This window comes from Sulfitobacter sabulilitoris, from assembly GCF_005887615.1.
Taxonomy (GTDB): Bacteria; Pseudomonadota; Alphaproteobacteria; order Rhodobacterales; family Rhodobacteraceae; genus Sulfitobacter_E; species Sulfitobacter_E sabulilitoris.
In genome coordinates this window covers 57672-113913 of sequence record NZ_VANS01000004.1, presented here as the reverse complement: position 1 = coordinate 113913, position 56242 = coordinate 57672, and the positions used below count along the sequence as shown (strand labels likewise).

At 65.7% G+C, this 56242-nt stretch carries 53 protein-coding genes (2 of these 53 only partly in view); 28 read left to right on the top strand and 25 right to left on the bottom strand.

Going from position 1 to position 56242, the window contains the following annotated elements; translation table 11 throughout:
- Nucleotides 1–685, bottom strand: partial view of an RNA polymerase factor sigma-32 gene (locus FDT80_RS14680; RefSeq protein ID WP_138663068.1) — the 5' portion only. It extends 194 nt beyond the left edge of the window; only the first 685 of its 879 coding nucleotides appear in the window; the start codon lies at nt 683–685; its stop codon lies beyond the left edge, outside the window.
- Nucleotides 686–1197: 512 nt separating this feature from the next.
- On the opposite strand from FDT80_RS14680, the gene FDT80_RS14675 reads away from it, so the two are divergent.
- The 3 genes from FDT80_RS14675 (at nt 1198) to FDT80_RS14665 (ending at nt 4177) form a co-directional block, all read left to right on the top strand.
- Nucleotides 1198–1779 carry a histidine phosphatase family protein gene (locus tag FDT80_RS14675; protein ID WP_138663067.1) on the top strand — a complete coding sequence of 194 codons (582 nt, stop codon included), beginning with the start codon at nt 1198–1200 and terminating at the stop codon, nt 1777–1779.
- Between the two features lie 59 nt (nt 1780–1838).
- Nucleotides 1839–2519 (top strand): glutathione S-transferase, encoded by a 681-nt coding sequence (locus FDT80_RS14670; protein ID WP_138663066.1) that lies wholly within the window; start codon nt 1839–1841, stop codon nt 2517–2519.
- A gap of 143 nt (nt 2520–2662) precedes the next feature.
- On the top strand, nt 2663–4177 hold the full coding sequence (locus FDT80_RS14665) for a YifB family Mg chelatase-like AAA ATPase (RefSeq protein WP_138663065.1): 1515 nt from the start codon (nt 2663–2665) through the stop codon (nt 4175–4177).
- Here the strand turns inward: FDT80_RS14665 and FDT80_RS14660 are convergent.
- From FDT80_RS14660 to rsmI, 4 genes are all read right to left on the bottom strand, one after another.
- Entirely contained in the window at nt 4143–5069 is a 927-nt protein-coding gene (locus FDT80_RS14660; protein ID WP_138663064.1) for an alpha/beta hydrolase, read from the bottom strand. The genes FDT80_RS14665 and FDT80_RS14660 overlap by 35 nt on opposite strands.
- Nucleotides 5066–6001, bottom strand: a complete 936-nt coding sequence (gene gshB, locus FDT80_RS14655; RefSeq protein WP_138663063.1) for a glutathione synthase — start codon at nt 5999–6001, stop codon at nt 5066–5068. Before gshB ends, FDT80_RS14660 begins: the two co-directional genes overlap by 4 nt.
- 72 nt (nt 6002–6073) lie before the next feature.
- Nucleotides 6074–6466: a YraN family protein gene (locus tag FDT80_RS14650; RefSeq protein ID WP_138663062.1), complete on the bottom strand. Its 393-nt coding sequence runs from the start codon at nt 6464–6466 to the stop codon at nt 6074–6076.
- The gene (rsmI, locus tag FDT80_RS14645) at nt 6463–7326 is read right to left on the bottom strand and encodes a 16S rRNA (cytidine(1402)-2'-O)-methyltransferase (RefSeq protein ID WP_138663061.1); all 864 of its coding nucleotides are present in this window, start codon (nt 7324–7326) and stop codon (nt 6463–6465) included. Before rsmI ends, FDT80_RS14650 begins: the two co-directional genes overlap by 4 nt.
- Nucleotides 7327–7413: 87 nt before the next feature.
- Between rsmI and FDT80_RS14640 the strand changes: the two genes are divergently transcribed.
- The 3 genes from FDT80_RS14640 (at nt 7414) to murJ (ending at nt 13113) form a co-directional block, all read left to right on the top strand.
- Nucleotides 7414–8601: a penicillin-binding protein activator gene (locus FDT80_RS14640; protein ID WP_138663060.1), complete on the top strand. Its 1188-nt coding sequence runs from the start codon at nt 7414–7416 to the stop codon at nt 8599–8601.
- Nucleotides 8602–8611: 10 nt separating this feature from the next.
- Nucleotides 8612–11386 carry a [protein-PII] uridylyltransferase gene (locus tag FDT80_RS14635; protein WP_138663059.1) on the top strand — a complete coding sequence of 925 codons (2775 nt, stop codon included), beginning with the start codon at nt 8612–8614 and terminating at the stop codon, nt 11384–11386.
- Between the two features lie 182 nt (nt 11387–11568).
- Entirely contained in the window at nt 11569–13113 is a 1545-nt protein-coding gene (gene murJ, locus FDT80_RS14630) for a murein biosynthesis integral membrane protein MurJ (RefSeq protein WP_138663058.1), read from the top strand.
- Between the two features lie 18 nt (nt 13114–13131).
- Here murJ and FDT80_RS14625 read toward each other — a convergent pair whose 3' ends face one another.
- Nucleotides 13132–13845, bottom strand: coding sequence for a rhomboid family intramembrane serine protease (locus FDT80_RS14625; protein ID WP_246039971.1), 714 nt, complete (start codon nt 13843–13845; stop codon nt 13132–13134).
- Nucleotides 13846–13925: 80 nt separating this feature from the next.
- On the opposite strand from FDT80_RS14625, the gene trpS reads away from it, so the two are divergent.
- A complete protein-coding gene (gene trpS, locus FDT80_RS14620; protein WP_138663056.1) occupies nt 13926–14945 on the top strand; it encodes a tryptophan--tRNA ligase in 1020 nt (339 codons plus the stop codon).
- Nucleotides 14946–14971: 26 nt separating this feature from the next.
- On the opposite strand, the gene FDT80_RS14615 is transcribed toward trpS, so the two are convergent.
- Nucleotides 14972–15934 (bottom strand): DMT family transporter, encoded by a 963-nt coding sequence (locus FDT80_RS14615; protein WP_138663055.1) that lies wholly within the window; start codon nt 15932–15934, stop codon nt 14972–14974.
- 154 nt (nt 15935–16088) lie between these two features.
- Between FDT80_RS14615 and FDT80_RS14610 the strand changes: the two genes are divergently transcribed.
- From FDT80_RS14610 to FDT80_RS14595, 4 genes are all read left to right on the top strand, one after another.
- Nucleotides 16089–16577 carry a VOC family protein gene (locus tag FDT80_RS14610; RefSeq protein ID WP_138663054.1) on the top strand — a complete coding sequence of 163 codons (489 nt, stop codon included), beginning with the start codon at nt 16089–16091 and terminating at the stop codon, nt 16575–16577.
- 78 nt (nt 16578–16655) lie between these two features.
- Nucleotides 16656–17771 (top strand): class II histone deacetylase, encoded by a 1116-nt coding sequence (locus FDT80_RS14605; RefSeq protein WP_138663053.1) that lies wholly within the window; start codon nt 16656–16658, stop codon nt 17769–17771.
- Between the two features lie 9 nt (nt 17772–17780).
- A complete protein-coding gene (locus FDT80_RS14600; protein WP_138663052.1) occupies nt 17781–18359 on the top strand; it encodes a nitroreductase family protein in 579 nt (192 codons plus the stop codon).
- Nucleotides 18344–19057, top strand: coding sequence for an EI24 domain-containing protein (locus tag FDT80_RS14595; protein WP_246039970.1), 714 nt, complete (start codon nt 18344–18346; stop codon nt 19055–19057). The genes FDT80_RS14600 and FDT80_RS14595 overlap by 16 nt, the downstream gene beginning before the upstream one ends.
- Here the strand turns inward: FDT80_RS14595 and FDT80_RS14590 are convergent.
- Together FDT80_RS14590 and mce are read right to left on the bottom strand one after the other, a co-directional pair.
- Nucleotides 19011–19307 (bottom strand): DUF1467 family protein, encoded by a 297-nt coding sequence (locus FDT80_RS14590; RefSeq protein WP_138663051.1) that lies wholly within the window; start codon nt 19305–19307, stop codon nt 19011–19013. The two genes, FDT80_RS14595 and FDT80_RS14590, sit on opposite strands and share 47 nt — an antisense overlap.
- Before the next feature lie 22 nt (nt 19308–19329).
- Entirely contained in the window at nt 19330–19734 is a 405-nt protein-coding gene (gene mce / locus FDT80_RS14585; RefSeq protein WP_138663050.1) for a methylmalonyl-CoA epimerase, read from the bottom strand.
- A 197-nt stretch (nt 19735–19931) separates the two neighbouring features.
- On the opposite strand from mce, the gene FDT80_RS14580 reads away from it, so the two are divergent.
- Complete coding sequence (locus FDT80_RS14580; RefSeq protein WP_138663049.1) at nt 19932–20651, top strand: response regulator; 720 nt, start codon at nt 19932–19934, stop codon at nt 20649–20651.
- A 30-nt stretch (nt 20652–20681) separates the two neighbouring features.
- On the opposite strand, the gene FDT80_RS14575 is transcribed toward FDT80_RS14580, so the two are convergent.
- A complete protein-coding gene (locus tag FDT80_RS14575) occupies nt 20682–21401 on the bottom strand; it encodes a GNAT family N-acetyltransferase (RefSeq protein WP_138663048.1) in 720 nt (239 codons plus the stop codon).
- A gap of 156 nt (nt 21402–21557) precedes the next feature.
- On the opposite strand from FDT80_RS14575, the gene FDT80_RS18915 reads away from it, so the two are divergent.
- Together FDT80_RS18915 and FDT80_RS14570 are read left to right on the top strand one after the other, a co-directional pair.
- Nucleotides 21558–21734, top strand: coding sequence for a Flp family type IVb pilin (locus FDT80_RS18915; protein ID WP_170311884.1), 177 nt, complete (start codon nt 21558–21560; stop codon nt 21732–21734).
- Between the two features lie 200 nt (nt 21735–21934).
- Nucleotides 21935–22411: a hemerythrin domain-containing protein gene (locus FDT80_RS14570; protein WP_138663047.1), complete on the top strand. Its 477-nt coding sequence runs from the start codon at nt 21935–21937 to the stop codon at nt 22409–22411.
- A 42-nt stretch (nt 22412–22453) separates the two neighbouring features.
- Here the strand turns inward: FDT80_RS14570 and aspS are convergent, their stop codons facing one another.
- The 9 genes from aspS to FDT80_RS14530 all read right to left on the bottom strand — a co-directional run bounded on the left by aspS (nt 22454) and on the right by FDT80_RS14530 (nt 31505).
- Nucleotides 22454–24232 carry an aspartate--tRNA ligase gene (aspS, locus tag FDT80_RS14565; protein ID WP_138663046.1) on the bottom strand — a complete coding sequence of 593 codons (1779 nt, stop codon included), beginning with the start codon at nt 24230–24232 and terminating at the stop codon, nt 22454–22456.
- A 147-nt stretch (nt 24233–24379) separates the two neighbouring features.
- Nucleotides 24380–24514, bottom strand: a complete 135-nt coding sequence (locus tag FDT80_RS19190; RefSeq protein ID WP_281278398.1) for a hypothetical protein — start codon at nt 24512–24514, stop codon at nt 24380–24382.
- Between the two features lie 4 nt (nt 24515–24518).
- On the bottom strand, nt 24519–25703 hold the full coding sequence (locus FDT80_RS14560) for a formate dehydrogenase subunit gamma (RefSeq protein ID WP_138663045.1): 1185 nt from the start codon (nt 25701–25703) through the stop codon (nt 24519–24521).
- A 77-nt stretch (nt 25704–25780) separates the two neighbouring features.
- Nucleotides 25781–26374 (bottom strand): formate dehydrogenase FDH3 subunit beta, encoded by a 594-nt coding sequence (fdh3B, locus tag FDT80_RS14555; protein WP_138663044.1) that lies wholly within the window; start codon nt 26372–26374, stop codon nt 25781–25783.
- 13 nt (nt 26375–26387) lie between these two features.
- Entirely contained in the window at nt 26388–29354 is a 2967-nt protein-coding gene (locus FDT80_RS14550) for a formate dehydrogenase subunit alpha (protein WP_138663043.1), read from the bottom strand.
- Between the two features lie 102 nt (nt 29355–29456).
- A complete protein-coding gene (locus tag FDT80_RS14545) occupies nt 29457–29651 on the bottom strand; it encodes a twin-arginine translocation signal domain-containing protein (protein WP_138663042.1) in 195 nt (64 codons plus the stop codon).
- A gap of 53 nt (nt 29652–29704) precedes the next feature.
- On the bottom strand, nt 29705–30313 hold the full coding sequence (locus tag FDT80_RS14540; RefSeq protein ID WP_138663041.1) for a TorD/DmsD family molecular chaperone: 609 nt from the start codon (nt 30311–30313) through the stop codon (nt 29705–29707).
- Nucleotides 30310–30930: a DUF3306 domain-containing protein gene (locus FDT80_RS14535; protein ID WP_138663040.1), complete on the bottom strand. Its 621-nt coding sequence runs from the start codon at nt 30928–30930 to the stop codon at nt 30310–30312. Before FDT80_RS14535 ends, FDT80_RS14540 begins: the two co-directional genes overlap by 4 nt.
- Nucleotides 30927–31505 (bottom strand): DUF3305 domain-containing protein, encoded by a 579-nt coding sequence (locus FDT80_RS14530; RefSeq protein ID WP_246039969.1) that lies wholly within the window; start codon nt 31503–31505, stop codon nt 30927–30929. Before FDT80_RS14530 ends, FDT80_RS14535 begins: the two co-directional genes overlap by 4 nt.
- A gap of 333 nt (nt 31506–31838) precedes the next feature.
- Here FDT80_RS14530 and FDT80_RS14525 point away from each other — a divergent pair, with 333 nt between their 5' ends.
- Entirely contained in the window at nt 31839–33794 is a 1956-nt protein-coding gene (locus FDT80_RS14525) for a 4Fe-4S binding protein (protein WP_138663039.1), read from the top strand.
- Here the strand turns inward: FDT80_RS14525 and FDT80_RS14520 are convergent.
- Nucleotides 33788–34504: a c-type cytochrome gene (locus tag FDT80_RS14520; protein WP_246039968.1), complete on the bottom strand. Its 717-nt coding sequence runs from the start codon at nt 34502–34504 to the stop codon at nt 33788–33790. The two genes, FDT80_RS14525 and FDT80_RS14520, sit on opposite strands and share 7 nt — an antisense overlap.
- A 117-nt stretch (nt 34505–34621) precedes the next feature.
- Between FDT80_RS14520 and FDT80_RS14515 the strand changes: the two genes are divergently transcribed.
- Genes FDT80_RS14515 through FDT80_RS14500 form a run of 4 tightly spaced genes read left to right on the top strand, consistent with a single transcriptional unit; the run spans nt 34622 to nt 37080 of the window.
- Nucleotides 34622–34816 (top strand): DUF6494 family protein, encoded by a 195-nt coding sequence (locus tag FDT80_RS14515; RefSeq protein ID WP_138663037.1) that lies wholly within the window; start codon nt 34622–34624, stop codon nt 34814–34816.
- Between the two features lies 1 nt (nt 34817).
- Nucleotides 34818–35885, top strand: a complete 1068-nt coding sequence (locus tag FDT80_RS14510; protein WP_138663036.1) for an Mrp/NBP35 family ATP-binding protein — start codon at nt 34818–34820, stop codon at nt 35883–35885.
- Nucleotides 35885–36589: a biotin/lipoate--protein ligase family protein gene (locus FDT80_RS14505; protein ID WP_170311883.1), complete on the top strand. Its 705-nt coding sequence runs from the start codon at nt 35885–35887 to the stop codon at nt 36587–36589. Before FDT80_RS14510 ends, FDT80_RS14505 begins: the two co-directional genes overlap by 1 nt.
- Nucleotides 36586–37080, top strand: a complete 495-nt coding sequence (locus tag FDT80_RS14500; RefSeq protein WP_138663035.1) for a DUF6505 family protein — start codon at nt 36586–36588, stop codon at nt 37078–37080. The genes FDT80_RS14505 and FDT80_RS14500 overlap by 4 nt, the downstream gene beginning before the upstream one ends.
- A gap of 3 nt (nt 37081–37083) precedes the next feature.
- Here the strand turns inward: FDT80_RS14500 and FDT80_RS14495 are convergent, their stop codons facing one another.
- The 5 genes from FDT80_RS14495 to FDT80_RS14475 form a co-directional block, all read right to left on the bottom strand.
- Nucleotides 37084–37890: an ABC transporter substrate-binding protein gene (locus tag FDT80_RS14495; protein ID WP_138663034.1), complete on the bottom strand. Its 807-nt coding sequence runs from the start codon at nt 37888–37890 to the stop codon at nt 37084–37086.
- A complete protein-coding gene (locus FDT80_RS14490) occupies nt 37887–38591 on the bottom strand; it encodes an ATP-binding cassette domain-containing protein (RefSeq protein WP_138663286.1) in 705 nt (234 codons plus the stop codon). The genes FDT80_RS14495 and FDT80_RS14490 overlap by 4 nt, the downstream gene beginning before the upstream one ends.
- 5 nt (nt 38592–38596) lie before the next feature.
- On the bottom strand, nt 38597–39301 hold the full coding sequence (locus FDT80_RS14485) for an ABC transporter permease (protein ID WP_138663033.1): 705 nt from the start codon (nt 39299–39301) through the stop codon (nt 38597–38599).
- Between the two features lie 123 nt (nt 39302–39424).
- Complete coding sequence (locus tag FDT80_RS14480) at nt 39425–47914, bottom strand: GH36-type glycosyl hydrolase domain-containing protein (protein ID WP_246039967.1); 8490 nt, start codon at nt 47912–47914, stop codon at nt 39425–39427.
- On the bottom strand, nt 47911–48966 hold the full coding sequence (locus tag FDT80_RS14475) for a universal stress protein (RefSeq protein WP_138663032.1): 1056 nt from the start codon (nt 48964–48966) through the stop codon (nt 47911–47913). Before FDT80_RS14475 ends, FDT80_RS14480 begins: the two co-directional genes overlap by 4 nt.
- Before the next feature lie 384 nt (nt 48967–49350).
- On the opposite strand from FDT80_RS14475, the gene FDT80_RS14470 reads away from it, so the two are divergent.
- The 9 genes from FDT80_RS14470 to FDT80_RS14430 form a co-directional block, all read left to right on the top strand.
- A complete protein-coding gene (locus tag FDT80_RS14470; RefSeq protein ID WP_138663031.1) occupies nt 49351–49842 on the top strand; it encodes a c-type cytochrome in 492 nt (163 codons plus the stop codon).
- A gap of 102 nt (nt 49843–49944) precedes the next feature.
- The gene (locus FDT80_RS14465; protein ID WP_138663030.1) at nt 49945–50472 is read left to right on the top strand and encodes a universal stress protein; all 528 of its coding nucleotides are present in this window, start codon (nt 49945–49947) and stop codon (nt 50470–50472) included.
- Between the two features lie 22 nt (nt 50473–50494).
- The gene (locus FDT80_RS14460) at nt 50495–52510 is read left to right on the top strand and encodes an erythromycin esterase family protein (RefSeq protein ID WP_138663029.1); all 2016 of its coding nucleotides are present in this window, start codon (nt 50495–50497) and stop codon (nt 52508–52510) included.
- A 161-nt stretch (nt 52511–52671) separates the two neighbouring features.
- A complete protein-coding gene (locus tag FDT80_RS14455; protein ID WP_138663028.1) occupies nt 52672–52890 on the top strand; it encodes a dodecin family protein in 219 nt (72 codons plus the stop codon).
- 15 nt (nt 52891–52905) lie between these two features.
- Nucleotides 52906–53562: a dienelactone hydrolase family protein gene (locus FDT80_RS14450; RefSeq protein ID WP_138663027.1), complete on the top strand. Its 657-nt coding sequence runs from the start codon at nt 52906–52908 to the stop codon at nt 53560–53562.
- Nucleotides 53559–54236: a phosphoribosyltransferase gene (locus FDT80_RS14445; protein ID WP_138663026.1), complete on the top strand. Its 678-nt coding sequence runs from the start codon at nt 53559–53561 to the stop codon at nt 54234–54236. The genes FDT80_RS14450 and FDT80_RS14445 overlap by 4 nt, the downstream gene beginning before the upstream one ends.
- Before the next feature lie 231 nt (nt 54237–54467).
- On the top strand, nt 54468–55394 hold the full coding sequence (locus tag FDT80_RS14440; protein ID WP_138663025.1) for an isoaspartyl peptidase/L-asparaginase family protein: 927 nt from the start codon (nt 54468–54470) through the stop codon (nt 55392–55394).
- A 184-nt stretch (nt 55395–55578) separates the two neighbouring features.
- A complete protein-coding gene (locus FDT80_RS14435; protein WP_138663024.1) occupies nt 55579–56040 on the top strand; it encodes a (2Fe-2S)-binding protein in 462 nt (153 codons plus the stop codon).
- Nucleotides 56040–56242: the 5' portion of a xanthine dehydrogenase family protein molybdopterin-binding subunit gene (locus FDT80_RS14430; protein WP_138663023.1), read on the top strand. Its footprint extends 2074 nt past the window's final position; the window shows 203 of its 2277 coding nt (coding positions 1–203); it begins with the start codon at nt 56040–56042; its stop codon lies beyond the right edge, outside the window. Before FDT80_RS14435 ends, FDT80_RS14430 begins: the two co-directional genes overlap by 1 nt.

Sequence of the window (56242 nt, the reverse complement as noted above, 5' to 3'; positions counted from 1 at the left end):
TGAGCGCATCGAGCAGCCAGGCGCGCAATTGTTCGGTGTCGTGCGAATGCTCTACGGTTTCCGCGGCCTGGGCGCTGTCGTCCTGCAGGGCGTCGATCCATTCACGGCCCTCGTCCTCGGTCGATTGCGTCGCGTTCAGCGAATAATCGGACCCCGAGAGCCGCCCCTCCATCATCTCGACATCATGCAGCGGAACACCGATCTCGGTCGAGATCATTTGCCGAAGCTGGTGACGGTCGAGCGCCTCTCCGGCGGCCGCGCTTTCGCGCTCCAACCGGGCCTGAACGCGCCGCATGTTGAAAAACAGCGACTTTTGCGACGACGTGGACCCGGTGCGCACCATCGACCAGTTGCGCATCACGTAATCCTGGATGGACGCCTTGATCCACCAGACGGCATAGGTCGAAAACCGGACGCCGCGATCGGGGTCGAACTTGTCCGCCGCTTTCATCAGGCCAAGGCCGGCTTCCTGGATCAGGTCATTCATCGGGGCGCCGTAGCGTTTGAATTTCGATGCCATCGAAATCGCCAGCCGCATGTAGGCGGTGATCAGCCGGTGAAGCGATTCCTCGCACCGCTCGTCTCGCCAGGCATAGGCCAGCCTGAGTTCGGTTTCCGCATCCAGAAGTTCCGCTTTCATCGCGATCCGCGACAGGGACATATCTCTGTTGGTAGCAAGTGCCATGGCGTCATTCCCCCTGAATGATGCACACACGTTGTGGTGCGCGTTTGGTAAGAGTACGCATGAAGCCCCCATCCGGTTCACTCGGAAGCCAACAAAAAGTTGCCGGGTTCCGCTATCGCTCTATGCCCCACCGCACCCGAAACATTTTCCGAAGCAGGAATATTGCTGTCGGCCAATAGGTTATCCGCTGCACAAGGTGTTGTGGCTCCGGTTTGCCTTGGGCGAAATTAAATTTCGCGCCGACGACCGGAATGTTCCCAAAGTTGCGCGGGTGAGGCGTGACGCCCGGCCACGAAGGCTGCGGGCGCGCGGTCTTGGCGGTCTGGGCGGCTTGACCATCGGTCGCGCTTGCGGGCCACTGATCGGCACATCTTGATATTGGCGATACCAAGGCCAGTTTGACTACGAGCGGGATGACTCCGGTCGGAACCACGTTTCATACGGTTTCTGCCCGGCAAGCCTGATGATATTCGCGGCGCAGGACCGGCGCAGGGTTTGAAAGGACATTCGCCATGACCACCTGGCATTGGGTTCGCCACGGGCCCACACATGAAAAAACCTTTGTCGGCTGGCGTGATGTGCCCGCCGACCTGAGCGACCAGGCAAAGATCGACCGTCTGCGCGCGCACTTGCCCGAACGCGCTGTGGTCATCGCGTCGGATCTGCAACGTGCCAGCGCCACGGCCGATGCGATCACGGGCGCACATCATGTCCGCCTGCCCGATCATCCCGACCTGCGCGAACTGGATTTCGGCGTCTGGGACGGAATGCATGTCAAGGATGTCGCGGCCCGCGATCCCGATCTGTCGCGCGCCTATTGGGACACCCCCGGCGACATCCGCGCGCCGCAGGGCGAAAGTTGGAACATGACCGCCGCACGGGTGAATGCAGTGGTCGATCACATCAATCGCGCGCACCGCGATGCGCATGTCATTGCCGTCGCGCATTTCGGTGTCATCCTGACCCAGATTCAACGCGCGCTCGGCATCCCCGCGACAGAGGCATTCACCCACAAGATCGACAACCTGTCCGTGACACGCATCACCTGGCAGGGCGGCACGGGGGCCGCGCCGCTGATCAATCATAGCCCGTGATGGCGTCGCCCACATTTTCGCATTTGCCCAAGCCGCGGCACCCGGCGTAGCGTGCCGCCATGACATATGACCTATTCATCGGTGATCGCACGTTCTCAAGCTGGTCCCTGCGCGGTTGGCTGATGCTTGAGAATTTCGACCTTCCTGTCTCGGTTCACGAGGTCGGGCTATATTCCGGCACGCTGGCGCAGGATCTGGCGCCGCTTGCTCCGGCGCGCCTGGTTCCGGTTCTGCGCACCCCCGAGGGAGACATCATCGGAGAGACGCTGGCAATGGCCGAAACGCTGGCCGAACGGCATCCGGACGCCGGGCTTTGGCCGGCGGACCCTGCCTGCCGTGCCCGGGCACGATGGCTCTGCGCCGAAATGGTCAGCGGCTTTTCCGCCTTGCGCTCGTCCTGCCCGATGCAATTGCAGCATGTGAACATCGGCTTTCGGGTCGTGCCCGAGGTTCGCGCAGATCTGGACCGGATCGAGACCCTGTGGTCGGGCGCGCGCGCGATGGCGCAGACCGATGGCCCATGGCTTTTTGGCCGGTATAGCCTTGCCGATGTGTTCTTTGCGCCCGTCGCGGCGCGGATCGTCGGTTATGATTTGCCCGTCTCTGACAGCGCCCGCGCCTATTGCGATGCAACTCTTGCCGATCCGGCGTTCAGGCGCTGGCGCGCGGATGGGCTGAAGATCCGGTACGACCCCTTTCCCTATGACATGGGCCTGACGGTCCGTGCGTGGCCGCAATAAATCCGTCCGGCGGCCGCGGTCCGTTCGGGCCTGCGATCCATGTTGCCGGACTGCCCGAGTGCGGTCGGGAAACAGCACGCGTTAACCTTTCCTAAACACCCCTTGCCTACCTCTTAACCAAATTCTTCGAATTGCGAGGATCTATGGTTTCACGCGCCTACACCGTGGCGTTTCAGGGGGTCGAGGCGCGCATGGTGGAGGTGCAATGCGCGGTTTCGCCCGGGCTGCCCGCCTTTTCCATCGTCGGCCTGCCGGACAAGGCCGTGTCCGAGGCGCGCGACCGCGTGCGCGCGGCCCTCAGCGCGATGGCCATCGCGCTGCCCTCGAAACGGATCACCATCAACCTCAGCCCGGCGGACCTGCCCAAGGAAGGCAGCCATTTCGATCTGCCGATCGCGGTCGCCCTGCTCGCGGCGCTCGACATCATTCCGCAGGATGTGGCGCAGTCCGTCGTCGCCTTGGGCGAATTGTCGTTGGATGGCACGCTGGTGCCCGTGATCGGCGCGCTGCCCGCTGCGATGGCCGCCGCGGCTGCCAACCGCAGCCTGCTGTGCCCTGCGGCCTCGGGCGCCGAAGCGGCCTGGGTCGGCAGCGCGCAGGTGATCGCGGCGGCCTCGCTGCACGAGGTCGTGCGTCATTACACCGGTCAGGTGCCGCTGTCGCCGGCCGAACCGGGCGAAGTGTCGGACGGCCCCGCGTGCCGCGACCTGTCGGAGGTCAAGGGCCAGGAACGCGCCAAACGCGCGCTGGAGATTGCCGCCGCCGGGCGTCATCACCTGATGTTCGTGGGCACGCCGGGATCGGGCAAATCCATGTTGGCGGCCCGCCTGCCCGGCCTGCTGCCGCCGCTGACCGCGACCGAAGCGCTTGAGACCTCGATGATCCACTCGCTTTCGGGTCTATTGGACGATGGCGGCATATCGCGGACGCGCCCTTTTCGGGAACCGCATCACACCGCGTCGATGGCCGCGATTATCGGCGGCGGACGCAGCGCCAAGCCCGGCGAGGTGTCGCTCGCACACAACGGCGTGCTGTTCATGGATGAGTTCCCCGAGTTTCCGCGCACCGTGCTTGAAACCCTGCGCCAACCCATCGAGACCGGCGAGGTGATGATCGCGCGCGCCAATGCGCACGTGAAATACCCCTGCAAGTTCATGCTGATCGCCGCCGCCAACCCCTGCAAATGCGGCTACCTCACCGACCCCGCGCGCGCCTGCGCCCGCGTGCCCCACTGCGGAGAGGATTACCTCGGCCGCATCTCGGGTCCGTTGATGGACCGTTTCGATCTGCGCGTCGATGTGCCGCCCGTGGCCTATACCGATCTCGATCTGCCGGCGACGGGTGAACGGTCCGCCACCGTGGCCGCGCGGGTGGCGGCGGCGCGGGCGGTGCAACACGACCGCTATGTCGATGTGCCCGGCATTGCGCTGAACGTCGATGCCGCAGGCGAGGCACTGGAACAGGTCACGGCGCTGGACGCGGACGCGCGCGCGTTGCTGTCGCGGGTGGCCGAACGGTTCGCGCTTTCGGCACGGGGGTATCACCGGGTGTTGCGGGTCGCCCGGACCATAGCCGATCTGGATGGCTCGGATGCCGTCGGGCGCGCCCATCTCGCCGAAGCGGTCAGCTTTCGCCTTGCCAGCCCGGCAGAGCCTTGATCCAGGTCGCCAGGTCGCTCAGCGTCCGGCGTGCCTCGGGCAGGACATTGTGAAAGATCGGCCAGACATGCGGCAGGTCGTGCTCGATGACTTCCGATACCTCGACATCCTGCGATCGCAAGCGTTCGGCCATGGCGCGCGTATCGTCCAGCAGGATCTCGCGGTCCCCCACGGTCAACCAGATCGGCGGCGCTCCGGTGAAATCCGCAAACAGCGGGCTGACGCAGGGATCCTCCGGCGGGTGCCCGGCCAGGTACATCCGCCCCATATCCGTCGCCCGGTCTGACGGCAGCAGGGCTTCGACCCGGCGATTGCTCATGAAACTGCGCCCCTGGTGGGTCATATCCGTCAGGGGCGACAAGGCGAACACGCCGGCGGGCCGCGCCGCACGCTCCGCACAAAGCTCCGCCAGGAGCCCCAAGGCCAGCGACCCGCCCGCGGAATCGCCGCCGACGACGATCTGCGATGCCTCGTAGCCCTGCGCCAAAAGCGCGTCATAGGCGGCGCGGGCATCCTGCGATGCCGCCGGAAAAGGGTACTCGGGCGCCCGCCTGTAGCGCGGCAGCACCGCGCGCACGCCGACCTCCTGGGCCAGCCGCGCGACCATCGCGGCGTGGGTTTCGGGGCTGCCGAACACGAACCCGCCACCGTGCAGATACAGGATCACCCGGTCCTGCGCGGCACCTTGCGGAGTGACGCTCAAGCCCTCCAGCGTGGTCCCGGCGGCCTTCAACCGGCAGGGGCGTGCGGCTGTCCCCCGCGGCGCATGAAACAAAATGCGCGCCTTGCGTTCGAACCCGTGGCGCAGTTTCTCGGGCGTGGGCACGCGGGCCAGGTGCGGCTTTTCGACATGCCGCAGCCACAGGTTCAGCAGCCGCGCCTGCCAGCTCACCCCAGCCGCGCCTCTATCGCGTCCCAGATCCGGCCGGCGATATTGGTGCCGTCAAAACGCTCAAGCTCCTGTATGCCGGTGGGCGACGTCACGTTGATTTCGGTCAGGTAGTCGCCGATCACGTCGATGCCCACGAACACCTGCCCCTTTTCGCGCAGCAGCGGCCCGATCCGGGCACAGATTTCGCGGTCGCGGTCTGTCAGGCCGATCTTCTCGGGGCGGCCGCCGACATGCATGTTGGAGCGTGTTTCGCCCTCGGCCGGGACACGGTTGATGGCGCCCGCGGCTTCGCCGTCGACCAGGATGACGCGCTTGTCGCCCTTGGCAACGGCCGGGAGGAATTTCTGCACGATCAGCGGTTCGCGCGAAAATCCGGTAAACAATTCATGCAGCGATCCCAGGTTGCGGTCCTCAGGGTCCAGCCGGAACACGCCCGCGCCGCCATTGCCGTAGAGCGGCTTGAGGATGATGTCGCCATGTTTGGCCTTGAAGGCCTTGATCGTCGCCAGGTCGCGCGCGATCGTGGTGGGCGGCGTGAGGTCTGGGAAATCCAGCACCAGCAGTTTTTCGGGATAGTTGCGCACCCAAAACGGGTTGTTGACCACAAGCGTCGATTGCGCCAGCCGGTCAAGCAGGTGGGTGGCTGTGATGTAATGCATGTCGAACGGCGGGTCCTGCCGCAGCCAGACGACGTCGTAGTCCGCCAGATCGACTTCGCGTTCGGGACCAAGATGCGCATGATCGCCCTGAACCCGTTGCACCCGCAGGTCATGCCCGCGCGCGGTGATCCGCCCTTCCTGATAGGCGAGGTGGTCGGGCGTGTAGTAAAACAGGGTATGCCCGCGCGCCTGCGCCTCCTCGGCCAGCCGAAAGGAGCTGTCGGCGTTGATGTTCACGTCCCCGATCGGGTCCATCTGAAAGGCAATTTTCATCGGTCGTCCCCATATGTGCTGCCTTTAAATGGCGCAGCCCATGAGGCGGTGCAATGGTTTATCAAAGATTGTTCAGCCGTGGCCGAATGCATTTTCGATGATCCGCACGGTGCCGTGACCGTCGACAAGGGCAACGTCGAACCGCATATCCGTCAGCGTGCCATGCGGCTGCGTGCCCGCGAATTCCTCGGCAGTGGCACGAATGCGCGCCTGCTGCCGCGCGCCGATCCGCGCGATGGCGCGGTCAAAGTTGCGGCTGGCTTTCACCTCGACAAAGATCAGCGCGTCGCCATCGCGCGCGATCAGATCAATCTCGCCCGCGGCCCCGCGCCAGCGGCGGCAGGCAATGGTGAACCCGCGGCGCTCGTAGTCGCGTGCGATCTGCATCTCGGCCGCGACGCCCGCGTGATACCCGGTCCGGCCGATCGCGGCCTTCGTCGCCTTGATGCGGTCGTTTCCCGTCATGTCGTGCCTTTCGTCAGCTTCAGCGCCAATTGGTACACCTGACGGCGCGGCAGATTGTGCGCCTTGGCCACCATATCGACCGCGTCGCGCATCGACAGATCCGCCATCGTCCGCCGCAGATCCTGTTCTAGGTCGAGTTCGTTAACAGATTCTGAACGGCTCCGGTCCACCAGCACCACGATTTCGCCTTTCGGCGACGCCCCGGAATACGCCTCGGCCAGTTCGGACAGGGGGGCGCGGCGGATCTCCTCGAATTTCTTGGTCAACTCGCGGCACACGGCCGCCGCGCGGTCTGCGCCCAGCACGTCGGCTGCATCCTGCAGCATCGCGCCCAGCCGCTTGGGCGATTCGTAGAAGACGAGGGTGCCCGGCACATCGCGCAACGCCTCGAGCGCGGTGCGACGGGCCGCCTTGGCGTTCGGCAGGAAGCCCGCAAAGAAAAACGCGTCCGTCGGCAACCCGCCCAGCGCCAGCGCCGTCAGCACCGCCGATGGCCCCGGCGCGCAGGTCATCATGTGCCCCGCCTCGCCCGCGGCACGGCTCAGCTCAAAGCCAGGATCGGCGATCAGCGGCATGCCCGCCTCCGAGGCATAGGCCACCGATTTGCCCGCCGACACCGCATCCAGCAGGCGCGCCATGGCGCCGGCGCCGCTATGATCGTGCAGCGCCACCAGCGGCCTGCCGTCCAGCGGGACGCCGTGGATATCCATCAGTCGCCGCAGACTGCGGGTGTCTTCGGCCGCCAGCACATCCGCCGACGCCAGCACATCCAGCGCGCGCAGGGTGATGTCCCGTGCGGTGCCGATTGGCACGCCGACAAAATACAACCCGGAGGCAAGGGCGACCTTTTGGAAATTCAACGCTGGACCCGCCTTTCGTGACGTTTATTATCGCGGCGAAACCCGGCGCCGATGCGGCTGCCGTTCCGTACTTGGGAGTGAAGCCATATGATCGCCGTTTTCCGTTCCGCCCGCAAGGCATTGCGCCGACTGGTCCTGCCGATCGCGGCACTGGCGCTGGCCGCCTGCGAACCGGTTTCCATCGCCGGGCTGGCCGGTGGCGGCGGCCCCAAGATCGATACCCAGGCCCCCGTGCCGGTGGCGCTTCTGGTGCCGCGCGGATCGGGGTCGGCGGGGGATGACATTCTGGCGCAAAGCCTTGAGAACGCGGCACGTTTGGCCATGCGTGACCTCGAGGGCGTCGAAATCGACCTGCGGGTCTATGCCACTGCGGGCAATGCGTCAACGGCGGCGGCGCAGGCGGTTCAGGCGGTCAATGACGGGGCCAAGATCATTCTTGGTCCGGTCTATGCCGAAGCGGCCAATGCGGCGGGTGCAGCGGTCGCCAACCGCGGCGTCAACGTCCTGTCGTTTTCCAACAACACCAGCATCGCGGGCGGCAACGTGTTCGTCCTTGGGCCGACGTTCCAGAACACCGCCAACCGGCTGGTCGGATACGCCGCCGCTCAGGGCCGTGATCGCATCGTGATCGTTCATGCGCAGGATGTCGCCGGCGAACAGGGCCGTGCCGCGATTTCGCAGGCCGCCGCCGCAAATGGCGCGTCGATCGTGGGCAGCGTGCCCTATGTCGCCTCGCAACAGGGTGTCGTCTCGGCCGTGTCGCAGGTCAAGTCGACCGTGGACGGCTCGGGCGCGAATGCGCTTTTCCTGACCACCTCCTCGGCCAGTGCGCTGCCGCTGCTGTCGCAACTTCTGCCCGAAGCGGGCGTGCGCCCCGACGCCGTCCAGTACATCGGCCTGACCCGGTGGGATATCCCGCCGCAGACGCTGAGCCTGCCGGGTGTTCAGGGCGGGTGGTTCGCGCTGCCCGATCCGGGCGCCTCGGGCGCGTTCAGCGCGCGGTATTCCGCCGCTTACGGTCAGGCGCCGCACCCCATCGGCGGGCTTGGGTTCGACGGGATCGCCGCCGTCGGCGCGCTTGTCAGCGCGGGCAAGTCCGACGCGCTGACCGCATCGGCGCTGACGCAGGGTGCCGGATTCCGCGGTGCGACGGGCGTGTTCAGGCTGAACCGCAATGGCACGAACCAGAGGGGCCTCGCGGTGGCAACGATCCGCGACCAGCAGGTCAGCGTGCTTGACCCCGCGCCGCGCAGCTTTGGCGGTGCCGGTTTCTAGGGCGGATCGGATGACCGACCTCAAACCGTTGGGCGTGGAGCCCAACGGCGACCTGATCTGCGCGGCCGACAAGATCTTTGACCAGCGGGCGTTCGATGCCGTGCTGGAGGATCTGTCGAGGCAGGGCCACGATGACGCGGCCTTGCGCGCGGCTGTCGTCGACCATCTGCGCAAGGCACAGTCAGACGGCCGCGCCGCCCTTGCCGAAGCCTTTGCGGCGGCGCCTTTCGCCTCTCGCCCCATGACGCGCGGCTACACCTATCTGACCGATTGCCTGGTGACATCGGCGCTCAAGGTCGCCACGGGCCACTTGCACGTCAAATCCTCGCCCACGTCCGGCGAGCGGCTATCGGTGATTGCCGTCGGGGGCTACGGACGCGGAGAGATGGCGCCGTTTTCGGATGTCGATCTGTTGTTTCTCACGCCCTACAAGATCACAGCCTGGGCCGAGAGCGTGATTGAATCGATGCTCTACATGCTGTGGGATCTCAAGCTCAAGGTCGGGCATTCAAGCCGCACCATCCGCGATTGCATCCGCCTTGGCACCGAGGATTTCACAATTCGCACGGCGCTGCTGGAACACCGCCACGTGGCGGGCGACCGCGCGCTGGCGCAGGACCTCAAGAAACGCCTGCAAGACGAGCTGTTCGCCAACACGGGCCGCGAATTCATCGAGGCCAAGCTAGAGGAGCGCGATCAGCGTCACATGAAGCAGGGCCAGCGCTATATGGTCGAGCCGAACGTGAAAGAGGGCAAGGGCGGCTTGCGCGACTTGCAGTCGCTTTACTGGATCGCGAAATACATCCACGGGGTCCAGAAGGCCGCCGATCTGGTGCCGTTGGGCGTGTTCACCGCCGACGAATACCGCGAATTCGTGGCGGCGGAGGATTTTCTCTGGGCGGTGCGCGGGCATTTGCATCTGCTCACCAACCGGGCGACCGAACAGCTGACCTTTGACATGCAGGTGCAGGTGGCCCAGGCGATGGGCTACACGGACACCAGGGGCCGGCGCGCGGTCGAGGTCTTCATGCAGGATTTCTTTCTGCACGCGACCGCCGTCGGCGATCTCACCCGGATCTTCCTGACCAAGATGGAAGCCGCACACGTCAAGGCCGAGCCGCTGCTCGAGCGGATGTTCCGCCGCCGCCCGCGTGTCCGCGCCGGGTTCGAGGTGGTCAACAACCGGATCGGAATTCTCGACAACCAGGCGTTCCTGTCCGACAAGCTGAACCTGCTGCGCATATTCGAAGAGGCACTTCGCACCGGCATGCTGATCCACCCCGACGCGATGCGCCTGATCAAGTCGAACCTGCACCGCATCGACGACGACATGCGCAACACGCCCGAAGCGCGGCGCATCTTCCTCGATCTGCTGCTCAAGCATGGCAATCCCGAACGCGCGCTTCGCCGGATGAACGAACTTGGCGTGCTGGCCGCCTTCATCCCCGAATTCGAACCCATCGTCGCGATGATGCAGTTCAACATGTATCACAGCTATACGGTGGACGAGCATATCATCCAGTGCATCACGCATCTGGCCGAGATCGAGAAGGGCGAGCAGGAAGAGGAGCTTCCCATCGCGTCGTCGATCCTCAAGCGTGGAGTGGACCGCAAGGTGCTCTACGTCGCGCTGCTGCTGCATGATATCGGCAAGGGCCGGCCCGAAGATCATTCGATCCTGGGCGCACAGATCGCGCGCAAGGTCGCGCCCAGGCTGGGTCTGTCGAAGGCCGATACCGACACGGTGGAATGGCTGGTGCGCTATCACCTGCTGATGTCGGACATGGCGCAGAAACGCGATATCGCCGACCCGCGCACGGTGCGTGATTTCGCCAAGGCGGTGCAGACGGTCAAGCGGCTGGACCTGCTTTGCGTGCTCACGGTCTGCGACATTCGCGGTGTGGGCCCGAACACCTGGAACAACTGGAAGGCCGTTCTGATCCGCGGGCTGTACCGCCAGACCAAGCGCGCGTTGGAGACCGGGCTGGAGGATCTGAACCGCGAAAACCGCGGGGCCGAGGCCAAGCGCACCCTGCGCGAGGCGTTGAAGGACTGGCCGCGCAAGGATCTGCAGACCGAAATCGCGCGGCATTACGATCCGTATTGGCAAGGCCTGCATGTCACCGCGCATCTGACCTTTGCCGAGATGCTGCGCGACATCCAACCCGGCGAGATCCGCATCGACCTGCACCCCGACGAGGATCGCGACGCCACCCGCGCCTGCTTCGTCATGGACGATCATCCGGGCATTTTCGCCCGTCTGGCGGGCGCCCTTGCCCTTGTGGGGGCCAACGTGGTCGATGCCCGCAGCTATACCACCAAGGACGGCCTGGTGACCGATGCCTTCTGGATACAGGATGCCGATGGCGCGCCCTTCGAAGCATCGCGACTGCCGCGGATGCGGCAGATGATCGAAAAGACCCTGCGCGGCGAGGTCGTGGCGCGCGAGGCGTTCAAGTCGCGCGACAAGATCAAGAAGCGCGAGCGGGCCTTCAAGGTGCCGACGCACATCACCTTCGACAACGAAGGGTCCGAAATCTACACCATCATCGAGGTCGATACCCGCGACCGGCCGGGCCTGCTGTACGATCTGGCGCGGACGCTGGCCGCCAACAACGTCTATATCGCCAACGCGGTGATCGCGACCTTCGGAGAGCAGGTGGTCGATACTTTCTATGTCAAGGATATGTTCGGGCTGAAATACCATACCGAGGCAAAGCAGCGGCTGTTGGAAAAGCGCCTGCGCGAAGCGATCACCGCCGGCGTAGAGCGTGCGGACGACTGAACCACGGTGCGACCGGGCGGCCGGGATTTTCGAAGATTCCGGTCCGATTCCCTTGAAAGAAAACGGCAACAGTCCGATACCTTGCCGCCCTTCCCCCGAGATACCATTTGCGCAGACCGCCGCCTTTGGCTAGGCCACGCCAAGCGCCGTCGCTTCGCCTGTCGAGAGGTCTGACACTTCCCGTGACCCCCATTCGCCTCATGTCCGGTTTCTTCACGGTCGGGATCTGGACCCTGCTCAGCCGTGTTCTGGGGTTTCTGCGCGATGCGATGATCCTGGCGTTTCTGGGCACCGGGCCGCTCTACGAGGCCTATGTCGTGGCCTTTCGCCTGCCCAACATGTTCCGCCGGTTCTTCGCCGAGGGCGCGTTCAACATGGCATTCGTGCCGATGTTTTCCAAGCGGCTGGAGGGGGGTGAGGACGCGGATGGCTTTGCTTCGGACGCCTTTGCCGGGCTGGCCACGATCCTGATCGGGCTGACGCTGCTTGCACTGGCCTTCATGCCGTGGCTGATCTTCGCGCTCGCCAGCGGCTTTGCGGGCCAGGAACAATTCGCGCTGTCGGTGGAATTCGGGCGTATCGCCTTTCCCTACATTCTTTTCATCTCGCTCGCCGCGCTGCTTTCGGGAATGCTGAATGCCGCCGGACGCTTTGCCGCCGCCGCGGCGGCGCCGGTGCTGCTGAACGTCCTTTTGGTCAGCGTCATGGCGCTGGCGGCATGGGTCGGTGGCGACGTTGCGCGCGCCCTTATCTGGGCGATCCCGGTGGCGGGCCTGGTGCAGCTTTCGCTGCTCTGGGTCGCAGCGCGGCGCACGGGGTTTTCCATCGCGTTCACACGTCCGCGCCTGACGCCCGACATGCGGCGGCTTGTCCGCATCGCGGTCCCCGCCGCGCTTGCGGGTGGCGTGGTCCAGGTCAACCTGCTGGTCGGTCAGCAGGTCGCGAGCTATTTCGACAAGGCGGTCGGCTGGCTTTACGCGGCGGACCGGCTCTATCAACTGCCGCTTGGGGTGGTGGGTATTGCCGTGGGCGTGGTGTTGTTGCCCGACCTGTCGCGGCGGCTCAAGGCGCAGGACGACGATGGCGCGAAGTCGGCGCTCAGCCGGGCGGCGGAGGTGGCGCTGGCGCTGACGATCCCGTCAGCCGTGGCGCTGATCGTGGTGCCGCTGCCGCTGGTGTCGGTACTGTTCCAGCGTGGGGCGGCCACGGTCGATGACAGCGCCGCAATCGCCGTGGCGGTCGCGATCTACGGGCTGGGTCTGCCGGCTTTCGTGCTGCAAAAGATCCTGCAACCATTGTATTTTGCGCGTGAAGACACGAGGCGGCCGTTTCACTATGCCGTGGTGTCGATGGTGATGAATGCGGGCCTCGCCATCGGATTGGCGCCTGTCGTGGGCTGGATCGCCCCCGCCATTGCCACCACGATCGCCGCCTGGGGCATGGTCGCCCTGTTGGGCGTGGGCGCGAAACGCTATGGCGACGTGGCCCGGTTCGATCCCCGGTTCCGTCGGCGGATCTGGCGGATCATCCTGGCCTCGATGCTGATGGGGGTCGCACTCTGGGCGGCCAATGTCGTGCTGGGACCGATGCTGGGGCTGCCCTGGTGGCGCGCATTGGCGCTCGCTCTGCTGGTCGGTGTCGGCATGGTCAGCTATTTCGGTCTGGGTCACATGATCGGCGCATTCCGGATCGCGGAATTCCGCTCTGCCATGCGACGCGGCGCCTGATCGCGGCGCCGGGGTCGCTCAGGACCGGCGCAGCGACGCCAGCAGCCGCGCCATCCCACCCGGCACCAGCACCACCGACGCACAAAGGCCAAAGACGAACCCCGCAAGATCCGAGACCCAGCCAAGGCCCACGTCAAAGAAGACCCCCCAGATCAGTTGCAGCCCCATCAGCACCGCGATCAGCGAAAACGCGCGGTACTGCTCGGCCCCGCGTCCGGCAAGCTGCTGCCACATCACAAAGGAATATCCCCCGATCAGCCCATAGACAGGCGGATAGGCCCCCGCCACCCACGCGGGATCATCGAGCAAAAGCGCATAGACCAGCGCGCCAAAGATGCCGGATCCGAAAAAGATCACCAGGACGGCCAACTGCCCCATCGCTTCGCCCACCAGCTTGCCCAGCGCGAGCAGCAGGACCGCCGCAAAGAGCGCATGTGTCACCCCCAGGTGCACGAACGGATAGCTGAGAAACCGCAGCAGATGTTGCGGCACCCAGCGACCGTTGGCCAGCATCCAGTCAAAGATATCGCCCGAAAATCCGTAGCTCTGGATGGCGGCCAGCCGCCAGCCGACGGCCTCCGGTCCGCCGATCAGGCCCGCCGCCCCGAGCGAAAACGCCGCCTCTGGCAACGCGATGGCCATAAACAGCACGACGACCACGGGCGGCAAGGGGTTCACCGGAGAGGAATCGTCCGGATGGCGGTGGTCGAAGCGGTGGCTCGGGTCTGACATGGGCATTTCCTTGACGCGGTTTGCCCCCATGGGTAAGCCCTCCGACAGTGCATTGCCAGCCCGATCAGGAGCCCGCCCCCATGACCACCCCCACATTCCCCCCGCGCGTGTTTTCGGGTATCCAGCCGTCGGGCGATCTGCACCTTGGCAATTACCTTGGCGCGTTGCAGCGTTTCGTGCGGATGCAGGACGAGGCCTATGAGCAGACGGTGTTCTGCATGGTCGATCTGCACGCAATCACGGTCTGGCAGGATCCGAAGGAACTGGCGCACAGCACCCGCGAATTGGCGGCGGGCTTCATCGCAAGCGGCCTCAGCCCCGAGAAATCCATCCTGATCAATCAAAGCCAGGTGCCCGAGCACGCGCAATTGGCCTGGATCTTCAACTGCGTGGCGCGGATGGGCTGGATGCAGCGGATGACACAATTCAAGGACAAGGCGGGCAAGAACGCCGAGAAGGCGTCGCTGGGCCTCTTCGCCTATCCGGCGCTGATGGCCGCCGACATCCTGATCTACCACGCCACGCATGTTCCCGTGGGCGAGGACCAGAAACAGCACCTGGAACTGACCCGCGACATCGCCGCCAAGTTCAACCACGACTACGGGGTGGATTTTTTCCCCCTGACGGAGCCGGTGATCGAAGGCGCGGCGACGCGTGTGATGTCGCTGCGCGATGGCACCAAGAAGATGTCGAAATCCGACCCGTCAGACGCCAGCCGCATCAACATGACCGACGACGCCGACGCCATCGCCAAGAAGATCCGCAAGGCCAAGACCGACCCCGATGCACTGCCTTCCGAGGCAAAAGGCCTGGAGCAGCGACCCGAGGCACGCAACCTCGTGAATATCTACGCCGCGCTGAGCGATCAATCCGTCGATCAGGTCCTGGCCGAGGTCGGTGGACAGCAATTCGGCGCCTTCAAGCCGATGCTTGCGGATCTGGCTGTGGCGAAACTGTCACCCATTTCGACCGAAATGGCGCGGCTGATGGCCGAACCCGACGAGATCGACAAGATCTTGGCCCGCGGGGCCGCGCAAGCGCGCGAGATCACCGCCCCGATCCTGCAAAAGACCTACGACATCATCGGCATGGTGCGCTGACCGTGCCGCCGCGGGCAGCGAAGTTTTCAAAGTTTCCGGCCCGTTCTAGTTGAAGAAAACCGTGTGTCGCGCGGGTCTTCGGTCGCGACCCGCCCGAAGAACGGGCGCGTGACCCGGGCCTGAACCAACATTACGGATGCCAGGATCAACGCGCAGGCGGCGGTCTGCGCCAGGCCGATCCGCTCGTCAAAGGCCAGCCAGCCCACGACGAACATGGTCGGCAATTCGATACTGCCCGCTACGGCCGTCCCCGCCGCGCCGACCCGAGGCGCGAAATAGGTGTAGATAAGCTGTGGCACGCTGGCCGTGACCAGCGCGATCCCCGCGACCCAGCCCCACCCCTGGAGCGTTACCGGCAAAGCCTGCGCGGGCGTCAGCGCGGCCATCAGCGGCAAAAGCCCCAGCATCGAGCCCAGCGAGACCGCTGAAATCCGGGCCATCGGCGGGATCTCGACCAACTTGTGCACAAGCACGGTGATGCCAAAGCCAAAGCCCGCAGGTGCCGCAAAGGCGCCCAGCACCCACACCCATTGATCGGCGCGAACCGCCGCCACGCCCGTCGCCAGCGCCGCCGCCACCAGGACAAGCCCTCCGGCCAGCAGAGCGCGCAGTGTGGGCCGGTCGCGCCACAGCACCCAGCCGATGATCAGGGTGAATATCGGATAGCTCATGTAGATCACGCCCACGGTCGACACCGGAAGCGCCCCCAGTGCACGCACGTAGCCGACCCAGCCCAGCGCCATCACCCCGCCGGTCGCAACGCCCCAGATCACGACCCGACCCTGCGCGCGCGCACCCCAGAGTGCGGGCAGAAACACGAGCGCCGCGATCAGGTAGCGGTAGAAGGCGACCGCCTGCGGCGCCATCCCGTCGCGTGTCAGGGACAGCGCGAAATAGGGCACCGTGCCGAACATCACCGCGGCCAGCATCACCAGCATCAGGTCACGCAACCGGCCTTGCTCGGCACGGGGTGTCGGGGCATGTGTCATCTGTCAGTCTTTATCACGGACCGCACCGCGCTCAAGCGTTTGCCTGCAAAACCGCACAGTCGCGGTGTGTTTTGGCGCCTTTGCTTTTTGCGGGAATGCGCGACATGGTAAATTGGCCAGCCGGACGCTGCGCCATCGTGAAAGGACGCCTTGCATGTCGAACACCTCCGCCACGCACCCCACCATCGGGCACGTCCACCTCAAGGTTGCGGATATCGACCGCGCGATCGGGTTCTACCGCGATCTGCTGGGGTTCGAGGTCACGCAACGCTACGGCGACCGGGCCGCGTTCCTGGGCGCGGGCGGCTACCACCACCACATCGGCCTGAACACATGGCACAGCAAGGGCGGCACCCCGCCGCCCGAGGGGCACACCGGCCTCTATCATGCCGCGATCCTGTATCCGGACCGGAAAAGCCTTGGCGCGGCGCTGGCGCGGGTGCTGGACGCCGGGATAGAGCTTGACGGTGCGGCGGATCACGGGGTGAGCGAGGCGGTGTATCTGCGCGATCCCGATGGCAACGGGGTGGAATTGTACCGCGATCGCGCCCCCGAGGAATGGCCACGCGATGCGGACGGCAGGCTGGCGATGATCAACACCCCGCTGGATGTACCCGCCCTTCTGGCCGAGGCCGCGCGCTGACCTGTCACCAGACCGAACCGGCCGATGGACAATCGCGCACCGCTCCGTCACGTTGACCGCGACGCAACGGAGGACACGATGACATCACCGACCACAGGGCTCTTCTGGGACGAGCGCACCTTTTGGCACGCGGGCGGAAACTATGCCTTCACGCTGCCCATCGGCGGCCTGGTGCAGCCATTGGCCGCCGGCGGCCTGCCGGAAAGCCCCGAGACGAAACGCCGCCTCAAGAACCTGATGGATGTGACCGGGCTGATCCGCGATCTGGATGTGCGCAGCGCCGAGATGGCAACCGACGAGGATCTGGCGCGCGTCCATCCCGAAAGCTACCTGGCCGAATTCAAGCGCCTGTCGGATGCGGGTGGCGGTGAATTGGGGCGACGCACGCCGTTCGCCAAAGGCGGGTACGAGGTGTCGGCGCTGTCGGCGGGGCTGGCCATCGCCGCCGTCGATGCCGTGACGGATGGCACGCTGACCAACGCCTATGCGCTGTCGCGACCGCCCGGGCATCACTGCCTGCCGGATTTCCCCAACGGGTTTTGCCTTCTGGCCAATATCGCGATCGCGATCGAGGCGGCACAGGCCAAGGGGCGCGCGCGACGCGTCGCCGTGCTGGACTGGGACGTGCACCACGGCAACGGCACCGAGGCGATCTTTTACGATCGCGACGACGTGCTGACGATTTCGCTGCATCAGGACGGCAATTACCCGCTCGACAGTGGCGCGCTCGACGACCGGGGGCGCGGGGCAGGCAAAGGCTGCAACCTCAACCTGCCCCTGCCCGCGGGCACCGGGCACAGTGCCTATCTGCATGCCATGGATACCGTTGTGATCCCGCAGCTCGAGGCGTTTCAGCCCGATCTGATCGTGGTCGCCTGCGGCTACGACGCGTCCGCGCTTGATCCGCTGGCGCAAATGCTGGCCACCGCCGACACGTTCCGCCAGATGACCCTGCGGATCAAGGCGGCGGCGGAGCGTCTGTGCGACGGGCGGTTGGTTCTGGTGCACGAGGGCGGCTATTCAGAGGTCTATGTGCCGTTCTGCGGTCATGCCACGATCGAGGCACTGTCGGGCAGTTCCATTACCGCACCCGACCCGTTGGCCGAGGCCCTTGGCATCCGCCAACCCAAACCCCATGTCGATGCGTTTCTGCGCCGTACGATCGACGACATGGCCCACCACCTGAACCTGTGAAAGACCCTCATGCCCACGCCTGTGCCCGACGCCCTTGAATTTCTGCTGACCCGCCGGTCGCGCCCCGCCAAGACGCTGGCCGCACCCGTGCCCACACGCGCCGCGCTGGTGCCGCTGCTGACGGCCGCGGCGCGCACGCCCGATCATGGCAAGCTTGAGCCGTGGCGGTTCATCGTGATCGAAACCTCCGCGATGCCCCGACTTGCCGCCGTGGCGGAGGCGCGGGGCATCGCCCTGAACCTTGAGGCAGAGCAGATCGGCAAAGGCCGTGCGCAATTCGACCAGGGGCACCTGGCGGTGGCCGTGATCGAGGTGCAGAAACCTTCCGCGAAAATTCCGGCCCTCGAGCAGACCTACTCCGCCGGGGCCGTGTGCCTCGCGCTGCTGAACGCGGCGCTTGCGGCGGGCTGGGGCGCAAATTGGCTCAGCGGCTGGCCAAGCCATGACCGAGGCTTCATGACCGACGCGCTGGGGCTGGCGCCGCACGAACGGATCGCGGGGTTCATCCATATCGGGACCGAAACCTCCCAGCCGCCGGACCGTCCGCGCCCGGACATAGACGCCATCACCACATGGGTCAGCGCATGATCCTGTCGTCGATCCTCGATGCCATCGGGCAACTGTCGGACCCGAGGTTCCGGCGTGTCTTCTGGACAGGGGTGGCGATGTCGCTGGCGCTGCTGATCGCAGCCTCGACCGGATTGGTATGGTTTTTCGGCTGGCTGGTGGGCGACAGCGTATCCTTGCCGATCTTCGGCGAGGTTCGCTGGATAGACGATGTGGTAAGCTGGGGGTCGGCGCTGCTGCTGATGGTGCTGTCCGTGTTCCTGATGATCCCCGTCGCGTCGGCGATCACCTCGATGTTGCTGGACACCGTGGCCGATGCGGTCGAGGACCTGCACTATCCCGGTCTGCCGCCCATCGACGCCGTTCCCTGGGGCGACGCGCTGCGCGATACCGTCGGGTTCCTGGGCGTGCTTGTCGGGGCGAACCTGCTGGCGCTTGTGCTTTACGTGATCTTCGCGCCCGCCGCGCCGTTCATCTTCTGGGGGCTCAACGGGTTCTTGTTGGGACGGGAATATTTCACGCTCGCCGCGATCCGGCGTGTCGGTCGGGTGCGGGCCAAGGAGCTGCGTCGCCGGCACATGACGACGATCTGGATCGCCGGCACGGTGATGGCCGTGCCATTGACGGTGCCGTTGCTGAACCTCGTGGTGCCGATCCTAGGGGCGGCGACCTTTACCCATTTGTTTCACCGGCTGACGTCTCGGGCCCCAGCCGGTTGAACCAGTCCAGATCGCGCAGGGTGATGACCTCGGACAGGATGATCCCCGAAATGACGAGCCACAGCACGACACTGACGCCCGTTGTGATCCACGCCTTTTTCTTGAGGTTGTGAACCTCGGGCGCGCCCGCGTGCGTGCCGGGTACGATTTCCCCCAGGTCGCCCTGCGTCTGGACCCGGATGGGCAAGACGATCAGGAACGTCATGAACCAGATCACGGCGAACAGGACGAGAGCGGATGTGATACCCATGTCATAGGCTCCTTGTCGTGACTCAGACCTGTTCCAGCTCGATCAGGCAGCCGTTGAAATCCTTGGGATGCAAAAACAGAACCGGCTTGCCGTGCGCGCCGATCTTGGGCTCGCCCGTACCCAGAACCCGCGCGCCCGACGCCTGAAGCCTGTCGCGCGCGGCCAGGATGTCGTCGACCTCGTAGCACATGTGATGAATGCCGCCCGACGGGTTCTTGTCGAGAAACCCCTTGATCGGGCTGTCATCACCCAAGGGATACAGCAATTCGATCTTGGTGTTGGGCAATTCGATAAAGATCACCGTGACGCCGTGGTCCGGCTCGTCCTGCGGTGCGCCGACGACGGCCCCAAGCGTGGTGCGATATTGATCCGCCGCCGCTTCAAGATCTGGAACGGCAATGGCGACATGGTTCAGGCGGCCGATCATGGCGAACCTCCGGGTATGGAAAAATCAGACGTGACCGGGGCGTTATGAGGCGTACGCCCGGCGCTTGCAAGGGACGTGCCGCCGCAGGGGGGCATCCGGCAAGCGGATTTTCGGGTGCAACGCCGTCGCGTTAAGACGCTGTTAGCCATCCCGCCCTAGCGTTGGATCATTCACCGCGAATCCATCAGGAGGCGACCATGGACGACCTAGACCCATTTGCATCGACGATCCCTGCACCGACTGCCGCGCGGCCCTTGATGGGTCTGACAATTCTGGTCGTCGAAGACAGCCGTTTCGCCTGCGAGGCGATGCGCCTTTTAAGCCTGCGCAGCGGCGCGCGCATCCGCCGCGCCGATTGCCTGCGCTCCGCACGGCGGCATCTTCAGGTCTATCGTCCATCGGTGGTGATTGCCGACCTGGGCCTACCCGACGGCAACGGTGCCGACCTGATTGCGGAATTGAACGTCGCCTCGCCGCGGGTCGGTGTCCTGCTTGGCACCTCGGGCGATCCGGGCGGGGAAAGCGCGGCCCGCGCCGCGGGCGCGGACGGGTTCATTCCCAAACCGATCACATCGCTTGGCGCATTTCAGCAGATCGTCCTGTCCAACATGCCGGCAGACCGCCAGCCCTGCGGCCTACGCCTTGTCGAGGACGAGGAAATCCACCCCGATCTGATCGCGTTCCAGGACGACATGGCGCATATCGCCGAAGTTCTGGAAGACCCGCCGAACGAACACGCATTGGACTACGTGGCGCAGTTTCTGGGCGGTGTGGCCCGGTCCGCAAAGGATCAAGGGCTGGAAACGGCTGCTCTCGCATTGGCCCGGCAGCGCGCCTGCGGGCGGTCGGCCCGGTCGGAAACTGCCATTCTGGCAGGGATGATACAGGAGCGTCTGACACGCAAGATCGCGATCTGACCGACATCGGGTCAGGCCGCGGTCCCTGCCCTACAGCGCCGGATCGCCCGCCACCCGGACAAGCCGCGTCAGATCACCCAGCTTTTCGCGCTGAACGCCTTGCGCATTGAAATTATCGGGCGACAGCCACGCCAGATAGGCTTCCTTCAACGCCGGCCATTCGGTGTCGATCGCGGCGAACCACGCGGTGTCGCGGTTGCGCCCCTTGACCACAGCCGCCTGCCGGAACACGCCCTCGAAACTGAACCCCAGGCGTTGCGCACTGCGGCGCGAGGCGTGGTTCAGCGCGTTGCATTTCCATTCGTATCGCCGGTAGCCGTTCGAAAACGCCCAGTCCATCATCAGGTACATGGCGTCGGTGGCCGCCCGTGTGCGTTGCAGCGCGGGCGCATAGTTGATGTTGCCCACCTCGATCGATCCGGCGGCAGGGTCCATGCGCAGAAAGCTGGCGACCCCTTCCCATGCCCCGGTATCGAGATTCTGGATCGCGAAAAACAGATGCGCGGGGTTCGCCACCGTATCGCGGACCCAACGATGATACTGCGAGGCCGAGGAAAACGGCCCGTATGGCATGTAATCCCACACGGCGTCATGCCCTTGGTACGCGCGGTACAGCAAGGCGGCGTGCGCCTTTGCATCGAGCGGGGCAAGATGGGCGTATTTTCCAGTCAGAGCCATTGCGGCGGGCAACGTCGGTGGGGCCCAATCGGGCACCGGATGGCCAAGCGGTCTTGTTGTGTCTTGCGTCATGTTCGGAAGGTTACGATCTGCCGGATTGGTCGGACAGGGCTAATTAGCGTCAAAATGCCTTTATTTAACACCGCGTTCCGCCAGATCGCTCCGCATTGCCGCCGCAATCGACCGCCACACCGGGGCCATCGTATATCCCCGTCCGAGGAGTTGGGCATGAAGACCGTATTGAGCAGATTTTGGAAAGACACCAACGGCGCGGTCACCGTGGACTGGGTGGTTTTGTGCGCCTCAGTGGTGATGCTGGCCGTCGCCGCGATTACCTCGGTGCAGACCGGTGCCGACACCCTCGCGAAAAACACAGGCGATTACATCGTCGGACTGGAGTTCTGATCGGCGATTCCGGCGTGACCGTCGGGTAGGGTTTTCGATTCCACTTCACGGATACCCGGTGACGGGCGGGATCGCACACGGCCTGTGATCGCGTGACATCGCAGGGCGGCGCGGCGCCACAGCCGATTTTACACGCCCATCGGGAACGGCATGGCCCGACCGCGCGTTTCTTTTCGAACTTTTCAGGAGGAAACGAGCCCATGCCATCCATCTATGACGCCATCATGCAGGACCACGCCACACACCGCGCGCTGCTTCGCGAAATCGCCGAAACATCCGGTGACAGCGCCGCCCGTCGCGATGCGTGGAACCGGTTTTATCACGACGTCAAATCCCATGCCGCGGCCGAGGAAGAGACGTTCTATTCCAAGCTGATGGCCGAAACCTGGGGCCAGGACGCCGCGCGTCATTCGGTGCACGAACATCAGCAGCTTGATGATATCATGGAAGAACTGAACACCACCGACATGTCATCGCCCGGCTGGCTCGCGCGGTTCAAGACGCTCAAGCACGATTACGAACACCACATGGAAGAAGAAGAAAACGAGGTGTTCGCCCGCGCCAGGGAGGTCATCGGCGAAGAGCAGAACGACAGTTTTGGCCGCGCGTTCGAAGACCGGAAGGTTCAGGAGCGCAAGCTGGTCGATGAAAAGGTGCAAGACAGTCTCGAGGACTGACCGACCAGCGGCGCGCCGGATGCGATCCGGCGCACCGTGGTTTCAATGCTCGCGCGGAATGACCCGCAAGCCAAGCTCCATCAATTGATCGCTGGTCGGATCCGACGGCGCGTTCATCATCAGGTCTTCGGCGCGCTGGTTCATCGGAAAGAGGATCACCTCGCGGATGTTGCTCTCTTCGGCCAGCAGCATGACGATCCGGTCGATGCCCGCCGCACATCCGCCGTGGGGCGGCGCGCCGTACTGGAACGCGTTGACCAGGCCGCCAAAGCGCTTGCGCACCTCTTCTTCGCCATAACCCGCGATCTCGAACGCCTTGAACATGACCTCGGGTTTGTGGTTCCGAATGGCCCCAGACACCAGTTCATAGCCATTGCACGACAGGTCGTACTGATAGCCCAGAACCTCCAACGGGTCGCCTTGCAGCGCTTCCATCCCGCCCTGGGGCATGGAAAACGGGTTGTGCTCAAAGTCGATCTTGCCGGTTTCCGCATCCTTTTCGTAGATCGGGAAATCGACGATCCACGCAAAGGCAAAGCGGTTCAGATCCGTCAGGCCAAGCTCCAGCCCGATGGCGTTGCGCGCGCGCCCTGCCACGGCCTCAAAGGTCTTTGGCTTGCCACCAAGAAAGAACGCCGCGTCGCCCACGCCAAGACCAAGCTGCTGACGGATCGCCTCGGTCCGCTCGGGCCCGATGTTCTTGGCAAGGGGGCCGGCGGCTTCCATACCGTCGCCCTGATCGCGCCAGAAGATGTACCCCATTCCCGGCAATCCTTCCTTTTGGGCAAAGGCATTCATCCGGTCGCAGAACTTGCGGCTGCCGCCCGTTGGCGCGGGGATGGCACGGATCTCGGTGCCCTCCTGCTCCAACAGCTTGGCGAAGATGGCAAAACCGGATCCGGCGAAATGGTCGCTTACCACCTGCATCTTGATCGGGTTCCTGAGGTCCGGCTTGTCGGATCCGTACCAAAGGGCCGCGTCCTTGTAGGAAATCTGCGGCCAGTCCTGATCGACGACCTTGCCGCCGCCGAATTCCTTGAAGACACCGGCCAGCACCGGCTGGATCGTGTCAAAGACATCCTGCTGGGTGACAAACGACATCTCCATGTCGAGTTGGTAGAAATCGGTGGGCGACCGGTCGGCGCGCGGATCTTCGTCGCGGAAACAGGGCGCAATCTGGAAATACCGATCAAAGCCCGACACCATCAGCAGTTGCTTGAACTGCTGCGGGGCCTGCGGCAGGGCATAGAATTTGCCCGGATGCAGACGCGATGGCACCAGAAAATCGCGCGCGCCTTCTGGGCTGGACGCGGTGATGATCGGCGTCTGGAATTCGCGGAATTTGGCATCCCACATGCGGCGGCGCATCGACGCCACCACGTCAGAGCGCAGCATCATGTTGGCCTGCATCTTTTCGCGGCGCAGATCGAGGTAGCGATAGCGCAAGCGCGTCTCCTCGGGGTATTCCTGATCGCCGAACACCTGCAACGGCAATTCGCTGGCGTGGCCCAGCACCTCGATGTCGCGGGCGTAAACCTCGATCTCTCCGGTGGGCAGCTTTGGGTTCACCAGGCTTTCGGCGCGCGCCTTGACGGTGCCGTCGATCCGGATGCACCACTCGGCGCGCACCGCTTCGACCTGGGCAAAAACCGGGCTGTCAGGGTCGCAGATCACCTGCGTCATGCCATAGTGGTCGCGCAGGTCGATGAACAGAACCCCGCCGTGATCGCGAACCCGGTGCACCCAGCCCGACAGGCGGATGGTGTCGCCGACGTCGGCGGCGGTCAGATCGGCACAGGTATGGGTGCGGTAGGCATGCATGGATCACGATCCCTTTGACTGGCCCTTTGGCTTGGGCAAAATTTTGGGCAGATACAACGGTCCGCGCCGGGGAAGTCAAGGCACAGGACGGGTCACGCCCGATTTAACGGCGCGTGACCCTGTGAATTTTCGGTAAATGCGCGCGGATCAGCTGTCGCTGTCGAGCCGCACGCTGGGACTGCTGGTGGTGTCTTGCGCCGAGAACCCGATTTCATTGAGGATCAGATTGGCCCCGACCGTGATAACGACGGCCGCACACAGGGCCAGAACAAAGGCTTTCATCGGTTCATTCCCCCGGCTGCACGCGTTGTTTGGCTTTGACTTCCTCGACCCAGAGGCTGTGATGCTCACGCGCCCACTGTTCCTCGACCTCGCCCTTGCCCATCGCGTCGAACGCGCCTTCCATCCCGACGGAGCCAAGATAGATATGCGCGAAAATGATCGCCGTCAGAACAAAGCTGATGATGGCGTGCCAAAGCTGCGCATATTGCATTTCCTCTTGTGGGCTCAGGTCGGAGGGCAGGTTTTCCATCCCGACCCATCCCGGCGCACCCAGACCGTTGAGCAGATCGAAGGTATGCGCGAAAAGATTGATCTCGAACGGGAAGAGAAGCGACAGACCGGAAATCGAGATCGACCCGCCCAGCACGATCACCGCCCAGAAAATCAGTTTTTGACCGGCGTTGAACTTCTTGGCAGGCGGGTGGCCACCGCCAAAGATGCCACCGCCCTTGGCCAGCCACTTCAGGTCGGTCTTGTCGGGCAGGTTGTGCATCACCCAGAAGAAAAAGATCATCACCAGCGCCACCATGAAGGCCCAGGAGATGTTGTTGTGCACCCATTTCGTGCCAATCGCCACGGTGGAGAACGCATCATGCCCAAAGGCCGGGATCAGCACCTTGCGGCCAAACAGCGAAATCAGCCCGGTAATCGCCAGCACGATGAAAGACGACGCCAGCAGCCAATGGCCGAACCGTTCGAAGGCCTTGAAGCGTTCAATCGTCCGCCCGGTCTTTTCGCCCTCGATCCGGATGCGGCCCCGGATCAGCAGGAACAGCGCGAGCAACAGCAGCGTGCCACCCAAAAGATACGCGCCATAGGTCTGCAACGGGCCGCGGCGGATATCCAGCCACCACATGCCGGCATCCTGCATCAGGACGGTCGCGGCGGGGCCAGTATTCTGTGTGCTGATATCGCCGTTGTTGAAACGCATCGCCCGCCATAGATCGGAATCCGACGCCCCGCCGCGCGTACCCAGCGGGCTGTCCACGGACGGCGCGTATTCCGGCCCGCCGATGATGGCGCGGCGCTCTGAATCGTCGACCTTCAGGTTGTCCTGCCGCCGCAGGATGTCGTCCAGCGACTGGGTCGCAGGGCCTGTCGTCGCGGTATTGGGGTCGGGGCGGTCAACGCTCTGCGCCAGAACGGGCAGTGCAAAAACCATGAAGAAAAGTGCGATCAGGCGCGCCATTACAGTTCCCTTGTGTATCACCGAAAAGAGGCGGCCCGAAAAGAGCCGCCCCTTGGTTTCATCCATCCGAGGCGGGGTTAGCCGCCCTTCTGCTCGTAGGCCGTGCCCCAGCCCCATGCGCCCGAGCCGAAGCCACGGGCGACGACGCGCTCGCGGTAGATGCTCGATACGACGTCGCCGTCACCGGCCAGAAGGGCCTTGGTGGCGCACATCTCGGCGCAGATGGGCAGCTTGCCTTCGGCAATCCGGTTGCGGCCGTATTTCTGGAACTCGGCGGTGGAGTTGTTTTCCTCCGGACCACCGGCGCAGAAGGTGCACTTGTCCATCTTGCCGCGGCTGCCGAAGTTGCCGGCCTGCGGGTACTGCGGCGCACCGAAGGGGCACGCGTAGAAGCAGTAGCCGCAACCGATGCACAGGTCCTTGGAGTGCAGCACCACACCGTCGTCGGTCTGGTAGAAGCAATCCACCGGGCACACCGCCATGCAGGGCGCGTCAGAACAGTGCATGCAGGCCACGGAAATCGACCGTTCGCCGGGTTGGCCATCGTTGATGGTGACAACCTTGCGGCGGTTGATGCCCCACGGCACTTCATGTTCGTTCTTACAGGCCGTCACACAGGCGTTGCATTCGATGCAGCGTTCAGCGTCGACGAGAAACTTTGCTCTTGCCATTGTTCTTAACTCCTTATGCTGCCCAGATTTTGCAGAGGGTCGCTTTGGTCTCTTGCATCTGGGTTACGCTGTCATAGCCATAGGTTTGGGCGGTGTTCGAGCTTTCGCCCAAGACGATCGGATCGGCGCCTTCGGGGTACTTGTCCCGCAGGTCGACGCCTTCCAGGTGGCCGCCAAAGTGGAAGGGCATGAAGGCCACGCCCGATTCCACACGCTCGGTGACCATCGCCATCACCTTGACCTTGCCGCCCTCGGGGCCTTCGACCCAGACCTGTTCGCCATCGCGAATGCCAAGGTTGTTGGCATCGCGCGGGTTCACTTCGACGAACATGTCCTGCTGCAATTCGGCCAGCCACGGGTTCGAGCGTGTCTCGTCGCCGCCGCCCTCGTATTCCACCAGTCGGCCCGAGGTCAGGATGATCGGGTAGTCTTCCGAGAAATCCTTTTCCTGGATCGAGGCATACATCGTCGGCACGCGCCAGAACTTCTTGTCCTCGTAGGTGGGATAATCGGCCACCAGGTCGCGGCGGTTGGAATACAGCGGCTCGCGGTGCAGCGGGACAGGATCGGGGAAGGTCCAGACCACGGCGCGTGCCTTGGCGTTGCCGAAGGGGGCGCAGCCATGGGCAATCGCCACACGCTGAATGCCGCCCGACAGGTCGGTCTTCCAGTTCACACCGCCCACCTTGGCGGCATAATCAGACGGCAATTCGCCCTGCTGGGATGTCTCGCCAACCTCTTCGGCGCCCGGACGGGTGTCGGAGAAACCCGAAACCCATTCGATCATCCGCCGCTCATAGCCGGTCAGGTCACTGTCCCAACCCAGGTCGATCAGCATCTGCATGGTGAACTCGGGATAGCCGTCCTCGATCTCGGAGCCCTTGGAAAAGACCCCTTCGGCCAGCAGGTTTTCCCCGTCGCGTTCGACGCCGAACCGGGCGCGGAAGGTCAGGCCGCCTTCGGCCACCGGCAGCGACATGTCATACAGGTTCGCCGTGCCGGGGTGGTTCATTTCCGGGTTGCCCCACGCCGGCCAGGGCAGGCCGTAGAAATCGCCATCGGCCGGGCCGCCGTTGGCGCGCAGCGTGGTGCGGTCAAAGGTATGCTGGTTGGCCATGTGCATCTTCATGCGCTCAGGGCTCTGGCCGGTATATCCGATGGTCCACATGCCGCGGTTGAATTCGCGGGTGATGTCCTCGACGTTGGGCTCTTCGCCGTCCATCGCGATATTGCGGAAGATCTTTTCGTCAAAGCCGAACTTCTTGGCGAACATGGCGATGATCGTGTGATCGGGCTTGCTCTCGAACAGGGGTTCGACGACCTTGTCGCGCCATTGCAGCGAACGGTTGGACGCGGTGACGGACCCGCGGGTTTCGAACTGCGTGCACGCCGGCAGCAGATAGACGCCATCGGTGCGGTCCTGCAACACGGCAGAGACGGTCGGATACGGATCGACCACCACCATCAGGTCGAGCTTTTCCATCGCCGTCTTCATCTCTTTCTGACGGGTCTGCGAGTTCGGAGCATGGCCCCAAAGCACCATGGCGCGGGTGTTGTCGGGCTGGTCGAGGTTTTCCTTGTCCTCGAGCACACCGTCGATCCAGCGGCTGACCGGAATACCGGTCAGGTTCATCATCGACGTATCGCCATAGGTCGCATCCGAGAAGCGGCCCTTGAGCCAGTCGAGGTCTTCCTCCCACACACGGGCCCAGTGGGCCCAGCTGCCCGCGGACAGCCCGTAGTAGCCCGGCAGCGTGTCGGCCAGAACGCCAAGGTCCGTGGCCCCCTGCACGTTGTCGTGGCCGCGGAAGATGTTGGTGCCGCCACCGGCGGTGCCCATGTTGCCCAGCGCAAGCTGCAGGATGCAGTAGGCGCGGGTGTTGTTGTTGCCGTTGGTGTGCTGCGTGCCACCCATGCACCAGATCACGGTGCCGGGGCGGTTGTTGGCCAGCGTCCGTGCAACGCGCTCAAGCTGCTTGCCAGGTGCGCCGCTGACGCGCTCGACTTCCTCGGGTGTCCACTTGGCCACCTCGGTCCTGATCTGGTCCATGCCCCAGACGCGGGTGCGGATGAACTCCTTGTCCTCCCAGCCGTTCTCGAAGATGTGCCACAGGATGCCCCAGACAAGCGCCACGTCCGCACCCGGACGGAACCGCACGTATTCGTCGGCATGGGCCGCCGTGCGGGTAAAGCGCGGATCGCAGACGATCAGCGGCGCATTGTTCTGCTCCTTGGCCTTGAGCATGTGGAGCAGCGACACGGGGTGCGCTTCGGCGGGGTTGCCGCCGATCAGGAAGATCGCCTTGGAATTGTGGATGTCGTTGTAGCTGTTGGTCATGGCGCCGTAGCCCCATGTGTTGGCCACGCCCGCCACGGTCGTCGAGTGGCAGATCCGCGCCTGGTGATCGACGTTGTTGGTGCCCCAATAGGCGGCGAACTTGCGGAACAGGTAGGCCTGTTCGTTGTTGCTCTTGGCAGAACCCAGCCAATAGACCGAATCCGGGCCGCTCTCGTCGCGGATCGTCATCATCTGGTCGCCGATCTCGTTGATCGCCTGCTCCCAGGAGATCCGGACCCATTCGCCACCCTCTTTCTTCATCGGGTACTTCAGGCGACGCTCGCCGTGGGCGTGCTCGCGAACCGCGGCCCCCTTGGCGCAATGCGCGCCCAGGTTGAAGGGGCTGTCCCATCCGGGTTCCTGACCGGTCCAGACGCCGTTGTCGACCTCGGCCACGACGGTACAGCCGACCGAACAGTGCGTGCAGACGGATTTGACGGTTTCAACCGCGCGGGTCGCGGCGCTTTGGGCGCTGGCCTGCGTGACCGACCCACCGGTGGCCGCGATCGCGGCAAGCCCGCCGATCGCCAGACCGGAGCCGCGCAGGAAAGCGCGTCGATCCACGGTCGTGGCGGCAATCGTTGAAATCACACCGGTGCGTGCGGCACGTCTGGTGACCCCGTTGGTCTTTTTTCTAAGCATTGTCTTCCTCCCTTGCTGCGATGCGCCGCTTCTTTCCGGCGTCAGACAGCGTGTCTTGATGGGTCCGGGCCAACCGCGGCCCTGTCGTAAAGTCGTGTCGCGTCAGAATCGGGTGCTTTCCAGATAGGCGCGGGTATGTTCGGTGTCCTGCATCCGGTCGGACGACAGGTCGACCGGCGACGCCGCTGCCGTGTCGGGTGCGCCGACGGCGACGGCCGCAACGGCGGCGGGCGCTGCGGTGCCCGCGAGTTTCAGGAAATCACGGCGGCTTGCCTTGCTTTCGCTCTTGTTGCTCATGGGATGTCTCCCCTTCCTAGTTTGGCGGGCATCCCCGCCGGTTGAGTGGCAGGCTAGCCTGCCGCCAGACGATAAGATTCGCGTTCGATATCCATGAATGTGCGCCCGACAGCGCCCACCGATCCATAAAGCACCGAGGATTTCGCCGATTCAAGATCGGAAAAGAAATGCGCGGCCCATGGGCCGACATGTGTGTTGAAAAACGTCTTTTGACGTTCCAGCAACGCGGGCGCGCCAAAGCGGCCCACGATCATTCCGCCCATCATCTCCATCAGCGATGCGATGTTGTCTTCGGGCTCGAATTTGTTCTCGGCGCGGGTCATGCCCAGCGCGCCCATGTCGCTGCGCAGCCGCGCCAGTGGTTTTTCGTTCAGGAACCCGGTCAGGTAATAGCTGGCATAGGGCAGCAGTTCGCCCCGACCCAGGCCGATGAACAACGTGTTGAATTCCTTGGTCACGCCGCGCGGCGAGGTGACACGCGCGACACGGGCCAGCCCCGCGATGGCCTGACCCAGGTCGCTGTCGTCACCCTCCAGCGCGGCGGTCTGGTCCAGCAGCATCTGGTCGGGCGGGCCCGACAGGATCAGGCCCAGGAAATTATAGAGATCAGCGCGCAGCCGGTCCTCTGCGGACACTTCGGCGATTGCGGCGGGTTGGCTCATGCGCGGTCTTCCTCAAAGGTGAATTGCATCCGGCGCGGCACGATCACCGACACATGCTCGTCCTCGTCCTCGTCCGGCTCATCGATCACTTCGGCCTCCGCCATGTGCTGCTCCGACGGCTCCGGCGCCGTGACGGCGGGCAAGGGCTCGGCCTGCACTGCGGGGTCCGGCGTGGTGTCGGGGTCGTCGCTTGCGGCGGCGGCGGCGGCTTCGGCCTGGCGCTGCATCTCGATCAGATGCGCCATCATGCCCTTGCCGACCTGGTAGCCGGTCTTGATCGGCGCATTGCCGAACGACCCGGTCAGATAGTCGTCGTCGTAATCGTTCAAGCCATCGACGCAGGCCAGCACGGGATTGCTGCGCCAAAGCTTGCGCAGCGCCCGGTTGCGCAGATGGTGCGGCACGGCCTTGGCCATGAAGGCCGTGAAATCGTCGCCTGCCCCAAGGGTGTCGGGATCGGGCAGGTCAAGCGCCTCGAGCAGTTCGTCATCCGTCAGGTCGGCCTGCGTGGCCTCCGCTTCGGTCTGCGCAAGATGTGTCTGCCTCTGCGCTTCGGCATCTGCCTCGGCGCGGACAGCCGCACGGCGACGATCCCAGAAAGACGGTGCCTGGGTCATGCCGCGCCTTCCGTCTTTTTGACGCGCGCGGTCGGCGCACGGTAGACATCGCTCACCTGTGCGATGCGCGCATCTCCCTTGCCGTCCTCGACCCGGTCGATCCGCGCGTTCTTGCGGCGGCGCTTGACGAAAACTTCTTCCTCGTGGTGCCGGGCGACAAAAGCCTCCACCCACTCAAGCATACCGCGGGGCATCGGAACCTTCTCGACAATTTCCTCGCCCGAATCGGCATAGTCCTGCGCCTCGTAGGGCGAGGCGGTCACCACCGCGACGTGAAAGGGCGTCTCCGGACGCGCGGGATCGGCCCGCAGCACGACATAGATCGACGGTACCTGCGTGCCGAGCTCGTGCACGTAAGCCTCGGTGTCGGACACGTATAATTCCAGCGGCAGCGTCGCGGCGTGAAATTCCACGGCGTCGCCTTCGCGGCGCAGCACTTTCCAGTCGGCCTTGGCCGCGCCGGGCAGCACCGCCACGGCCTTCCACGCCCATTTCGCCCAAGCGGTCACGCCCGGAGACTTCCGGATCACGACCCCCAAGGGGATGGATTGGGCGTTTGGAAAGCTGTAGGCCAAGGCCGCTCCTGTAGGACTGAATGTAGATAAAGTTGGCTACGTTGTTGTAATGCTGCCCTAAAATCCGACGGGGTACAAAGGAAATTTTGTATGCAACTGTGCACAACCGGGCATCCCACCTGTGCAACGCGCAATTGTTTTCGCCTAACCGTATGTCTTTCCTTGGGGAATTCGATGTCGTATATTTCACATATCCGACAATCACTTTTTTGGCGCGGCCAGGCAGCGCAATAGCGGTTTACGGCGACACGATTTCCTGACTACCTGCCGTTTCAGACACCACGTAAGACAGTGAAACAGGGGCGGCGCCCGTCGCCCGGGAAAGCGGATGAGATGACTGACAAGCTGCTGATTTGTGATTGCATGGGCTCGCAGACCGTCGATGCCGATGGGCTGACCCGCGCAACGGGGCGCGCGTGTTCGCGGCTTTATTCCAGCCTGTGTACGGATCAGATCGATCTGGCGGCCAAGGCGATGGCCGATGGCCCGGTGACGATCGCCTGCCAGCAAGAAGCGCCCCGCTTTGCCGCCCTGGCCGAGGAGTTGGGCTGCGACGTGCCCGGGTTCGTGGATATTCGCGACCGCGCGGGCTGGACCGAGGCCGGCGAGAACCCGACGCCCAAGATGGCCGCCCTCGTGGCGGAGGCGGCGCTGCCGGTGCCCTTGCCCAAAACGATCGACGTCACGTCCGAGGGCACCTGCCTGATCCTCGGCCCGGCAGAGGTGGCGTTGCAGGCGGCGCGCGATCTGTCCGACACGCTTGCGGTGACGGTTCTGCTGGCGGACCCGCAGGACGCCGAGCACACCAGCGCCTTCGACATCGTCGTCGGCCGGATCAAGCAGGCCAGCGGATCGCTGGGCCAGTTCGAACTGCGCCTCGACGCCTTGCAGCAGGTCATTCCCGGCGGGCGCGGCACGCCGCGGCTGACCGCGCCGCAGAACGGCGCGCGGTCAGCCTGCGACATCATCCTGGATCTCACCGGCGGCCAGCCGATGTTTCCCGCCCCTGAAAAGCGCGAAGGCTATCTGCGCGCCGATCCGGGCAGCCAACCCGCCCTTGCGGCGGCGAAAATGGCCGCGGTGCAGTTGACCGGCACCTTCGAGCAACCGCTTTATGTCCGGCTTGAGCCGTCGCTTTGCGCCCATTCGCGGGCCGGGCAGGCCGCCTGCTCAAACTGCCTGAACCTGTGTCCCACGGGCGCGATCAGTTCGGCGGGCGATCATGTGGCGATCGATCCGATGATCTGCGCGGGCTGCGGGGCGTGTTCCGCCGCCTGCCCTTCGGGCGCGATCAGCTATGACGCCCCGACCGTCGACACGGTGTTCCGCCGGATCCAGACGCTGGCCTCGACCTATCGCAAGGCGGGCGGCGACGCGCCCCGCCTGCTGGTTCATGACGCAGCACACGGCACCGAGATGATCGCGCTGGCCGCGCGATTTGGCCGTGGGCTTCCGGCGGATGTGATCCCGCTCGAGGTCGCGGCGCTGTCCGGCTTCGGGCATGCGGAAATGCTCGCGGCCCTGTCGGCGGGATTCGCGTCCGTCGATGTCCTGCTGGGCCCGCGCACCGAGCGCGACGCGCTGGATCCAGAGTGTGCGCTGGCCTGCGCGATTGCGGGCCGCGACGCCGTGCACCTGCTGGATATCGGCGATCCAGATGCCCTGAGCGATCACCTTTATGCCGCCGTGGTCACGCCTGCGGCCATCACCCCGGTCCTGCCCATCGGCACCCGGCGGCAGGTGGCGCGGCTGGCGGGAAAGACCCTGCAACCTCAGGCGCAGATCATCGACCTGCCCGCCGCCGCCCCCTATGGCGCGGTGCTGGTCGATACCGATGCCTGCACGCTGTGTCTGTCGTGCGTGTCGTTGTGCCCCTCGGGCGCGCTGGGCGACAACCCCGACCTGCCGCAATTGCGGTTTCAGGAGGACGCCTGCCTGCAGTGCGGGCTTTGCGCCAATATCTGCCCCGAAAACGCCATCACGCTGGAACCGCGCCTGAACCTGACCGACGCGGCCTTTACCCAGGTCGTCGTGCACGAGGAGGACCCCTTTGCCTGCATCGAATGCGGGTCGCTGTTCGGCGTGAAATCGACGGTCGAGAAGATCACCGAGAAACTGGCGGGCAAACACGCGATGTTCGCCAATTCAGAGGCCGCGCGAATGATCCAGATGTGTGACAACTGCCGGATCAATGCGCAGTATCATTCGCAGAACAATCCCTTTGCCGGCGGCGAACGGCCGCGGCCGCGCACCACCGACGATTACCTGAGCAAGCGCAAGGATCACTGAGATTGGATCGGCGCGCCCAGATCGGCCGGCGGCACCGTCGCCACATAGGCCAGGATCGCATCCAGATCGTCCTCGGTCATCGACAGCGGCACGATGGGCGGCGGGCGCATCACGTCGAAGGGCGGCGTCAGATCCTTGATCTGGGTGAAACTGGGGTGCGGGTTCAACACGTAGAAGGTGGAAAACCGGCGCTGCCAGTCTCCCAAGGTCCGAAGGACGCCAAAGGACGGCGTCGCGCCCATGCCTTTCATGCGGTTGGTTTCGTTGATCACGTGGCAGCGACCGCAGTGCAGCAGCGACAACCGCTCGCCCAGTGCCGGATCGCCGCGGAACGTCAGCTCGCGCACCGGGGCGGCGACAGCGATCTGCGCGGTGAAGGGCGCGTCACCATCCGCCGCGAAGGCCGCGATGGCGCGGCGCCCGATGTCGGACCGCAGCCAGTCTTCGAACTTTTGCGCGGTCTGCGATCCGTCGTGCGACAGGTGCCATGCCTGCGAGGGTCCGGTAAAGACGGGCACGCCGTCCGCGCCGAATGCGATCGCCGCGCCGGGGTCGTCCACGACCGTGGCGCGCAGCCCGTACTTGAGCGCGAAACGGGGCAGCAGGTAGTCGAGCAGCCCGCTGTCGCGCAGGGCTTCGGGCGCGTGGATGCGCATCGGGCCGTCCTGCCCCAGCGCGGCCAACGGCCACAGCAACGTGATGAGCATCATGATCCTGCGCATAGCTGCTTTCCCCTGCTTGAATACTCTCTAGAATAGCGCCGTCTCCCGCGTGTCGGGATCGGCCATGAGCCTACATCTTTTCACCAGATCCAAGGAAATCCAACCATGAGCGAAGACTTCAACATGTCGATGCGAAAATTTCTCAAACAGGTCGGCGTCACGTCGCAGCAAGCCATCGAAGAAGCGATGCGCAAGGCGGGCGATACCGGCGGCAAGACCTTCGAGGCCAAAATGGTGCTGACCATCGACGGGCTTGACCTTGAACACGTCGTCACCGGCAAGATCGACGGGCAATCCTGACGTGTCGGTAACCCGTGATGATGTCCTGACCGCCCTGCGGTCGCTGATCGACCCGGTCAGCGACACCCCCATTCTGGATGCCGGCCTGGTCAAGGCGCTGACCGTGGACGACGGCGCGGTGCGCTTTGTGCTCGAGGTCAGCGGAACCCATGCGCAGGCCTATACCACCCTGCGCGACGAGGCCGAGACTCTGGTCAGGGGCCTGCCCGGCGTGGCGCAGGCCAGCGTGGTGATGACCGCGCACAGCACGCCGAAACCGCCGCCCGACCTGAAGCCGGGCCGCTCGGCAGAGCCCAAGGGCCCGCAGAAGATCCCGGGAATCGACCGGATCCTCGCCGTGGCCTCGGGCAAGGGCGGCGTCGGCAAATCCACCGTGGCGTCGAACCTGGCCTGCGCGCTGGCCGCCGAAGGGCGCCGCGTCGGGCTGCTGGATGCGGATGTCTATGGCCCCAGCCAGCCCCGGATGCTGGGCGTCAGCGGGCGGCCCTCGTCGCCCGACGGCAAAACGATTCTGCCGATGCGCAATTTCGGCGTGACGATGATGTCCATCGGTCTGATGACCAACGACGATCAGGCGGTCGTCTGGCGCGGCCCGATGCTGATGGGCGCGTTGCAGCAGATGATGAGCCAGGTGCAATGGGGCGCGCTCGACGTGCTGATCGTCGATCTGCCGCCCGGCACCGGCGACGTGCAGATGACGCTGGCGCAAAAGGCGCAGGTCGATGGCGCGATCATCGTCTCGACGCCGCAGGACGTGGCCCTGCTGGATGCGCGCAAGGGGATCGACATGTTCAAGCAGTTGGGCACGCCGATCATCGGCATGATCGAGAACATGTCCACGCATATCTGTTCCAATTGCGGTCACGAAGAGCACGTGTTCGGCCACGGCGGCGTCGCGGCCGAGGCCGCGAAGCTGGGTCTGCCGCTGCTGTCGGAAATCCCGCTGCATCTGGATATCCGGCTGGCCGCCGACGGCGGCGCGCCGATCGTCGTCAGCAAACCCGACAGCACGCAGGCCGCCGCCTTTCGCGACCTGGCGCGCGGCCTGATCGCCAAGGGCCACGCCTGATGACCGTGAGCCTGCCGCCACTGTTTGACCCGGTGGACGTGACCGGGCAGGCCGACCCGTTTCAGCGCGCCTGCGCGATGGCGCGGGCGGGCTGCGATGCGGGCACGGTGCTCTATGATCTGGGCGCCACCCGCCTGCGCGCGGCCCTCGTGTTCGCGCCCGAAGTTCCCTTGCGCGATGCGGTCGTGATGCTGCCGCTGTGCGGCGTGGGGTTTCAGAACGCGCTGGGGGCGCTGGCCCCGCCCGAAGTGGGCGTGCACCTGCAATGGGACGGCGGGCTGCGCCTCAATGGCGGGCTATGCGGGCAATTGCGGATCGCCGCGTCGGGCACCGATCCGGCGGCCGACATCGACTGGCTCGTGGTGGCGCTTGACCTCGCGCTTTGGCCGCAGGACGAAGACACGGGCCACACACCCGATCAGACCGCGCTTTATGCCGAGGGCTGCGCCGACGTCGCCCCGCAAGACCTGCTGGAGGCCTGGGTGCGTCACACGCTCGTGGGCCTCAACACATGGGACGATGCGGGCCTTGCGTCCCTGCACCGTGACTGGAGCGGCCTTGCACATGGCATGGGCGAGGATACTGTGGTGCAGGGCCTCACCGGCACCTTCACCGGGGTTGACGAACGGTTTGGCCTGCTGCTGAAAACCGATCAGACCACGGCGCTGATCCCGCTGACCGATCTATTGAAGGAACCGACATGAACCTCGCCCGCGCCATCCACTTCGACGACAGCGACACGCGCGTCTTTCACAACCCCGCCCGCACCGGCGAATGGTGCATCTCGGGCGGGTTCGAGTTTTCCAACTGGTCGCAGGGCGATCTTGCCGGCAAGGCCAAACAGGCGTTTTCGAATGGCTGGATGGGGGTCGAAACCTTTGGCCGGGTGAGTTTCGTCGCCGTGACCCAGATCCAGCCGGTCGAACGCGAGGGCATCATCGTCGCGCTGGCGCAGCATTTCGTCGATATCTACGGCGCGCCGTCAGTCGAGGCCGCACGCGGCGTGGCCGAACGGGAAGTCGATCAGATGATCGAGCTGTGCGACGACCAGACCGCCAATACCCTGCTGACGGTCGCGCGCGAGCTGACCGACGCGGGCGTCCGCGAAAGCTACCGGGTGATCGAACCGCAGGACGCGGGGCTTGAGCAATTCGCGATCCACGGATCGCTGGACGACGAACCGCACCAGCACTAGCCGTCACTCCGGTGTCGCGTTGAACACAAAGAGCGTCTGGCCGTTGATGGCATAGCCGTCGATCAACGCGCGCGCCCGGTCGCCGGTCAGCCATGCCTCGAGCCGCATTGCGGCATCGTTCCTCACGTGCGCGTGCCGCGCCGGATTCACCGGAATATAGGCGTATTGATTGAACAGTGCCGGATCGCCGGAAAACAGCAGCGCCAGATCGCCGGGATTGCCGAAGTTCAGCCAGCTTGCCCGGTCGGCGATGATATAGGCGTTCATGCCCGACGCTGTATTCAGCGCGGCCCCCATGCCCGCGCCCACCGAGCGATACCAACCGCCAAACGCGGCGGGATCGAGCCCCGCCTCGGACCACAGCTTCAACTCGGCCTTGTGGGTGCCGCTGTCGTCGCCGCGGCTGACAAATGCGGCGCGGGTGTCGGCGATGGCCGTCATCGCCGCGGTTATGGTGGCGGCCTGTGCCACGTCCGCCGGATCCTCCTGCGGGCCGATGACGACGAAATCGTTATACATGATCTCGCGACGGTGCGTGCCGTATCCGTCATTGACAAAGGCCTCCTCCGCCGCGCGCGAATGGACAAGGATCGCATCGACATCGCCCGCCTCTCCCAGCCGCAGCGCCTGCCCGGTGCCCACGACAAGAAGCTGCACATCGAGATCGAGATCGGTCTTGATCTCCGGCAGGAGAACATCGGCCAGACCGGAGTTTTCGAAGGAGGTCGTGACCGCCATGCGCATGTCGTCGGCCCATGCGGCATGGCTCGCGAAAACGGCGGCGAAGCAGGCAATCAGGTGACGTCTCATTCCACGATGTCTCCGTTGTAGAACGCCGTCAGTTCCGGCGTCTCAGGATGGGTAAAGATGTGTCCGGCGTGGCCCGTTTCGTGCACGCGGCCCGACACCATGAAGATCAGATCGGTCGCCAGGCGGCGCGCCTGCCCCATGTCGTGCGTGGCCATCACGATCCGCGTGCCCGCCGCGCGCGCTCCCAGAAGCAGCGCCTCGATATCGCGGGTCGCACGCCCGTCGAGATTGGCGCATGGTTCATCGAGGAACAGGACATCGGGTTTGCGAATGAGCGCGCGCGCCAGCGCCAGTTTCTGCCGTTCGCCTCCGGACAAACGGGTGGCGGGCGTGGCCAGCGCATCGCCCAACCCGATCCGCGCAGCCCAGTCGCGGGCCGTCGCGACGCGGTCGCGGCGCGCCACCTTCATCAGCTTGAGCGGGTAGCACAGGTTGTCGAGCACCGAGCGGCGCAGCACGATGGGCGACTGGAACACATAGGACTGGCGGCGGCGCGCCTCGCTGTGCGGCACACTCCATTCCGCCGATCCCGCACTCAGCCGTTCGACCCCATGCATCACGCGCAGCAGCGTGGTCTTGCCCGATCCGTTGGGGCCGATCACGATCGTCAGACCCTGTTGCGCCAGCGTCAGGTCCACCGGTCCCAGCACGGTCTTGCCCTTGCGGCGCACCGTCGCGCCCGACAGCTCCAGCGGCAGCATATCGCTCACCAGCGCCCCTCCCGTTCGGTGCCCGACAGGCCGTGGATTGCGAAATTGACCAACAGCGCCAGCATGATCAGGACAAAGCCAAGCCCCAGCGCCAATGCGAAATCGCCCTTGCCGGTCTCCAGCGCGATGGCCGTGGTCAGCACGCGGGTCACGTTGTCGATGTTGCCGCCGACGATCATGATGGCCCCGACTTCTCCGATGGCGCGGCCGAACCCCGCGAGGGCCGCCGTCAGCAGGGTGCGGCGGCCGTCCCACATGAGGGTCCCGACGCGCTGCACCTTGGTGGTGTTGAGCGAAATCAGCAGATCGTGGTATTCGGCCCAGAGATCGCGCATCGCCTGATGCGTGATCGATGCGATCAGCGGCGTGATGATGACGACCTGCGCGATGATCATCGCCGTCGGTGTGAACAGCAGTCCCAGCACGCCGAAGGGCCCCGAACGCGACAACAGCAGGTACACGACCAGGCCGACCACCACGGGCGGCAGGCCCATGAGCGCGTTGAGCACGGAAATCACCGTGCGCCGGAAACGGAACCGCTGGACCGCCAGAAAGGTGCCGAAGGGGATCGCGATGGCACAGGCGATCACCAGCGCGCTCAGGCTGACCTGAAGCGACCGCAGGCTGATGTCGATCAAATCGGGGTCCAGCGTGACCAACAGCCCCAGAGCCGCGACAATCCCTTCGCCGATATCGTTCATCTGATCCGCGTATCCCGGTATCCGTTTGACTGCGCCCCGGTTTTGGATCGCTTTTGCGGTGAAGGCAATGGCCCAGCCGGTGTTAGATTTCGCACCGGGCCGGTTCGGCCACCCCGCGCCCTGTCACGTCGTGTGCGCATCCGTGCGGGCCAGCAGTTTCACCGTCACCTTGGCCCGGGCGCCGTTTTTCGGAAACGCCACGACGTTGCCCTCGACCGCGACACCATCCACCGTCAGCGCCACGGCGCCCTGTCCGACGCCGGCGGAATTGTCGATCCGCAGTTCAAGATCGCCCGTCGCGCCGCGCAGCCGCGCGGTGTACCCCTCCCATGCGCGCGGCAGGCAGGGGGCAATCCGCACCGCGCCGTCCCGCAGGCTCAGGCCCAGCACCCCCTCGACCGCCAGCCGCCAGGTCCATGCGGCCGCACCTGTGTACCATGTCCACCCCGCGCGCCCCAGGCCCGCGCCCGCGCCGCCCACATCGGCCGCCACGACATAAGGCTCCCCCCGGTAATGGTCGGCCCCGGCGGCGCTCGAGGTGCGTTTGATCGGGTTGATCAGGTCGAAAACGCGGTATGCGGCGTCCCCGTCGCCCAGCCGCGCGTGCGCCAGCCCCAGCCAGGTCGCCGCATGGGTATACTGGCCGCCGTTTTCGCGAATTCCGGGGGGATAGGCCCGGATATAGCCGGGATTGCGGGGCGTCTTGTCGAAGGGTGGCGTCAGCAATCGGATCAGCCGGTGCACGGGATCGACCAGGTGTGCTTCTGCCTGTGCCACCGCCTGCGTGGCATGTTCGGGCACATCGGCGTCCGGTGGGCGGCACAAGACCGACCAGGACTGCGCGATGTTGTCGATCTTGCATTCCTCGGATGCGCGCGCCCCCCACGTAAGGCCGTCGTCGTCGAAGGCACGGATGAACCACGCACCGTCCCACGCGGCGGTGTCGGCGCAGGCCCGCAGGTCGCCGCCGCGCGTCGACCACAGCCCGGCCAGATCGTCGCGCCCCACACGGCGGCAAATCTGCGCGAAATCGTCCGACACGGCAGACAGGAACCACGCCAGCCAGACGCTTTCGCCGCGCCCCTTGATGCCCACCCGGTCCATCCCGTCGTTCCAGTCCCCCGATCCGATCAGCGGCAAACCGTGACCGCCCCGCAGGGTCGAGCGGTCCATCGCCCTGCGGCAGTGTTCCAGCAGGCTGCCACGGTCGCGGCCATGCCCGAAGGCGACGTAACGGTCGTGTTCACCCTCTGCCAGGGGTCGTGCCGACAGATACGGGATCTCCTCGTCGAGTATCCCGGTGTCGCCCGTCGCCTCGACGTATCTGGCGGTGGCGTAGACCAGCCACAGGTAATCGTCCGAACAGCGGGTGCGCACACCGCGATTGTCGGGGGGATGCCACCAGTGCAGCACGTCACCCTCCTCGAACTGGCGCGCGGCGGCCTCGAGGATATGAGCGCGAGCGCGTCCCGGGCGGGACATCAGAACCGCCATCACGTCCTGCAACTGATCACGAAACCCAAGCGCGCCGCCGGCCTGGTAGAACCCCGCCCGCGCCATCAACCGCGAGGCATATGTCTGGTAGAGCAGCCAGTGGTTGACCATCACGTCTAACGCGGGGTCCGGGGTCTTGACCTCGACCGCGCCCAACCGCCGCTCCCAGGCCGCGTCGACCTGCGGCAGGGTGTCAGCGGCGGCGCCGGGGCTCGACCAGCGGCGCGCAAGGCGGCGCGCCTCGCCTTGATCGGCCCCCTCGCCCAGCGCGAATGTCACGTCGCGCGTGGCCCCGGGCGGGATCTCGAGCAGCACCTGATAGGCCGCACAGGGCGAAACTTCGGCAGTGCCCCTTTGCCCCAGATCCCAACAATAAAGCCCCTCGGGGCGCAAGGCGTCACCGGCCCGGCCGATCACGTCCGCCCGCTCCGAACTGTAGGAGTGCGGCGGCATCGTCGCGGTCACGAAGGCCACGCGCGCCGACGTGTCGGCCTGCCATCCGTTGCGCGCCACCAAGGCCCCGCAGGCGGCGTCGAATCCGGTGGCCACGATGCCCCGCCCCGGCCCCGGCATCGCGCCGAGCAGCCATTGCGCATAATAGGTCGCGGTCACGATGCGGGTCCGCCCGGTCGTGTTTCGCACCGCGAGGTGCATCAGCTTGACCGGGGCGTCATCGGCGACCCAGGCTTCGAGGCGGTGGTGCAGACCTGCGCGCGCGCCGGACCATGCGGTGCGGCCGGCGCGGTGCTCGATCTCGAATGCGACATCGCGGCCCGCAGGCAGCGGCGTCGGGCTCCAGACCAGCGCGGAATCCTCATCGCGCAGGTACATCGCCTCGCCGGGGGCGTCGGTCAGCGGATCGTTGGACCACGGGGTAAGACGATGCTCGCCGCTGTTTTGCGCCCAACTGAACCCAAGCCCGGCCTCGGTGACGATGGACCCGAATCCGTCGTTGGCCAGGATATTGCACCATGGCATCGGCGTGGCGTGGCGGGGTTCAAGGGTGATCTGATACGCCCGGCCCTCGTCCACGAAGCCACCGATCGTATTGTCGAATTGACGCGCCGCATGCGACACCGCCGAGATGCGCGGCTCAGGCTCGGGTCTGTGCCGGGACGGAAAGCGGAGGATTTCGCGCGGCGTGAACACGGCCCCGCGACGGGCCTCGCCAAGCGATGCGGCCCCCGCGTCGAGCATCAGGCACGCCGCACCCTCCAAGGCGCGGTTCTGCAGCGGAAGCAACTGATCGCGGTTGAAGAAATGCACGCCGCCGTCACCGCCCAGTCCGGCCACGACCCCGCCAAGATCGCCCAGGATATCGACGATGCGGTCGCGCACGGGTTCCTCGTACCCCGAAACCGCATGGCCCAGAACGACCAGGTCGCTGGGCAGGCCGCGTGTGCGTAGCCAGTGGTGCGCGCGCACCGTTTCGCGCAACAGGGTCTCTTCGCCCTCGAACGCCGGATGCAGCACCACGATGGGCAGGTCCCCGGATATGCCCATCGGCCACAGGTCGGGTTGTGCGGGAAGGGCCGCGTCGATCCCCGACGGCGCGCGGCACGGATACACCAGGTCGCGACACAGCGCCTGCGCATCCTGAAAGTCGCGTTGACCCATCCCGAGATGCCGCGCCTCAAGCGCCGTTGTCCTGCGCTGGTCCTCTTCGGCCCAGTCAAGCGCGCTCAAGGTCTCGTAGCGCTCGGCCAGTTCGGTGGCGCTGCGGCGCGATCCGGCGGCGATGGACAGCACCGCGATCTCGCCGTGCTCTCCCGGATCGAGCCGCATCCGCGCGCGCAGGCAGGCAACGGGATCAAGGGTCCAGCCGTGCGATTGCCCCGCGTCGCCGCGCAGCCCTTCGGGTGCCGAATACCGCCCGTAGCGCCCCAACACCGCCCGACGGTCGCTGTCGTAGCCCGCCGGCTCGGCGCCCGCGCCGCAGATCAGGCGTTGCAGCAGCACCGGCGGGCGGTCTTCTGCCGTGTGGGGGCGGCGCTTGAACACCAGCGCGCCCAGCGCGGCGTTCCAGTCGCTTCGCACGAACAGCTTGCTGAACGCCGGATGACGGTCATGGCCGGCCCGCGGCGCCAGCACCACCTCGGCATAGTCCGACAGTTCGACATGGCGCGGCCGGCTGGACTGATTGGTGACCGTGATGCGCCTGATATGCACATCGTCGGTGGGTGACATCACCTGGTGCAGGCTGAGCGTCAGGCCGTTGATCCGCTCGTGCACTTCGGTCTTGTGCGCGTGGAAGACGGCCTCGGGCGCGGCCTGCCGCGGCGCGGCGCCGTCGATCGCCCCCGCGCGGCCCAGCGCCGCCAGGTCGCCGGTCTCCAGATCGCGCAGGTAAAGCTGCGTCAAGCCGTCCTCGCTGACCGGATCGCCGGTCCAGCGGGTCAGGCAACTGTCTTGCCACCACAAGGCACTCGCACCCGTCTCCGACACCCATGCCGACATGCGCCCGTTGCCGATCACCTGCATCTGCGGCAGCGGCGTGATCGGCGCGGCCCAGCCGAAAAGCTGCGGCGTGTGCGCCTCCTTGCCGGCGGGCAGCGGCGGGTCGCCATGTTCGGGCGGCAGTTCCACCGGCTTGAATTCCCATGGCACGCGTTCCTCCAGCAGCAGTTTCACATCCTGCATGCTGCGGTTCCGGGCAAATCGCGCAACAAGGATGTCATCCAGCAGCGCGTTGCCGATGGCGCCCAGCAGCATTCCCTGGTGATGCGCCATGTAGGTCTTGACCGGAACCGCGTCGCGACGACCGGCCAGCGCCGAGGTGGTGAAGTCCAGCGCGTCGTAGAAACCATAGCGCCCGGTGGCGCCCATCGCCTCGAGCCGCCGCAGGTTTTTCACGGCGCCGCCGGGATCGACGGCCAGGGCCAGCCCGCTGGCATAGGGGGCGACCACGTAATCCTCGGCCAGACCCCGCTTGAGCCCGAGCCCCGCGACACCAAATGCGCGGTACTGATAATTCTGGGCCGGATCGCGCGCGGCAAAGGCGGATTCCGACACGCCCCAGGGCCGCCCAAGGGCCGCCCCGACGGCCTGCTGGCGGTGCACGGCGGCGATTTCGCTTTTCCCGATCAGCCGGGTCGCGTCTGTCTGCAGAAACAGCCGCGGCATCAGGAACTCGAACATCGACCCGTTCCACGACAGGACCGCCAGGCTGCGCCCGCGCCCCGACATCGGTCGACCCAACTGGAACCAGTGCTTGATGGGCACATCGTGTTTGGCGATGGCGAAAAAGCTGGCCAGCCGCGCTTCCGACAGCAACAGGTCATACCGGTGTTCGTCGATCCTGTCGGCGCTGAGGTTGTAGCCCAGAAAAAACGTGCCCGTCTGCGTGTCGAACAGCGGCGCGAAATCCATCTCCAGGGCCATTTCGCCTGCCCGGTCGCCGATGCGGTGCAGCCGCGCAAGCAGGTCCGACTGCGCCCGGTGGCCGCGCTCAAGGCGCGCCAGCAACGAGCGCGCCCAGTCGCGGACATCGCTTTGTGCGTGGGTCTCGAGCGGCGCCAGTGCGGCGCGCGCGGCGGCGCATCGGTTGTCGACGCTGTCCAGCGGGGCCGTAAGCGCCAGGTGATGGCGCAGCAGTTCGGCCGTGTCGGCGGCGCCGCTTGGAACCGGGTCGACCCGTCCGCACCAGGGGGCCAGGCGATCGAGTTCGGCCGCCATCGCGTCAAGATGGTGCGTGATCCGCTCAAGCCAAAGCTGCAGTTCGCCCGCGCCGGAGCGCGCGGCCGGGTCATATCGGGCCAGCAGCTGCGCTTCGAAGGTCGGCCACAGCCGGATACGCAGAGTGTCGAGCGTCGCGCGCCAGCACTCCGGTTGCTCCTGCGCGGCATCCACGGTGGCGCGGATCGCCGCCAGCGACGCCGCATCCCCCGTTCCGTCGCCCTGCCTGGCGGTCTTGGGCAGCGCCGTGTCGAGCAGGCCCAGCAGGTCCGTCACGCCTTGCCACAGCGCCATGGACACCACCGGCCCGCGCGCATAATCGCGGCACCCTTCGGCCAGCGTGACCAGCGACACCGCAAGGTTGCCGCTGTCCACGGTCGAGATATAGCGCGGCTCCAGCGGGTCGAGCGTGCGGGTGTCGATCCAGTTCAGGAAGTGTCCGTGATGCCGGTCCAGCCGGTCCAGCGTGGACAGCGTCTGGTCGATGCGCACGGCGAAATCCTGCAAACCGATGTGGCCGAGGTCACGCGCCACCAGCGCCGAGGTCAGGAGCATCCCGACATTGGTGGGCGATGTGCGGTGCGCGATTTCGTCGTGCGGATCAGTCTGGAAGTTGTCGGGCGGCAGCCAGTTGTCCTCGGGTCCGGCGAAGCGTTCGAAGTAAAGCCAAGTCCGGCGCGCGACGCGGCGCAGGTAATCGCGGTCGGACGGGGCCAGCGGTGCGGTCCGGTCCTTGTGCGGTCGCGCGGTGTAATACGCGACCTCGGGCGCGGCCAGCCACAGCACCAGCAGCGGTGCGGCCCCCGCCAGGGCCACCGGATCAACGTAGGCCATGACGGCGCCCAGCACCGCCAGCATCGCGACCGTCGGCCACATCACCCGCCAATGCGCCGCGCGCCCCGGAAGGCCAGCCGGCGTGGCATGCCCGAAGGACACCCACTCCAGCAGCTTGCGTTTGCTGACCGCGATCCGCCACAGGGTCCGCGCAATCGCATCCAGCGCGTTCAAGGCGTCATGCGCCATGAAAACCACCGCCAGCAGCCACCTGCCGGAATGATCCGCGAAATGGCGATGCCATTCGCGCACCGTGTCGCGCCGCCGCCCCCCGGCCACACCGCTGACCAGATCGGTCAGCAGATAGATGCCCGGCGCCAGCATCACCAGCCCGGTCCAAAGCCAGGCCCCGCCAGGCAGCCAGAACCACCCCACGACAGCCAAGAGAACCAGCGCGGGCGACAGCAGGCTGCGGCGCAGGTTGTCGAAGATCTTCCACAGATCCAGCCGCGACATCGGGTTCCTGCGACGTCCACCCGCGCTGTCGGGCACCTGCCGCCGCATCCACGGCAGCAACTGCCAATCTCCCCTGATCCAACGATGCGCCCGAGCGGCGTATCCCAGGTAGGTGGCGGGGAAATCCTCGTAGACCACGATGTCGCTGGCCAGCGCGGTTCGCCCGTGCGCGCCTTCGAAAAGGTCATGGCTGACCAGCGTGTTTTCCGGCACCGCCCCGGCCAGTGCACGGTGCATCGCGGCGATGCAATACGCCCCCTTGCCGATAAAGATGCCCTCGCCAAAGAGATCCTGATACACGTCCGAAACGGCGCGCGAATAGATGTCGATCGCGGTATCGCCGGTATAGAGCCTTGCAAACAGCGACCGGCTGCCCGCCTGGGGCGATATCTCGACGCGCGGCTGGACAAAGCTGTAGCCGCGGATCGGGCGCGGGGTGCCTTCGGTGAACTCCGGCCGGTTCAACGGATGGGCAAGGGCCCCGATCATGCGATAGACAGCGCCCAGCGGCGCGATGGTATCCAGATCCAGCGTGACGGCGAACCGCACCGTCTTCAGATCAGAAACCGCGCCCATGACCAGATCGAAGCCCTGCGCCTGCGCATCCTGCGCACCCGACACGATCAGGGCGTTGAACTGCTGGATCTTGCCGCGCTTGCGCTCCCACCCTCTCCACGTGCCGTCGGCGGCGGCATAGCGGCGCGCGCGGTGCAACAGGACGAAAGGCGAGGCAGGTGCATGGGCCGCGTTCAGTTGTGCGATACGCCCGGTCAGTGCGGCTTCGATGGCGGCATCCTGCGGGGTGGTCTGGGTCGGCGCGTCGAACAGATCACTCAGCAGGACCATGCGCAGGTTCGGATCCGGGTTCAGCAGCCATTGCCGCTCCACCCGGTCCAGTGCCGCCCTTGCATCCGCCGCACGGCGCAGGATCACGGGCACGATCACGGCAGTCCTTGCGTCGGCCGCGATGCCGTCCTCGAAATCGAGCTTGGGCAGCACCCGCGGGGGATGCAGGGCCGTCACGATCCAATGGGTCAGTGTCACCGCGATGATCGACGCAGGGGCCAGCGACAGGGCCAGACCCGCAATCCAGTCGAACGCACCCGCCTGAAACATCCACAGAACCGCGACGGGGACAGCCATCGAAACCAGACCCAGACACAACAGCAGGCCCGCAAACCAAGGCCCCGGATGATCGGCCAGCCAGCGCGACAGGCGCGTGCCCGGTCCCGGGCGCCATCCCAGCGCGGCCTCAAGCTCGGATCGTCCGTCATCCACGAGCCACCAGCCGACATGGCCCAGCACGGGCGCGCCCTTGTGCGAGCGGGCCAGGCTGCGCGCGCGATGCGCCACGTCGGGTTCGCTTTTGGCCGCGCGGCGGGCAAGGTGTTCGACCGCCTTGCGGTATCGGTCGCGGGTTTCGAAATCCATCCGGTCATAGACGCCCGCCGGATCCTGCCGCAGCAGACGCTCCACGTGGCTCAGCGTCTCGAACACCTCGCGCCACGGGATACGCGACAGGTCGGCCAGCGCACAGATGCCGCGCGAAATCGCCTCTGTCTCGTCGCGGGCGACTGAATTCGGCGCCGGGGCCGAGACCTCGAAGGGCAACGTCAGCCCATCGAGCAGGTCGGCCATCGCCGCGCAGATCGTCTCGAGGCAGGCCAGCCGCAGCATCGTGGGCAGCGCCCAGAGTTCGGCGATGCTGAGCGGGTCATGGGCCTGCGCGCCCTGCACGAAGCGTTGGATCCCGTCGCGGCTGACCTGCAGATGGCTGGCCTCTAGCGCCGCCTTGGCCAGCATGAAAACGCGCGGCACGCCGCCTGTTTCGGGGTCGGCCAGACGCGGCAACCTGCGGTAAAAGGCGGGCGGGATGTCTTCGGCCACCTGCGCGATCGTGCGGCGGATCGAAAACTGGTTGTCGAGCACCCATTCCGCCGCCTTGCCCGCGCCAGTCGGCGGTTCGGCGAAACGCAGCCGTGCGGCTTCGGCGAAGGCGCGGACCCGGTCCAGTTCACGCAGGAGCCCGATCTGCGCGGGCGGCTCCGGGGCGGTCGCCATCGTGGCGGCAAGGCTCCGGCCCGCTTCCGCCAGCGCATCGCCGCGACCGGTGTCAGGCTCCGGCGCTGTCGTCAGCCCCTCCGCCGCCGTCATGAGAGCGAGGGACGCGGCTGTCTTGAGGGCGGCACCGGCTCGTGATGGTTGCGCCGTGCGCCGTTGGAGATGTTGCGCACCAGGAGCACCGGGACGGTGGTATGCGCGATCAGGTATTCGGCGGTGCTGCCGACCCCGGCGCCGGTGTGCCCGCCTTCGCCGCATCCGCTGAGCACCAGAAGATCGGCGTGTTCCTCGTCGATGGCGCGCAAAAGCGCGGGGCGCGGCGGCCCGTCACGCAGGATCTTGATCCGGGGTATGTGTTCGTGCGTGGCGGTCCGGGCGCGGATCCGGTCAAGATAGGCGCGCGCGACACGCTCGTTGCGGCGGGTGATCTGTTCGCGCAGGTCCATATCCTGTGCGTCCAGCGCATCGCCCGATGTCATTTCGATCCGTGGCAGCGCGTGCGCCAGCACCAGGTCGGCGCCATAGACCCGCGCGATCCGTTGCGCGACACCCAGCGCGGTTTCCGCGCGGCGCGAGCAGTCCAGCGGCACCATCACCCTCTGGGGCTGCGGCAGGGCACCCGCCCCTGCGAGCGGTTTGTGGTCCATGTCGGGCGGCACCTGCACGACCATCATGGATCCGGAATATCCCTCGAGGATTTTGTGCACGTTGCCGCCCAGGCCCCAGGGCGCCGCACCCGCGCCGCTGCGCGCGCCCATCACGATCAGATCGGCCTGGCGGTCCTGCGCCACCCGGCAGATGCAATCCGCGACCGGCCCATCCACCAGCTTGAGATCGACGCGCGGCAGACCTTCGCCCAGGGCATCGACCAGCGCGGTCAGCCGGTCCTGGGTGTCGCGGCGCGACAGTTCCCACGCGACCGGGTCCACCGGCGCCTCGAAGGGGCGCATCGTGTCCTGTGCGTGCAGCACGGTCAGGGGCGCGTGCATCGCCTGTGCCATGGCGCAGGCATAGGCGGCGACGGTGTCCGCCATGGGCGAGGTATCGACGCAGGCCAGAACGTGGCGGAATTCCGCGATCTCCGGCAGCACCCCGCGTGACCGGTCGGTCTGTGTCTGGTTCTGTTCTCCGGTCTTGGCGATCATTTCGGGCCCACCTTTCTGGCTAGGATCATGTCATCGGGAATATGTAGCGGGCGGCGCACCCTGCCCGCCGTGGCGCACAGGCCGGCGCCGGATTCGATGACGGATCATCCCGAACGGGCAGGTTCCGCGACCCCGGCAGAGCGCCGGTTGGTCGCGGAGTGCAAATCGACGATCTGCATGGCCTGGTGCGTTCAATTCCCCCCGGTACGCCCCTGCTCTTTCTAGGGCCCGGGCGGCCCGTGTCCGTTGACATTTGTCAAACCCAGGCGCGCCCCGGCCCCGGGCGACCGGGCGCGCACCGGAAGCTTGACAAAGATCAACGGCGCCAGGGGCGCCGCCGCCTAGGATTGGCACGCCCAGTCACGGGCAAGGGGGACCGTTCCGATGAGAGATCACGTGCGCTTTATCGCTTTGGTGGCCTGCACGGCCTTGATGATGACCGGCGCCGCGGTCGTGCGGGCGTCGGACGATACCGCAAGCAGCGGGAGCGACGATGACGACCGCTCGGCAAGCGCGGCGGCCAGCCTGCCGTTCCAGCCCAGCGATCTGGAGTTCCTGAATTCCTGCGCCTCGTGCCACGGGCGCGACGGCAAGGGCGCCGGGTTCCTGACGCGGCTCTTTCGCGGGATCGAGCCGGGCGACCTGACCAAGCTGGCGGCCAACAACGATGGCGAATTTCCCTTTGACCGGGTGTTCGCCGTGATCGACGGCCGCGCCGATGTCGCGGCCCACGGAGAGCGCCGGATGCCGGTCTGGGGCGACCGCTACATGCGCCGGGAGATGAGCCGCTATGGACCCGACGAACTGAACGAATATCGCGTGCGCAACCGCATTCTAGAGCTGACCTATTATCTTCAGTCGATTCAGGAAAGCTGAACCGGCCAGACACCGCCGGAAGATCAACCGACGGCAACCGCCCACGACCGGCGCGCGGAATGGGGCGCCACCACGGGCGGGGCCGCGCAGAAGGAACAGACCATGATCAATCGCATCCTTGTCGCAACCGACGGGTCGCCCCATGCCGGCCGGGCGCTGTCGCTGGCCACCGATCTGGCCAAGGGCGTCGGTGCCGGCCTGAGCATCGCGCATGTGCTGCTGCATGGCCGCCCGTCGCTGGAGTTGCAGCGGATGGCCGAGGTCGAGCACATGATTTCCCATGCCCGAGCAAGTTCCGACGGGGCGCGCGGCGACGTGCCGGTGACGATGGTCGATGTGCTGCGCGAGGCCGACAAGGCCGCCCGCATGAGCGCGGTGATCACCGCCATCGGGGAAAAGGTGCTGGGCGACGCCAAGCGCTACGCGGTGTCGGTGGGCATCGATGACGTGACCACCCACATGTGCGCCGGCGATGTCGCCGATGAAATCCTCGAAGTGGCCGAGGCCGACGACGTGGACATGATCGTCGTCGGCTGTCGCGGGTTGGGCCGGTTGCGCAGCGCGGTCCTGGGCAGCGTGTCGCACAAGGTCGCCCAACACGCCCCCTGCAGCGTGACCATCGTGAAATGACGCGCGGCGGGGGGACATCGCAATGGACGATCGGGTAACCCTCGCCGAGAAACGCAACCACATGGTTGCCCGGCACATCGTGGCGCGCGGGGTGCGCGACCCGTCCGTATTGCAGGCCCTGCGCCGCGTGCCGCGCGAACGGTTCGTGCCCGCACATCTGCGCGATCACGCCTATGACGACGGCCCGCTCACGGTCGCGCAGGACGTCGTTCTGCCTGCGCCATATGTCTTTGCCTACATGGCCGAAGCGTTGACCCTGGAGCGTGACGACAAAGTGCTGGTCTGGGGCGCCGGCGCGGGCTACGGGGCTGCGGTGCTGGGGCGCATCGTGCGCACTATCCACGTAATCGAACCCAAGGCCGAGGTCGCCGAGAAAGCCGCCGCCGCGATCATCGACGCGGGCCTGTCCAACGTGCACATGCTGCATGACGACGATCTGCGTGCCTGGCAGGAAGAGGCCCCGTTCGATGCGATCCTGATCGAAATGGCGGTCGCGGAGGTGCCCGAGGCGCTGAAATCGCAACTGGCGCTGGGTGGCCGGCTGGTGGCGGTGGTGGGCACCGACCCGCATGCCCAGGAGCTGGTTCGCATCACCCGCCGTGAAAAAGGCCAGTTCGACCGCGAGGATCTGGCCGATCTGCGCTATGTCCCGCCGGTCGACGACCCCGGCGCCGCCACACGGGCCGCGCGCCTGGACATCGCGACGGCACCCCGGATGATCCAGACACGTCCGCGCACCGACGACGCCCTGCCCGGCCTGATCGTCCGCCATGCCGAGCGGTTCGACACCGTGGACGATGCCGATCTCGATCCGCTGATGGACCGCATCGGCGACGCCCGCGTGGTGCTGCTGGGCGAGGCAACGCACGGCACCGCGGAGTTCTACCGGATGCGGGCGCGCATCACCCAGCGCCTGATCCGGGACAAGGGGTTCGGTATCGTCGCCATCGAAGCCGACTGGCCGGATGCGGCGCGCATCGACGACTATGTGCGCCATGTCGATGTCGAACCCGCCGCCTGGCAGGCCTTCAGCCGGTTCCCCACCTGGATGTGGCGCAACGAGGAGACACGCGCCTTCATCGACTGGCTGCACCGCCACAATGCCACGCGCGCGCCCGCCCGGCGCACCGGGTTTTACGGGCTCGATCTCTATAGCCTCTACACCTCCACCCAGGCGATCCTGGAATATCTGGACGGCGTGGACCTCGAGCTCGCCGCACTCGCGCGCCAGCGCTATGCCTGCCTGACCCCGTGGCAGGCCGATCCCGCCGCCTACGGGCGCGCGGCCCTGACCGGGGCTTATGCCTCTTGCGCCGAGGACGTGACCCGCATGTTGGTGGCGTTGTACAAAAAGCGCCACGATCTGTCCCGGCGCGACGGCGCGCGGTTCCTGGATGCCGCCCAGAACGCGACACTGGTGGCCAATGCCGAGCAATACTACCGGATCATGTACTATGGCTCGCGGGCGTCATGGAACCTGCGCGACAGCCATATGTTCGAAACCCTTCAAAACGTCATGCTGTTTCACGGTCCGGCGTCGCGCGCTGTCGTCTGGGCGCATAATTCGCATGTCGGCGACGCCCGTGCGACCGAGATGTCGCGCCGCGGCGAACACAATCTGGGCGAGTTGTGCACGCGGGGGTTCGGCGGCGACTGTTACCGCGTCGGCTTTGGCACCGATCATGGCACGGTGGCGGCGGCCAGCGACTGGGACGGTCCGATGCGGGCCATGCAGGTGCGCCCGGCCCACCCGCAAAGCTATGAGCGGCAATTTCACCTGACCCGGCTTCCGGGGCTGATCCTGCCGATGCGGGCGGGCCAGGAACTGGATGTGGCGACGGCGCTGTCCTATCCCCGGCTGGAGCGGGCGATCGGGGTGATCTACCGCCCCGAATCCGAACTGGAGAGCCACTATTTCGAGGCCGACCTGCCGCAGCAGTTCGACGACTACGTCTGGATCGACAAAACCCGCGCCGTCACGCCGCTCTCGACCGCGACCCTTGAAGGGTTGCCGGACACCTATCCTTTCGGCGTGTGACGCCTCCCAGGGCGCGCGACCCTCGACTGGGCGAATTGATCCTTCTCAACACGGCCCTGACACACCCCGCCTAGACTGCCCTACAGCGACCGCGGATTGCGCCGCCTGTCGGGGTATGGCCCTGACCTATCTTGCTTCTTACAGTCAAAAGGATCTGTCCAATGTCCATGCTCAAAGTCATTGAGGTTCTCGCCGAATCCGAAAAAAGCTTCGAAGACGCGGCCAAAGTCGCGGTGCAGACCGCGGCGAAATCGGTTCACAACATCAAGTCGATCTACATCAGCGACATGACCGCCACGGTCGATGGCAGCGCCATCACCAAATACCGCGTCAACGGCAAGATCAGCTTTGTCCTGGACGATTCGTCGAGCGCGGGCTGACAGGGGACGCACAGGATGGCCGATACAGCCAGCGCCACACAGACGGTCGGGGTCGGCCCCCGCAGGCTTGATGCGATACTGCGGGTGCCGGACGATCCTGTGGGGCTGGTCATCTTTGCGCATGGCGCAGGCAGCAGCCGGTTCAGCCCGCGCAACACACAGGTCGCCGAACATCTGGGCAAGGCCGGGATGGCCACGCTGCTGCTGGATCTGCTGACTGAAATCGAGGCCGCCAATCGCGCCCGGGTGTTCGATATTCCCCTGCTGAGCGCACGGGTGGTTGACGCGATCGACTGGGCGCGCGCGCATCCCGATCTGGGGGATTTGCCGATCGGGCTGTTCGGGTCAAGCACGGGGGCCGCCGCGGCCCTTGTCGCCGCGGCCCGGCGGCGCGATAGGGTTGCGGCGGTCGTGTCGCGCGGCGGGCGGCCCGATCTGGCTGGCACCGCGCTGCCGCTGGTGTCCGCGCCGACGCTTCTGATCGTGGGGGGCGCGGACCATGTTGTGATCGACCTCAACAAAAGCGCCGCCCGCGCGATGATGTGCGCCCCGCGTGTCGAAATCGTACCGGGGGCCACGCACCTGTTCGAAGAGCCCGGAACGCTGGAGCAGGTGATTGCCCTGGCCACGGGCTGGTTCAAGACCCATTTCGCGCGAAAGATCGCCCGATGATCGCCTTTTCCGACCGCGACGCCGCCGGAACGGCCCTGGCCGAGGCCCTGGCCGAATTCGATTTTGTCGATCCGGTCGTGCTGGCGTTGCCACGCGGCGGCGTACCGGTCGCCGTGCATGTCGCCCGCGCGCTGGGAGCGCCGCTGGATCTGGTCATGGTGCGCAAGATCGGAGTGCCCAACCAGCCCGAACTGGCGGCGGGCGCCATCGTCGACGGCGCGAACCCCGAAATGGTGGTGAACGATCATATCTGCGACATGGTCGGTCTGAACCGTGCGGATCTTGAGCGTCTGTCGCAGGTCCAGCTCGAAGAAATCCGCCGCCGCCGCGAAGTCTATCTGCCGGGGCGGCCGCATGTGCCGCTCAGGGGCAAGACCGCGATCGTCGTCGATGACGGCATCGCCACGGGGGCCACGACCCGCGCCGCCCTGCTGGCCGTGCGCCGCCAGCATCCGCGCAAGCTGGTGCTGGCCATTCCGGTCGCGCCCGAGACGACGGTGCGACTGCTGGAGCGCGATGTGGACACGGTCGTCTGTCTCGAGACGCCGGAGCCCTTCCATGCCATCGGCGCGCATTACCGCCGCTTCGATCAGCTTTCGGATGACGAGGTCGTGTCGTTGCTTCGCAGCTACGACGCGGATCTGCGCGCCGCCCAACCCGCCACCGATACCTGAATCCGGGCCGCCCGGTGCCCGCGCGCGGGTTTCTCATCCGGGGTTTTCACAGCGCCTTCACCGCAGGATGATGCGGCGGACCGGTTGCATCTGCTGGTGCATCCGGTCAATTCTTGGCAGCACCGCTTTCGCCTTGCCCCCTCAACGGACCGAAACACGCGCACCGGTCGGTGGTGGTCCGGTTTCGGGCGTGCCCCTGGTGCTGGCGCGCAAAGGAATGGAGACGACACGATGACCAAATTTTCGCTTGCCGTGCATGGCGGGGCCGGGACGATCCGGAAATCCAGCCTCACGCCGGCGCTGGAGGCGGAGTATCACGCGGCCCTGCGCCGCGCGCTCGAGGCGGGACATGATGTGCTGGCCGGGCACGGCACGGCGATCGATGCCGTCACCGCAGCCGTGTGCGCACTGGAGGACGAGCCGTTGTTCAATGCAGGGCGCGGCGCTGTGTTCACCAGCGAGGGCAAGCAGGAAATGGATGCGGCCATCATGGACGGGACAACCCGCGCGGCGGGTGCAGTGGGAGGCATATTCGGCCCGCGCAATCCGATCCGCGCCGCCCGCGCGGTGATGGACGCGACGGATCACGTCATGCTGATCGGTCCGAACGCGCTGAACGTGGCGCGCGATGCAGGACTGCCGTTCGAGGACACGGACTATTTCTTTACTCAGGCCCGCTGGGACGCGCTGCAAAGCACGCTGGCGATGCGCGCGGAGGGCAAGGAAGACGACGATCCCGCCCGGCGGCACGGCACCGTGGGGGCCGTCGCGCGCGATGCGGCAGGCCATCTGGCCGCCGCCACATCGACCGGCGGCATGACCGCGAAATCGCCGGGACGGGTCGGTGACACCCCCCTGATCGGCGCGGGCACCTTTGCCGACAATGCCACCTGCGCGGTGTCCGGCACCGGACATGGCGAGGTCTTCATCCGCTGGTGCGCGGCCTCGGAAATCGCGGCGCGGATGCGGCACGCGGGTCAATCGCTGGCGCAGGCGGCGGATCACGTGGTGATGCATGATCTTGCCCTGAACGATGGCAGCGGCGGTCTGATTGCGGTCGATGCCGACGGAAATCTGTCGCTTCCGTTCAACTGCGAAGGCATGTATCGCGGCACGGTCACGCAGGATGGCCGGTTCGACACGCGGATCCACGGCTAGGCCGATCCGTGCCGTCACGCCTGCCCCCGCGGAACCCGGGGTTGAGACGCCGCGAGATTGCACTACTCTTTCTTTTCACCGCCGCTGTTGGGCTGATCCGGCCCTGACACGCGCTTTGGCGCGGGCGGCGGAACATCATTGGCGGAACGAACAGGCGCCCCCGCGCCCTGTCGGAAAGGACAACATGAAATTCACATTGAACGGACAGGTGGTTGAAACGAACGCGCCTGAGGATACGCCCCTGCTGTGGGTGATCCGCGACGAACTGGGCCTGAAGGGCACGAAATTCGGCTGCGGCATCGCGCAATGCGGCGCCTGCACCGTGCACCTGGACGGATACGCCGCGCGGTCGTGTTCGACACCGATTTCGGTGGTCGAAGGCGCCGAGGTCACAACCATCGAAGGTTTGGCGGAAAACAACGACCACCCGCTGCAAAAGGCGTGGATCGAAGCGCAGGTGCCGCAGTGCGGGTACTGCCAGTCGGGCCAGATCATGCAGGCCGCGACGTTGCTGGCCGATACGCCCGATCCGACCGATGAAGACATCAATGCGGTCATGTCGGGCAATCTGTGCCGCTGCATGTCCTACACACGCATCCGCAAGGCGATCAAAATGGCCGCCGCCGAAGCACGGGAGGCAAACTGATGGCCGATGGCAATTTCTCAGATCTTACGCGCCGCGGCTTTCTGGTCGGGCTGTCCGGGTCCGCGCTGACGCTGGCATTCGCCAATCCGTCATCGGGTCTGGCGGCCGAACACCAGATCGCGAACGGCGGCTTCGAGCCGACCGTCTGGTACGTCATTCATCCCGATGGGCACATCGTCGTCAATATCGCCAAGGCCGAGAT

Coding starts and splice junctions, on each gene's coding strand:
- FDT80_RS14435 (WP_138663024.1), top strand. CDS start 55,579: ATGAAATTCACATTGAACGGACAGGTGGTTGAAACGAACGCGCCTGAG.
- FDT80_RS14600 (WP_138663052.1), top strand. CDS start 17,781: ATGCCCACGCCTGTGCCCGACGCCCTTGAATTTCTGCTGACCCGCCGG.
- FDT80_RS14675 (WP_138663067.1), top strand. CDS start 1,198: ATGACCACCTGGCATTGGGTTCGCCACGGGCCCACACATGAAAAAACC.
- FDT80_RS14460 (WP_138663029.1), top strand. CDS start 50,495: ATGGACGATCGGGTAACCCTCGCCGAGAAACGCAACCACATGGTTGCC.
- FDT80_RS14490 (WP_138663286.1), bottom strand. CDS start 38,591: ATGCTGCCGCTGGAGCTGTCGGGCGCGACGGTGCGCCGCAAGGGCAAG.
- FDT80_RS14650 (WP_138663062.1), bottom strand. CDS start 6,466: ATGACGGGAAACGACCGCATCAAGGCGACGAAGGCCGCGATCGGCCGG.
- FDT80_RS14515 (WP_138663037.1), top strand. CDS start 34,622: ATGAGCGAAGACTTCAACATGTCGATGCGAAAATTTCTCAAACAGGTC.
- FDT80_RS14455 (WP_138663028.1), top strand. CDS start 52,672: ATGTCCATGCTCAAAGTCATTGAGGTTCTCGCCGAATCCGAAAAAAGC.
- FDT80_RS14525 (WP_138663039.1), top strand. CDS start 31,839: ATGACTGACAAGCTGCTGATTTGTGATTGCATGGGCTCGCAGACCGTC.
- FDT80_RS14535 (WP_138663040.1), bottom strand. CDS start 30,930: ATGACCCAGGCACCGTCTTTCTGGGATCGTCGCCGTGCGGCTGTCCGC.
- FDT80_RS14445 (WP_138663026.1), top strand. CDS start 53,559: ATGATCGCCTTTTCCGACCGCGACGCCGCCGGAACGGCCCTGGCCGAG.
- FDT80_RS14520 (WP_246039968.1), bottom strand. CDS start 34,504: ATGATGCTCATCACGTTGCTGTGGCCGTTGGCCGCGCTGGGGCAGGAC.
- FDT80_RS14580 (WP_138663049.1), top strand. CDS start 19,932: ATGGACGACCTAGACCCATTTGCATCGACGATCCCTGCACCGACTGCC.
- fdh3B (WP_138663044.1), bottom strand. CDS start 26,374: ATGGCAAGAGCAAAGTTTCTCGTCGACGCTGAACGCTGCATCGAATGC.
- FDT80_RS14500 (WP_138663035.1), top strand. CDS start 36,586: ATGAACCTCGCCCGCGCCATCCACTTCGACGACAGCGACACGCGCGTC.
- aspS (WP_138663046.1), bottom strand. CDS start 24,232: ATGCATGCCTACCGCACCCATACCTGTGCCGATCTGACCGCCGCCGAC.
- FDT80_RS14570 (WP_138663047.1), top strand. CDS start 21,935: ATGCCATCCATCTATGACGCCATCATGCAGGACCACGCCACACACCGC.
- FDT80_RS14625 (WP_246039971.1), bottom strand. CDS start 13,845: ATGTCAGACCCGAGCCACCGCTTCGACCACCGCCATCCGGACGATTCC.
- FDT80_RS14610 (WP_138663054.1), top strand. CDS start 16,089: ATGTCGAACACCTCCGCCACGCACCCCACCATCGGGCACGTCCACCTC.
- trpS (WP_138663056.1), top strand. CDS start 13,926: ATGACCACCCCCACATTCCCCCCGCGCGTGTTTTCGGGTATCCAGCCG.
- FDT80_RS14615 (WP_138663055.1), bottom strand. CDS start 15,934: ATGACACATGCCCCGACACCCCGTGCCGAGCAAGGCCGGTTGCGTGAC.
- gshB (WP_138663063.1), bottom strand. CDS start 6,001: ATGAAAATTGCCTTTCAGATGGACCCGATCGGGGACGTGAACATCAAC.
- FDT80_RS19190 (WP_281278398.1), bottom strand. CDS start 24,514: ATGAAAGCCTTTGTTCTGGCCCTGTGTGCGGCCGTCGTTATCACGGTC.
- FDT80_RS14450 (WP_138663027.1), top strand. CDS start 52,906: ATGGCCGATACAGCCAGCGCCACACAGACGGTCGGGGTCGGCCCCCGC.
- FDT80_RS14545 (WP_138663042.1), bottom strand. CDS start 29,651: ATGAGCAACAAGAGCGAAAGCAAGGCAAGCCGCCGTGATTTCCTGAAA.
- FDT80_RS14470 (WP_138663031.1), top strand. CDS start 49,351: ATGAGAGATCACGTGCGCTTTATCGCTTTGGTGGCCTGCACGGCCTTG.
- FDT80_RS14640 (WP_138663060.1), top strand. CDS start 7,414: ATGATCGCCGTTTTCCGTTCCGCCCGCAAGGCATTGCGCCGACTGGTC.
- FDT80_RS14635 (WP_138663059.1), top strand. CDS start 8,612: ATGACCGACCTCAAACCGTTGGGCGTGGAGCCCAACGGCGACCTGATC.
- FDT80_RS14475 (WP_138663032.1), bottom strand. CDS start 48,966: ATGATCGCCAAGACCGGAGAACAGAACCAGACACAGACCGACCGGTCA.
- FDT80_RS14495 (WP_138663034.1), bottom strand. CDS start 37,890: ATGAGACGTCACCTGATTGCCTGCTTCGCCGCCGTTTTCGCGAGCCAT.
- FDT80_RS14485 (WP_138663033.1), bottom strand. CDS start 39,301: ATGAACGATATCGGCGAAGGGATTGTCGCGGCTCTGGGGCTGTTGGTC.
- FDT80_RS14540 (WP_138663041.1), bottom strand. CDS start 30,313: ATGAGCCAACCCGCCGCAATCGCCGAAGTGTCCGCAGAGGACCGGCTG.
- FDT80_RS14505 (WP_170311883.1), top strand. CDS start 35,885: ATGACCGTGAGCCTGCCGCCACTGTTTGACCCGGTGGACGTGACCGGG.
- FDT80_RS14590 (WP_138663051.1), bottom strand. CDS start 19,307: ATGGGTATCACATCCGCTCTCGTCCTGTTCGCCGTGATCTGGTTCATG.
- FDT80_RS14665 (WP_138663065.1), top strand. CDS start 2,663: ATGGTTTCACGCGCCTACACCGTGGCGTTTCAGGGGGTCGAGGCGCGC.
- FDT80_RS14575 (WP_138663048.1), bottom strand. CDS start 21,401: ATGACGCAAGACACAACAAGACCGCTTGGCCATCCGGTGCCCGATTGG.
- FDT80_RS14480 (WP_246039967.1), bottom strand. CDS start 47,914: ATGACGGCGGCGGAGGGGCTGACGACAGCGCCGGAGCCTGACACCGGT.
- FDT80_RS14560 (WP_138663045.1), bottom strand. CDS start 25,703: ATGGCGCGCCTGATCGCACTTTTCTTCATGGTTTTTGCACTGCCCGTT.
- FDT80_RS14465 (WP_138663030.1), top strand. CDS start 49,945: ATGATCAATCGCATCCTTGTCGCAACCGACGGGTCGCCCCATGCCGGC.
- mce (WP_138663050.1), bottom strand. CDS start 19,734: ATGATCGGCCGCCTGAACCATGTCGCCATTGCCGTTCCAGATCTTGAA.
- FDT80_RS14670 (WP_138663066.1), top strand. CDS start 1,839: ATGACATATGACCTATTCATCGGTGATCGCACGTTCTCAAGCTGGTCC.
- FDT80_RS14550 (WP_138663043.1), bottom strand. CDS start 29,354: ATGCTTAGAAAAAAGACCAACGGGGTCACCAGACGTGCCGCACGCACC.
- FDT80_RS14605 (WP_138663053.1), top strand. CDS start 16,656: ATGACATCACCGACCACAGGGCTCTTCTGGGACGAGCGCACCTTTTGG.
- FDT80_RS14595 (WP_246039970.1), top strand. CDS start 18,344: ATGGGTCAGCGCATGATCCTGTCGTCGATCCTCGATGCCATCGGGCAA.
- FDT80_RS18915 (WP_170311884.1), top strand. CDS start 21,558: ATGAAGACCGTATTGAGCAGATTTTGGAAAGACACCAACGGCGCGGTC.
- FDT80_RS14440 (WP_138663025.1), top strand. CDS start 54,468: ATGACCAAATTTTCGCTTGCCGTGCATGGCGGGGCCGGGACGATCCGG.